The sequence below is a fragment of the Bradyrhizobium nivariense genome (assembly GCF_029846695.2).
Lineage (GTDB): Bacteria > Pseudomonadota > Alphaproteobacteria > Rhizobiales > Xanthobacteraceae > Bradyrhizobium.
This window is the reverse complement of record NZ_JARWCR020000023.1, coordinates 56,681-108,197: the sequence shown is the minus strand read 5'-3', so window position 1 is coordinate 108,197 and position 51,517 is coordinate 56,681. Positions and strand designations below refer to the sequence as shown.

At 63.7% G+C, this 51,517-nt stretch carries 46 protein-coding genes and 1 pseudogene (1 of these 47 only partly in view); 8 read left to right on the top strand and 39 right to left on the bottom strand.

The annotated features are described in order from the left end of the window. Positions 1–157: 157 nt before the first annotated feature. The 9 genes and pseudogenes from QCM77_RS20625 to QCM77_RS20585 form a co-directional block, all read right to left on the bottom strand. The gene (locus tag QCM77_RS20625) at positions 158–1,807 is read right to left on the bottom strand and encodes an efflux transporter outer membrane subunit (protein ID WP_279663783.1); all 1,650 of its coding nucleotides are present in this window, start codon (positions 1,805–1,807) and stop codon (positions 158–160) included. A gap of 60 nt (positions 1,808–1,867) precedes the next feature. Then, positions 1,868–3,049 carry an HlyD family secretion protein gene (locus QCM77_RS20620; protein WP_279663784.1) on the bottom strand — a complete coding sequence of 394 codons (1,182 nt, stop codon included), beginning with the start codon at positions 3,047–3,049 and terminating at the stop codon, positions 1,868–1,870. Then, a complete protein-coding gene (locus QCM77_RS20615) occupies positions 3,046–3,420 on the bottom strand; it encodes a DUF3302 domain-containing protein (RefSeq protein ID WP_279663785.1) in 375 nt (124 codons plus the stop codon). The genes QCM77_RS20620 and QCM77_RS20615 overlap by 4 nt, the downstream gene beginning before the upstream one ends. Before the next feature lie 75 nt (positions 3,421–3,495). Next, positions 3,496–4,566: pseudogene (locus QCM77_RS20610) on the bottom strand (arylsulfatase); the annotation flags it as partial. Between the two features lie 315 nt (positions 4,567–4,881). Further along, complete coding sequence (locus QCM77_RS20605; protein WP_279663786.1) at positions 4,882–5,919, bottom strand: HAD family hydrolase; 1,038 nt, start codon at positions 5,917–5,919, stop codon at positions 4,882–4,884. 144 nt (positions 5,920–6,063) lie between these two features. Beyond that, positions 6,064–7,734 carry an arylsulfatase gene (locus tag QCM77_RS20600; RefSeq protein ID WP_462676350.1) on the bottom strand — a complete coding sequence of 557 codons (1,671 nt, stop codon included), beginning with the start codon at positions 7,732–7,734 and terminating at the stop codon, positions 6,064–6,066. A 114-nt stretch (positions 7,735–7,848) separates the two neighbouring features. Further along, positions 7,849–8,844 carry a formylglycine-generating enzyme family protein gene (locus QCM77_RS20595; RefSeq protein WP_279663788.1) on the bottom strand — a complete coding sequence of 332 codons (996 nt, stop codon included), beginning with the start codon at positions 8,842–8,844 and terminating at the stop codon, positions 7,849–7,851. A 607-nt stretch (positions 8,845–9,451) separates the two neighbouring features. Then, positions 9,452–10,834 (bottom strand): LysM peptidoglycan-binding domain-containing M23 family metallopeptidase, encoded by a 1,383-nt coding sequence (locus QCM77_RS20590; protein WP_279663789.1) that lies wholly within the window; start codon positions 10,832–10,834, stop codon positions 9,452–9,454. A 109-nt stretch (positions 10,835–10,943) separates the two neighbouring features. Continuing rightward, positions 10,944–11,594 carry a protein-L-isoaspartate(D-aspartate) O-methyltransferase gene (locus QCM77_RS20585; RefSeq protein WP_279663790.1) on the bottom strand — a complete coding sequence of 217 codons (651 nt, stop codon included), beginning with the start codon at positions 11,592–11,594 and terminating at the stop codon, positions 10,944–10,946. 224 nt (positions 11,595–11,818) lie between these two features. Here QCM77_RS20585 and QCM77_RS20580 point away from each other — a divergent pair, with 224 nt between their 5' ends. Then, positions 11,819–12,190, top strand: coding sequence for a response regulator (locus QCM77_RS20580; RefSeq protein ID WP_279663791.1), 372 nt, complete (start codon positions 11,819–11,821; stop codon positions 12,188–12,190). 19 nt (positions 12,191–12,209) lie between these two features. Here the strand turns inward: QCM77_RS20580 and surE are convergent, their stop codons facing one another. The 12 genes from surE to QCM77_RS20520 form a co-directional block, all read right to left on the bottom strand. Then, complete coding sequence (surE, locus tag QCM77_RS20575) at positions 12,210–12,977, bottom strand: 5'/3'-nucleotidase SurE (protein ID WP_279663792.1); 768 nt, start codon at positions 12,975–12,977, stop codon at positions 12,210–12,212. A gap of 105 nt (positions 12,978–13,082) precedes the next feature. Further along, positions 13,083–13,445, bottom strand: a complete 363-nt coding sequence (locus tag QCM77_RS20570; RefSeq protein ID WP_279663794.1) for a hypothetical protein — start codon at positions 13,443–13,445, stop codon at positions 13,083–13,085. Between the two features lie 94 nt (positions 13,446–13,539). Further along, on the bottom strand, positions 13,540–14,871 hold the full coding sequence (gene serS / locus QCM77_RS20565; protein WP_279663796.1) for a serine--tRNA ligase: 1,332 nt from the start codon (positions 14,869–14,871) through the stop codon (positions 13,540–13,542). Between the two features lie 208 nt (positions 14,872–15,079). Then, positions 15,080–15,892, bottom strand: a complete 813-nt coding sequence (gene tatC / locus QCM77_RS20560) for a twin-arginine translocase subunit TatC (protein WP_279663797.1) — start codon at positions 15,890–15,892, stop codon at positions 15,080–15,082. Beyond that, positions 15,889–16,428: a Sec-independent protein translocase protein TatB gene (tatB, locus tag QCM77_RS20555; RefSeq protein ID WP_279663798.1), complete on the bottom strand. Its 540-nt coding sequence runs from the start codon at positions 16,426–16,428 to the stop codon at positions 15,889–15,891. The genes tatC and tatB overlap by 4 nt, the downstream gene beginning before the upstream one ends. 88 nt (positions 16,429–16,516) lie before the next feature. Next, positions 16,517–16,753, bottom strand: a complete 237-nt coding sequence (locus QCM77_RS20550) for a twin-arginine translocase TatA/TatE family subunit (RefSeq protein WP_279663799.1) — start codon at positions 16,751–16,753, stop codon at positions 16,517–16,519. A gap of 168 nt (positions 16,754–16,921) precedes the next feature. Continuing rightward, positions 16,922–17,674, bottom strand: a complete 753-nt coding sequence (gene scpB / locus QCM77_RS20545) for an SMC-Scp complex subunit ScpB (protein WP_279663801.1) — start codon at positions 17,672–17,674, stop codon at positions 16,922–16,924. 21 nt (positions 17,675–17,695) lie between these two features. Then, positions 17,696–18,535 carry a segregation and condensation protein A gene (locus QCM77_RS20540; protein WP_279663802.1) on the bottom strand — a complete coding sequence of 280 codons (840 nt, stop codon included), beginning with the start codon at positions 18,533–18,535 and terminating at the stop codon, positions 17,696–17,698. Beyond that, the gene (gene nagZ, locus QCM77_RS20535) at positions 18,532–19,560 is read right to left on the bottom strand and encodes a beta-N-acetylhexosaminidase (RefSeq protein WP_279663803.1); all 1,029 of its coding nucleotides are present in this window, start codon (positions 19,558–19,560) and stop codon (positions 18,532–18,534) included. Before nagZ ends, QCM77_RS20540 begins: the two co-directional genes overlap by 4 nt. A gap of 45 nt (positions 19,561–19,605) precedes the next feature. Then, entirely contained in the window at positions 19,606–21,180 is a 1,575-nt protein-coding gene (locus tag QCM77_RS20530) for an SPOR domain-containing protein (RefSeq protein WP_279663804.1), read from the bottom strand. A gap of 142 nt (positions 21,181–21,322) precedes the next feature. Next, the gene (gene argS, locus QCM77_RS20525; RefSeq protein ID WP_279684639.1) at positions 21,323–23,113 is read right to left on the bottom strand and encodes an arginine--tRNA ligase; all 1,791 of its coding nucleotides are present in this window, start codon (positions 23,111–23,113) and stop codon (positions 21,323–21,325) included. Positions 23,114–23,122: 9 nt separating this feature from the next. Further along, a complete protein-coding gene (locus tag QCM77_RS20520) occupies positions 23,123–24,331 on the bottom strand; it encodes a deoxyguanosinetriphosphate triphosphohydrolase (protein WP_279663806.1) in 1,209 nt (402 codons plus the stop codon). 140 nt (positions 24,332–24,471) lie between these two features. On the opposite strand from QCM77_RS20520, the gene erpA reads away from it, so the two are divergent. Beyond that, on the top strand, positions 24,472–24,801 hold the full coding sequence (gene erpA / locus QCM77_RS20515; RefSeq protein ID WP_007610737.1) for an iron-sulfur cluster insertion protein ErpA: 330 nt from the start codon (positions 24,472–24,474) through the stop codon (positions 24,799–24,801). Positions 24,802–24,810: 9 nt separating this feature from the next. On the opposite strand, the gene QCM77_RS20510 is transcribed toward erpA, so the two are convergent. Beyond that, positions 24,811–27,141 carry an ATP-binding protein gene (locus QCM77_RS20510; protein ID WP_279684638.1) on the bottom strand — a complete coding sequence of 777 codons (2,331 nt, stop codon included), beginning with the start codon at positions 27,139–27,141 and terminating at the stop codon, positions 24,811–24,813. A gap of 134 nt (positions 27,142–27,275) precedes the next feature. Between QCM77_RS20510 and xth the strand changes: the two genes are divergently transcribed. Further along, complete coding sequence (xth, locus tag QCM77_RS20505) at positions 27,276–28,073, top strand: exodeoxyribonuclease III (protein WP_279663813.1); 798 nt, start codon at positions 27,276–27,278, stop codon at positions 28,071–28,073. A 15-nt stretch (positions 28,074–28,088) separates the two neighbouring features. Here the strand turns inward: xth and QCM77_RS20500 are convergent, their stop codons facing one another. The 7 genes from QCM77_RS20500 to QCM77_RS20470 form a co-directional block, all read right to left on the bottom strand. Further along, on the bottom strand, positions 28,089–28,913 hold the full coding sequence (locus tag QCM77_RS20500; protein ID WP_279663814.1) for a tetratricopeptide repeat protein: 825 nt from the start codon (positions 28,911–28,913) through the stop codon (positions 28,089–28,091). Further along, positions 28,900–30,624, bottom strand: coding sequence for a dihydroxy-acid dehydratase (gene ilvD / locus QCM77_RS20495; protein WP_279684637.1), 1,725 nt, complete (start codon positions 30,622–30,624; stop codon positions 28,900–28,902). Before ilvD ends, QCM77_RS20500 begins: the two co-directional genes overlap by 14 nt. A gap of 1,356 nt (positions 30,625–31,980) precedes the next feature. Further along, positions 31,981–32,559 (bottom strand): hypothetical protein, encoded by a 579-nt coding sequence (locus QCM77_RS20490; protein ID WP_279663816.1) that lies wholly within the window; start codon positions 32,557–32,559, stop codon positions 31,981–31,983. A 203-nt stretch (positions 32,560–32,762) separates the two neighbouring features. After that, entirely contained in the window at positions 32,763–33,020 is a 258-nt protein-coding gene (locus QCM77_RS20485; RefSeq protein WP_279663817.1) for a hypothetical protein, read from the bottom strand. A 116-nt stretch (positions 33,021–33,136) separates the two neighbouring features. Then, on the bottom strand, positions 33,137–33,349 hold the full coding sequence (locus tag QCM77_RS20480) for a hypothetical protein (RefSeq protein WP_279663818.1): 213 nt from the start codon (positions 33,347–33,349) through the stop codon (positions 33,137–33,139). 151 nt (positions 33,350–33,500) lie between these two features. Beyond that, positions 33,501–33,677, bottom strand: a complete 177-nt coding sequence (locus tag QCM77_RS20475; RefSeq protein ID WP_279663820.1) for a hypothetical protein — start codon at positions 33,675–33,677, stop codon at positions 33,501–33,503. A 105-nt stretch (positions 33,678–33,782) separates the two neighbouring features. Next, positions 33,783–35,519, bottom strand: a complete 1,737-nt coding sequence (locus QCM77_RS20470; protein ID WP_279663821.1) for an adenylate/guanylate cyclase domain-containing protein — start codon at positions 35,517–35,519, stop codon at positions 33,783–33,785. A gap of 329 nt (positions 35,520–35,848) precedes the next feature. Here QCM77_RS20470 and QCM77_RS20465 point away from each other — a divergent pair, with 329 nt between their 5' ends. Further along, positions 35,849–38,038 (top strand): lytic transglycosylase domain-containing protein, encoded by a 2,190-nt coding sequence (locus QCM77_RS20465; protein WP_279663822.1) that lies wholly within the window; start codon positions 35,849–35,851, stop codon positions 38,036–38,038. An 83-nt stretch (positions 38,039–38,121) separates the two neighbouring features. On the opposite strand, the gene QCM77_RS20460 is transcribed toward QCM77_RS20465, so the two are convergent. Beyond that, positions 38,122–38,439: a hypothetical protein gene (locus tag QCM77_RS20460; RefSeq protein ID WP_511337207.1), complete on the bottom strand. Its 318-nt coding sequence runs from the start codon at positions 38,437–38,439 to the stop codon at positions 38,122–38,124. A 57-nt stretch (positions 38,440–38,496) separates the two neighbouring features. After that, positions 38,497–38,685 (bottom strand): hypothetical protein, encoded by a 189-nt coding sequence (locus QCM77_RS20455; protein WP_279663826.1) that lies wholly within the window; start codon positions 38,683–38,685, stop codon positions 38,497–38,499. Between the two features lie 68 nt (positions 38,686–38,753). Between QCM77_RS20455 and QCM77_RS20450 the strand changes: the two genes are divergently transcribed. The 4 genes from QCM77_RS20450 to QCM77_RS20435 all read left to right on the top strand — a co-directional run bounded on the left by QCM77_RS20450 (position 38,754) and on the right by QCM77_RS20435 (position 43,362). Next, positions 38,754–39,185: a hypothetical protein gene (locus tag QCM77_RS20450; protein ID WP_279663828.1), complete on the top strand. Its 432-nt coding sequence runs from the start codon at positions 38,754–38,756 to the stop codon at positions 39,183–39,185. 605 nt (positions 39,186–39,790) lie between these two features. After that, the gene (locus tag QCM77_RS20445; RefSeq protein ID WP_279663829.1) at positions 39,791–42,220 is read left to right on the top strand and encodes a PAS domain S-box protein; all 2,430 of its coding nucleotides are present in this window, start codon (positions 39,791–39,793) and stop codon (positions 42,218–42,220) included. After that, positions 42,217–42,888 carry a response regulator transcription factor gene (locus tag QCM77_RS20440; RefSeq protein WP_279663831.1) on the top strand — a complete coding sequence of 224 codons (672 nt, stop codon included), beginning with the start codon at positions 42,217–42,219 and terminating at the stop codon, positions 42,886–42,888. Before QCM77_RS20445 ends, QCM77_RS20440 begins: the two co-directional genes overlap by 4 nt. An 87-nt stretch (positions 42,889–42,975) precedes the next feature. Next, positions 42,976–43,362 (top strand): response regulator transcription factor, encoded by a 387-nt coding sequence (locus QCM77_RS20435; RefSeq protein ID WP_279663834.1) that lies wholly within the window; start codon positions 42,976–42,978, stop codon positions 43,360–43,362. 69 nt (positions 43,363–43,431) lie between these two features. Here QCM77_RS20435 and QCM77_RS20430 read toward each other — a convergent pair whose 3' ends face one another. The 8 genes from QCM77_RS20430 to pdhA form a co-directional block, all read right to left on the bottom strand. After that, the gene (locus QCM77_RS20430; protein WP_279663836.1) at positions 43,432–44,400 is read right to left on the bottom strand and encodes a tripartite tricarboxylate transporter substrate binding protein BugD; all 969 of its coding nucleotides are present in this window, start codon (positions 44,398–44,400) and stop codon (positions 43,432–43,434) included. 86 nt (positions 44,401–44,486) lie between these two features. Beyond that, on the bottom strand, positions 44,487–45,728 hold the full coding sequence (locus tag QCM77_RS20425) for a threonine synthase (protein ID WP_279663838.1): 1,242 nt from the start codon (positions 45,726–45,728) through the stop codon (positions 44,487–44,489). A gap of 193 nt (positions 45,729–45,921) precedes the next feature. Then, positions 45,922–47,343 (bottom strand): dihydrolipoyl dehydrogenase, encoded by a 1,422-nt coding sequence (gene lpdA, locus QCM77_RS20420; RefSeq protein ID WP_279663839.1) that lies wholly within the window; start codon positions 47,341–47,343, stop codon positions 45,922–45,924. A gap of 140 nt (positions 47,344–47,483) precedes the next feature. After that, entirely contained in the window at positions 47,484–48,851 is a 1,368-nt protein-coding gene (locus tag QCM77_RS20415; RefSeq protein ID WP_279684636.1) for a pyruvate dehydrogenase complex dihydrolipoamide acetyltransferase, read from the bottom strand. A 61-nt stretch (positions 48,852–48,912) separates the two neighbouring features. Continuing rightward, positions 48,913–49,365: a nucleoside deaminase gene (locus QCM77_RS20410; protein ID WP_279663843.1), complete on the bottom strand. Its 453-nt coding sequence runs from the start codon at positions 49,363–49,365 to the stop codon at positions 48,913–48,915. A 2-nt stretch (positions 49,366–49,367) separates the two neighbouring features. After that, positions 49,368–49,670, bottom strand: coding sequence for a DUF5076 domain-containing protein (locus QCM77_RS20405; RefSeq protein WP_279663846.1), 303 nt, complete (start codon positions 49,668–49,670; stop codon positions 49,368–49,370). A 3-nt stretch (positions 49,671–49,673) separates the two neighbouring features. Further along, positions 49,674–51,056 carry a pyruvate dehydrogenase complex E1 component subunit beta gene (locus QCM77_RS20400; protein ID WP_279663849.1) on the bottom strand — a complete coding sequence of 461 codons (1,383 nt, stop codon included), beginning with the start codon at positions 51,054–51,056 and terminating at the stop codon, positions 49,674–49,676. Between the two features lie 29 nt (positions 51,057–51,085). Further along, positions 51,086–51,517 carry the final stretch of a pyruvate dehydrogenase (acetyl-transferring) E1 component subunit alpha gene (pdhA, locus tag QCM77_RS20395; RefSeq protein ID WP_279663850.1) on the bottom strand. It continues 591 nt past the right edge of the window, so the window shows 432 of its 1,023 coding nt (coding positions 592–1,023); its start codon lies off the right edge, out of view; the stop codon is at positions 51,086–51,088.

The window sequence follows — 51,517 nt, the reverse complement described above, 5'->3', positions numbered from 1 at the left end:
CGCTCGGCTTGCCTAGACAAAGCGGTTCCATCTTCGCCCATTGGGCGTCATTCAAAACGAATCGGTCCATCCCGAGCTTGAATCACAGCCGAGCTCAAATGAGAATCCTGAATCCCAACAGACCCTACGTCACCAATGCGAGACTCGGTTACAGCAATCACCACTCCGGAGGCCGGATTGTCGGCCCGATGTCCTCAGAACCTGGCAGGCCCGGCGCCGTCGGTTGCGGCGCATTCGCGGGCGAAAGCAAGTTGCCCCAGTCCGTTCGCGCACGCATCTGGTCAACCGTTGCCGGGCTCACGAAGTTGCCGCCTTCCCGTATCTGCCACCCGCCGCCGAGGGCCCGAAACACCGCAGTGAGGCCGAGCGGAACGCTGGCCGTTGCGCCGGCCAGGCTGTTCTGCGCCTGAAAGAGATTCTGTTCCGCGGTCAGTACTGTGGTGAATGACGTCGCACCCTGCTCATACTGCTCAAGCGCGATTCTGAGGGCACCATTTGCCGCGTCAACGCTGCGACGCAGATACGCGGCCTGATTCTGTGATTGCAGATATGTCGCAAGACCGTTGTCCACCTCCTGCTGCGCGCTCAACACGGTGTTCTGATAGTCGATCAGCAATTGCTGAAGCTTGGCATCCTGCAAACGAACGTTGTTGGTGATTTGCCCGTAGTTCAGGAGATTCCATTGAAACGATGGGCCCGCAGCATACGCCACGCCCTTCCAACTGACGACTTGGCCAAGGGTATGGCCGTTGGCAGTACTGGCCGAACCGCCGAACGTGCCCGTGATGCTGATGGCCGGATAGAGCTGCGTCGTGGCAATTCCAATCTGCGCACTCTGCGCCAGCGCGGCGAGTTCAGCAGCGCGGACGTCCGGTCTGTGGCGCAACAAATCCGCAGGGATTCCAACAACGACTGTGCGAGGTGGCGATGGTATTCGCCCTACCGAGCGTGAAAGCATCATACCGAGGGACTGTGGCGGAACGCCAAGCAGGACGCAGAGCGCATTTTGCCCCTGCTGCAATTGTATCGTCAATTGGGGAATTGCCGCACGTGTCTGCTCGAGAACGTTTGTCGCCTGGAAGACGTCAAGCTCCGAAGTCCCGCCGCCCGTGAACTTTGCCTTTGCGATGCTAAGCGCCTGTTCCTGCCTGCGGACATTGGCCCGTGCAATTCCGATCAACTGCTCAGTTGTGCGGATACCGATATAAGTTGCGGTAACATCGGCGAGAAGCGACACCAGAACGCCGTCATAAGTTGCGATCGACGCCAGGTACACGCCATCGGCGGATTCAACACCGCGGCGAAACTTGCCCCAGAAGTCCAGCTCCCAAGCTGCCTGCGCAGCAAGAGCATCGGTCCAGAAATATGCAGGCGTCGCATTCGGACCGGCCAGCGGCGTCGCCGCGCTGGTTCGATTGTAGATGACCGAGCCCACTCCTTGCTGCACCTGCGGATAGGTTATGCCGATAGCTATTCCCAGCGCCGCACGTGCCTGCAACACCCGCGTCCCTGCGCTCTCCAGCGTCAGGTTTTGGTTGTACGCAATCTGGATCAGCTTGTTGAGGGTCGGGTCGCGAAACCCTTCCCACCAGTGTACGTACTCAAGGGGGCCGGACTTAACCCAGCGATTGTCAACGCCGCGAAACTTTTCGGCAAGCGGAGCGACAGGCGTTGTAAAATTCGGACCGATCGTACATGCCACGGTTGGCAGGAGAAGTGCGGCCACAAGCAACCATTGAATTGACAAACCAAGACCGGCGCCGATATCGCGCTGCCGCCCAAATGTTACTTGGCACAACGCCTCCAAGGCTTTCTTCCCCCCGCATTGAGCCTAACTCGTGTACACCCATTCATTGTCGGTTGCAGGCTACGATGGCGGCTTTTCCACTGAAGGCACGACGTACAACAGCCACTTCTTCATCCGGATCGCGACCTTCGAAATGACGTGCGTGGCCTTGCCCTTCTGCGTGTAGATCACCGCCGATCCGCCTGACCCCAGGGACAGCTTGCGGGCTACGGCGTCGTCGCTGAAATTGATCCGCACCGCATAAAGCCCGTCGGATCCGATCCGGGCCGCGTTCGGGATTGTGCCGCTGGTTGTGAATTGACCACCTCCCGTGGCCGGGATCACGTAGTCCACTTTTCCAAGGAAGAGACGGCCCGGGTACGGGTTGAGCACCATCTCCACATCGTCGCCCGGCTCGACATTCGAGAGCCAGTTCTGTGGAAATACCGCGGCGACCGCGGTATCTGACACGTTGACGAATGTTCCAGCAGGGGCAAGCGGAAGCGACACCAGCATGGTTCCGACCTGCACCTGCCAATTCGTAACGTATCCGTCGCTCGGTGCCATCATCTTGCACTGCGCGAGGTTAAAGCGTGCGTCGTCTAATTGAGCTTCGACAGCGGGAACATTGCTCTGGGCCGTCACCAACGCGGCGGCAGCCTGCTGAGCCGAAGCCTGCGCTTGCGCGAGGCCCGCTTCGGCCTGCTGAACGGCGGCGTCCGCTTCCTGACGTTCTTGCGTCGCCTTGGCTACGTTAAGCTGGCTAATGGCAGCCTTGTCCGCGCGCTGAATGTTGAGGGCGATTTGTTCCTGGGTCTTGGCCAGTTCGTCCGCGGCCTTCGCCTTCGCGAGACTGGCCTGCGCATTCGGTATGGCCGCTTTTGCGGTCGCGAGCGCAGCCTCGGCCTGATTTACGTTTGCTTTCGCTGCCGTTAATTGCGCCTCGACCTGGTTGACCGTGTACTGGTAGGGAGCCGGATCGACCTCCAGCAGCAAATCACCTTTTTTCAACGGTTGATTTGCCTGCGCGTAGATCGTCTTGACCTGCCCTTTGACGTAAGGGACGAGTTGCACCACGTATTGGCTGGTCACCATCTTTTCCGTAATCGGCGCCGACTGCGTCCAGACCACCACGACGCCGCCGATCATGAATACGCCAGCGACGACCATAGTCGCAATTATATAAGCCGTGGGCTTGATGCGCAGCACCTTGAACAGCACGAGAACGACGGCAACGTAGACGATGATCAGGAATGCGATCACGGGCGCGTCTCCTTGTCCGAGACTTTGCGCAGTGCCGCCAAAGGCGTTGCAGCAACGTCGGATTCAGCTGCGCTATTCGGCTGCCTCTCATCCCTGACCGGAGATTTGGCGCCAAAGGGCGTCGTGAACGCCCATATGAACGCCACCGGCCACAACAACCCGCCGGTCGCGATCCCGATCCAGCTCATGGCATTGATCGCGCCGGCCTGCGGATGATTCCATTTGTGTGCGAGCTGACCTGGAAGTTTGCCCAGATTGACGACAATGATGACGCCAACAAGGATCAGAACGGCAAACACGACAAACGCGAACGCATCCAACGCGCCGAATGAAGAATCCACCGCTAGACTCCATGTAAAGCTGCGCGGCATATTCCGCGCAGGTGCTCGCTGCTCAGTCTATTCTATCCAAGATGTAGGACATGCAATTGTGCGAGCTTGCCTCGCTCAGTCCCTCGCGTTTTCAAGCGCGTGCCGCATAAGCTTTTGATCATCACTGGAAAGCTGCGTCGGTCCGAGCTTGAAGGTCAGTTTGTCGATTTTCCCGGTGAACTGGAACGGCAGCTTGTAGCTGCCATCCACTCCTGAGCGGGTATCGAGGCCAACGTCGAAGGACTCGTCGATCGCCATCAGGAACGAAATCGAGTGCGGCATCGACTGGCGGGAAACCTCCTTGCCGTCCACCGACAGCACGCCGGTGCCGCCCTTGCCGAAGCCGGGCCCATCGTATTTGAAATCGAACACGATGGTATGCTTGCCCGGCTTGAGCGCGGAGCCCAGCCAGTCCCGCGCGCCCACGCCTGCTTCCCAGCGATATCGTTTCAAATCCAGCATGTTGTAGACAAAGACCGGCTTGCCCTTCAGCAGATAGAGGCCATAGCCGCTGAATCGGCCGCCGAGGGTCACGATCATTCCTTCAGCGCCACCGTTTGAGACCGTTATATCGGCGGTGATCTTGTAGTCCTTGTTCATGATGTTGGGCGCATTGTCGGTCGGGATGCCCGGATTCACGCCGCTGTATGTGAATTCAGTTCGGCCGGCGGTCGCGCTCGGCCGCGGCGTGGTCAAGCGCGGCAGGATCGAGTTGTCGAGCGGCAAGACCTGGTATTTCGCCGCCTCACTCAGGAACAGCGTCTGCAGCTCCTTCAGCTTGTCGGGATTCTTGGCTGCGACGTCGTTGGATTGCGAAAAATCCTCGACGATATTGTACAGCTCCCATTTGTATTCATTGACCTCAGGGAGCTTTGACGTCCCCATAAGCCAAGGTGCTGCCGGCGGCGTTGTGCATGCATACCAGCCGTCGTGGTAGATGCCGCGGTTAGCGAACATCTCGAAATATTGCGTGTTGCGCTTTGACGGCACGTTGGCGTTGGCCTGGTCGAACGTATAGGCCATGCTAACGCCCTCGATGGGCTTTTGCGCAATTCCATTCGCCGTCGCAGGCGCCGGGATGCCCGTAGCCTCGAGGATGGTCGGCACGATGTCGATGATGTGGTGGAATTGGCTGCGGATGCCCCCCTGGGTGCTGTTGCGGAAAAGGTAGGGCGTCCGATCGGTCTCGCCGCCCATGAATCCGTAGAAATATTGAAATCCCATTCCGGTCGGCCATTGGTCGAAGGGTCCGGCTGAACTGTAGAGATGGGTTGGGGTACTGCTGGCGAGTGCCGAAATATTCATTCCCGCGACTGTGGCGACCGACACGAGGAGAGCTAATCTGCAGCCAGGTCGAAGATGGCCTCCTCCCGCCTGCATCGTGGACCACCATTCGACCGCAAGAGCCATGTCTGGGCCATTCCGATTCGGCATCTGGCTGCGTGCTCCTGAGTCCACGGCCTAATCAGACGGGAATATCCTCTTCCAGTCCTTCTTCATGTCGACGACGGTCCACTTGTTGACCGCCGCGGCGTCCAGCGCGACGTCGAGTTTCCCGAAATGCGAGTCGCGGTCATAGGCATATTCACGTTCGGAATCCGTATGGTGGACGATCAGGCCGAACCGCGCCCCGCTGGCGCCGAGCGTCGTCCATTGCAACATTTCGAGATCGCCGTCGGAGTTGCCGAAGGCGGCGATCGGACGGCGTCCGATGTGCTCATTGATCCCGATCGGCTTGCCCGCCTTGTCGTCGATGAAATTGACTTCCGGCAAACGGAATAGCGTCGGCGCACCGTCCTTCATCTCAAATCGGGTCTTGATCGACGATCCCACGACCTGGTCCGGTGGCACCCCGTAGACCCGCTCGGTCCAGGGCCGCATGAACTCGATGCCGCCGCCTGACACGATGAAGGTCTTGAACCCGTTGGCCCTGAGGTAGGCAAGCAGTTCCAGCATCGGCTGGTAAACCAGCTCGGTATAGGGGCGTTTGAAGCGTTGATCGCGCGCGGTCGCGAGCCAGTCGGAGGTGATCTTCTCGAACTCTGCCGTGGTCATGCCGGCATGCGTCACCGCGATGATCTCGACCAATCCCTTTTCGCCGGAAGCCGCCAGCGCTTTCAGGTCGTTGTCGAGCACCGCTGCAAACGGCTGCTTGGTCTTCCATTCCGGATGCAGGGGCGCCATGACCTTCACGCGGTCGAGCGCGAAGGCCAGCTGGATGTACATTGGCTGCTCGATCCAGAGCGTGCCGTCACTGTCGAAGGTTGCGATACGTTGCTCGGGCGGAACGAAGTAAGGGCCGTTCTGCGTCGTGACGCGCGCCACAAAGTCGAGGATCGATGCCTTGGTCGCGCCCTCGTTCCAGGACGGCAACGGGTCGCCTTGCGTTTGCGCCTCCGCGGATGTGGAGCGCAGAGCGGCAGAGAGGAGCGGAAGCACCGCCAGTGACGAAAGCAGAACGCGGCGGTCAAGACGTGGACATCGCATGATCTGTTTCATTGTCGATCCGTTTCGATCGTGAAGTCCTTATCGGTCAAGCTGCGCAACGTGAGCCTCAGCAACAAGGCGGGTGAAGCCGGCCCGCAATATCTTGCTGAAAAGTGGCCGGCCTTTGGGCCGGCCACCGATGTCGGCGGTGTTCAGTTACTCGCTCTGATGACCGGACTTCTTCATCTCTGCGAGGATGCCGTCGAGGTTATAAGTCTCCGGCGCCTGCATCGGAGGGAAGTCCTTGTAAGAGAAGAGCTCCTTTTCCCAAAGCAGCTGGCCGAGCGGCAGGATATTCCAGTCGTAGAGATAGGCTGTGCTCGGCGAGCCGATCGAACCGGCATAGCCTAGCAGCGATTTGGCATCGGAGCCGACCGTCTGCTCGAATGGGTCACGCTTGATGTTGGCGACCTGGGTCCAATGGAAGCTCTGCGCTCCGAACAACCCGCCGGTCCCGGTGTCCGGCACCATCGTGTAGTACATCTTCCAGTTCTTGTAGCGTACCGCCGATGGCTGCGCGCCAGTGTAGTAGAAGAAGACTTCGCGCGCCGACTTGTCCGTGCCTTCGAGATAGGCGCGCTGATCGACGCCGTCGAGCGTCGTCTTGACGATGCCGGGATAGCTTCCAGCCTCGATCTGCTTCTTCAAAGCGTCGCCTTTCGGGCCGCCGGCGATGTCGACGAGCGTCGGCAGCCAATCAAGTGCCGACATCATCTCGCTCTTGACCGTGCCAGGCTTGATGTGGCCCGGCCAGCGAACGACCAGCGGGGCGCGCATGCCGCCTTCCCAGGTGGTCAGCTTGCCACCCTTGAAAAGGGTGGTGCCGCCGTCAGGGAAAGTGATGTTCTCGGCGCCGTTGTCTGTCGTGAAGACGACGATGGTATTGTCGAGCTGGCCCATGTCTTCGAGTTTCTTGAGGACATAGCCGATATTGTCGTCCATCTGCTTCATGCCGGCTTCGTTGAGGCCCCAGTCCTTCCCGCCCGGCTCACCGATCATCGCCTCGTATTTCGGAGGCAGCACGGTCGTGATGTGCATGCGCGCCGGGTTGTACCAGACGAAGAACGGCTTGTTGGTCTTCTTGGGATCGTTGCGATCAAGATAGTCGATGACCTTGGCCGAGATTTCTTCGTCCACGCTTCGTGATCGGTCGAGCGTCAAGGGACCTTCGTCCTTGCAGGTCTGGTTTGCTTGCGAGCCGTCCGATGATTTGCACGCCAGCACCGGCCGCGGCGGCGTCAGGCACGTCGTTGTTCGAGGATCCACGGCACCTGGGACTTCAGTGAGACCCGGGACCGGGGTTGCCTTGCACGGAGGCGCAACGCCTTGCACGGTCGGGCTCTTGTTGATGTCCGGGAAACTCACCCCCTGCATCGCGTCGAGGTGATACAGGTACCCCCAGAACTCCTGGAAACCATGCGCGGTTGGCAACGCCTCGACATTGTCACCAAGGTGATTCTTGCCGAACTCGCCCGTATTGTATCCGAGGTCGAGCAAGAACTTGGCAACGGCAGGGGTGCCAGGCCGCAGCCAGGACGGGCTGCCCGGCAGCTGCGGAGGTATCATGCCGGTGCGAAGCGGATGCATGCCGGTGAAGAAGGCGTTGCGCCCGGCGGTGCAGCTCTGCTCCGCATAATACGTCATGAAGAGCGCACCATCGTTTCCGATGCGATCGATGTTCGGAGTCTCTCCGACCATCAAGCCGCGATGGTAGATGCTCGGCTGCATGATGCCGATATCGTCGCCCATGATGAAGAGGATATTGGGCTTTTGCGCCGGCTGGGCTGCCACCGGAGTGCTGATCAACCCCGACGACGGTATCATCATCGTCGCACCGAGCAGCGCTGCGCTGGACCGCTTGAGCCAGCCTTGCTTCTTGCGTGGCATCGCGACCGAAAGCTCATCATCAAATACGCAATTCAGCATGGCATCGCTCTCCCCTTAAGATGCGTCAGAGGCTCCTCGCCTGATGCACCGAAATCCAAGATGACTTGTGGAAGTGTCGACCGGCTCCGCATGCCGCGCAGCCGGCCGGTAGCGTCGGCAGTAGTTCGGCGCGCACAAATGCGAGCCGCCTTTGATGACCTTGCGTGGAATCTTGATGTTGGTCGTCCTGGGGTCGTAGCTGTCGGCCTCGCGGCCGCCGCGCGGGTTCTCTGGAATGCAGCAGGCTTTCGCAGCGTCGGCTTCATGCCGAGGCGAGTACCAATCCGACGTCCACTCCCAGACATTGCCGATCAGATCGTGCAGCCCGTAACCGTTCGGCGGGAATGCAGTGACCGGCGATGTCCGTTCGAATCCGTCATCCATGGTGTTTTGGCGCGGAAATTCGCCCTGCCAGGTATTGGCCATGTAACGGCCGCCGGGCGTAAACTCATCTCCCCATGCGAACTCGGCACCGTCCAACCCGCCCCGTGCTGCAAATTCCCATTCCGCTTCGGTCGGCAAATCCCTGCCAGCCCATCTTGCGTAGGCGAGCGCATCGCTGAAGGCCACATGCACGACGGGATGATCGTCCAGCCCTTGGATTTTGCTCCCCGGTCCGTAGGGATGCCGCCAGTCTGCACCTTTGGCGAAAGTCCACCACTGGCTGAAGTCGCGCAGGCTAACCTCATGCCGAGGCGGCGAGAACATCAACGAGCCCGCATAGATCATGTGCGGCAGCATTCCGGGATAGTCTTTTGGATCAGGCACGATCTCGGCGACGGTGACGTGGTTCGTGGCATGCACGAACTCCGCGAACTGTCGGTTCGTCACTGGATGGCGATCCATCCAGAACGCATCCACGGTGACGCCGTGGACCGGCGCTTCCTCCGGATAGTGCCGATCCGACCCCATGCGAAACGTGCCGCCCGGCACGTACAGCATCTCCTCACCTGCGTGATGCTGGAACGATTGTCCGTAATCAGGCGGCGATTTCGTATCAGCCAGCTTCATGCCGATCTCCGGACCCGTGCGTCATTGGCCTGCGCTGCAACGGAAACGGAACGACACCCTTGCAGGTTGATCTAGATCAAAGGATACTGGTCGGGTTATTCACGACGTTGCCGGGTGCGCCAGCCTGCCATGTCCGCTGCGCCATCGAAACTGAAGCAGATTCAGAATATTAGGACGTCTCACCGGCAGCCATCGGCTACTTTGCATGGGGTTGTTTTTCGAAATTTGATTGACCGGCCCCAAAGCCTCAGGCCGAACCTGATCTCATTCCTTTTATCGCCCCCGCGACCAACGCGATCGAGGCGCGACGAACTCAGCGATTTTGAATGGGTCGGGATTCAGAGCGCTTACCGGAAAAGGAGGAGCAAGCACAAACGTTCCGCCGGCGCGAAATCGCATGAACACGATCTGCTTGCGGCATTCGTCCCAATTTTTGTTAATTCGAATTCTTCTGCGTGCTAATCTACGCCCCGGTTCACGGCAGCTTCTCGGCCTAGCGACTGCTGCTCTGGAATACCGGATCGTCCGCCCCAGTGCGCAATTGCGCACAAGGCGGACGATGACAGCGCGTGTGTGGAGGGAGCACGCTCTGCCGAAGCGACGCGCCTCACGCCCCGTTCAAGAATTGAAGCGGGTCAACCGGGCTCGATCCCTTACGGATCTCGAAGTGGAGCTGCGGCGACGCCACCTCCCCGGATTGACCCGACTTGGCAATGACCTGACCGCGCTTGATGGTATCGCCGCGCTTCACCATCAGCTCACTCGCATGGGCATATGCGGTGACGTAGCCGTTGGAGTGCCGAACCAGGACCAGATTGCCGTAACCTTTCAGCTCGTTGCCGGAATAGGCGACGACGCCGTCCTCAGCCGCCTTGACCGGCGTACCCTCGGGCACCGCGAGATTGATGCCGTCGTTGGACTTGCCATTGGTCTTGGCGCCGTAGCTCGTGACCACCTTGCCGCGCACCGGCCAGCGGAAGGTCGGCAGCGCGCTGGTGGTCTCCGCAGCTTTCGCCGGAGCTTCCGCAGTCTTCTCTTCGAGATTGGTCGTGGCCTGGGCCAGGCGCGCGCTCTGCGCCGGCGCCGCGACGGCCGCCATCTTGGTCGCGGGCGCAGGAGCGGCCGCAACGGGCTGCAGCGTACCCGCGACGGGGGCGGCTGCGACCGGAGCCGCGGCAACCGGCGCCGCGACGGCGGCGGTCTTGGCACCGGGCACGGCCAGCCTGGTGCCGAGCTTGAGCTTTGCAGACGGATTGAGGCCGTTGGCGCGGGCCAGTTCAGCCGCAGAGATATGGTTCTTGCGGGCAATGCTGGCGAGCGTGTCACCGTGGTTCACGAAGTGCGTGCTTGACGGTGCGGCAACGGCCGCAACCGGCTTCGCAGCAGGCGCCAGCGCGGGCGCAACGGGAGCCATCACCGGCGCGGGCGCAGCGGCCGTGGCCTGGTGTGGGATGATCAGTTGCTGACCGGGCGAGAGCGTGCGCGGCCCCTTGTAGCCGTTGGCAGCGAGGATCGCCTGCGGCGTGACGCGGTAGCGTTTGGCGAGCAGGTCGAGCGTATCGCTGGTGCCGACGATGATCTTGGTTCCACCGACCGGCTGCGCGGCTGCAACCGAGCGCGGCGGCACGGTGGCCGTGGTCTCCAGATGCGGCTGCGCCGGGGGTGCGTAGGAGCCGACGCCGCGACCGCCTCCGGACGTGCCGCCACCCGCTGCAACGGGATAGGATTGCGGTGCGGACACCGCCGGCGGCAAGGACTGCGACTGATAGTAGCCGGGCTGCGTCTGCGGCCGCGAATATTGCGGCAACTCACGCTGCGGCGGCGGCTGCACCGAACCGGTCGATTCCTGCGCGAAAGGATTGGAGAAGTTCGACTGGGACATGCGCGACGACATGTCGGCGCTGCACCCGGCGAAGCTGAAGGAGATCAGCGCCAGCACCGCGACCTGCGGTACGCGGCGCGAGTAAAGCAACTCGGCGACGACAGACATGGTTACTCACTCGTACGCAACAGAACTGGTCTTTTAAGTAAACACGCGCCGAGTAAATAACGGCTTAACCCTCCCAATAAGATGCTGGCAGCTCAGCCAATCCGGAATTCTACAGCTCCCGCGCCACCCCGGGCAGCGCCGGCACGAAGCGGACCTCGACGAGTTGCTTGCGCTCGATCCCGGCCTCGGTCCGGCTCAGGCGGATCAACGTCTGCACGCCCTGATGCGGGCCGACGGGCGCGATCAGGATGCCGCCCACCTCCAGCCGCTCGACCAGGTTCTCCGGAATCTGCTCCATCGCGGCCGTGACGATGATGCGGTCGAACGGGCCGATATTGGGAGGCAGATTGAGTCCGTCGCCCAGCATCACCTCGACATTGTGACAGTTAAGCTTTTCAAGCCTGATACGTGCGGCATCCGCAAGCTTGCGGTAGCGCTCGACGGTCAACACCTGGCCGGCGAGCCGCGACAGCACCGCGGCCTGGTAGCCCGAGCCGGCGCCGATCTCGAGCACGCGGTGCTTCTTCTGGAGCTGGAGCTGCTCAGTCATGTAGGCGACGACGAAGGGCTGGCTGATGGTCTGCCCGCAGGCGATCGGCAGCGCGCTGTCGCGATAGGCGCCGTCGCGATCGGCTTCGTCGACGAATTGCTCGCGCGGCACCTCCTCCATGGCCCGAAGGACCGCCTGGTCGCTGATGCCCCGACGCCTCAGCGTGAGCTGAAACATCATCTTTTCCGGCGGGTGCTGATGGGAGGTCATTGCCTGCTTGTGCTGTCTTTGGGGTCCGGGGCGCCAACCTGGAGCGCGAGATTCTCGTTCCGGCTCAGGGAACCCATGATACGCTTCGGATGGCGTATCTGACCACAAATGGCTTGCAACGGGCGAGCCTCGATGGCCCATTTTCAGGCATCCGGTCGTCGAAACGCGCATTGCGTCGATTCATGTTATCTGCGAACGTTTTGGCAATGGGCAAGGACTCAACCATGACCGCGACGGGGCTTTCCGGCCGCTCTGTATTCCTCGTCGAGGACGAGGTGATGATCAGGATGATGGTCGCGGACATGCTGGAAGAGCTCGGCTACAAGATCGCAGCCGAGGCGGGCGACATCACCGAAGCGATGCGGCTCGCCCAGGCAACCGAGTTCGACATCGCCATTCTCGACGTCAACGTCAACGGCAAGGTCATCTCGCCGGTCGCCGATGTCATCAAGGCGAAGGGCTGCCCGTTCATCTTCGCCACCGGATACGGCTCCTCCGGCCTGCCCGAACAGTACCGCGATCGGCCGGCGCTTCAGAAGCCGTTTCAGCTCGACGCGCTCGGCAAGACCATCGAAGCCGCGCTTCGCGGCGGCTAGGCCCCGTTCCAGCTCGGACTTACTTCAGCGTCGAACTCAGCGCGTCGGAAAACGCCTCGTTGGTGCGGTCGAGCCTGAGCGGCGTGACGGAGACGTAGCGTTCGCGGAGCGCCGCGAGATCGGTGCCTTCGGCCGGCGTATCCATCATCGCGGTGCGCTCGAAGCCGATCCAGAAATAGGGATTGCCACGGCCGTCCCTGCGCTCGTCGATCCTGAGGAAGCCGAGATTGCGCTTGCCCTGTCGCGTCACGCGAATGCCCAGCACATCCTCCGGCGCGCAGGACGGGAAGTTGACGTTGATGACGGTGTCCTTCGGGATGCCGGCGGCGATCACCTTGCGCAGGATGTCGGGACCGAATTTGCGCGCAGTGTCCCACGGCGGCCGCTCGCGGGTCTCGACGCTGAACTCCTGCGACAGCGCGAAAGACGGCAGCCCCAGGATGGTGCCTTCCAGCGCGCCGGCGATGGTGCCGGAATAGACCACGTCCTCGGCGACGTTGCGGCCCTTGTTGACGCCGGACAGCACGACATCGGGCAGCTTGGCGCCGAGGATATGGCGCGCGCCCATGATGACGCAGTCGGTCGGCGTGCCGCGCACCGCGAAGTGTCGCGGGCCGACCTCGCGCAGGCGCAGGGGATCGTTCAGCGACAGCGAATGCGACACGCCGGACTGGTCGAGCTCAGGCGCGACCACCCAGACGTCATCGGACAATGCGCGCGCGATCTCCTCCAGGACCTTGAGGCCGGGGGCGTGGATGCCGTCGTCATTGGTGCAGAGAATGCGCATGCGAAAGGTCGATTCCAAAAGCGGGCCTGAGCCGTCTTATCCGGCTGGGGCCGATCAGGCAAACCGGCCGATCGGGGCCGGCGGCCGGTTCCCGGCTTGGTCCGGCTACCGGCGAACGCGCCATTGCGGCAGGAAGCGCGCGAGCCGGCCCTCCGCGTGCAACTTCATCGCCGGCACGACCGGGCTCACGATTGGAGCCTCGATCACGCCGAGCGCCTCCAATTGAGTAAGGATCGGATCGGTGTCCGGCGCCTGCGGAAAGCGTTCGCGAGCCAGCGTCAGTGCCTGGTCGAAATCCGCGGCATTCACACCGGGCTTGGCCCGCCGGCTCTGGACGAGATGATCGTCCCATAGCCGCGTGATCTCGATGTCGAGCACGCCACGCAGCCGCTGATCGACAGCCTGGATGCCGGCACCTGTCACCGCCCATTGTCTGCCGACCCAGAAGATGTCGCGGTGCAAGGCCATGAACGATCGGTTCGCGTTGTCGGGTGGCTAGCAGGATAACCGGCCGCCCGATCTTCGCAACCAAACGTTTCTCCGTTTCAGATCGGCAACACGCCTAGTCGCGCGCGACCACCTTCAGCCCGCCCATATAGGGCTGGAGCACGCTGGGGACCGCGATCGAGCCGTCCTCCTGCTGATAGGTCTCCATCACGGCGATCAGCGCGCGGCCGAGCGCGGTGCCGGAGCCGTTGAGCGTGTGCACGAACCGCGGCTTGCCGTCGGGGCCGCGCGAGCGCGCGTCCATCCGGCGGGCCTGGAAATCGCCGCACACCGAGCAGCTCGAGATCTCGCGGAATGCCCCGCCGTCGCCCTGGCCTGGCATCCAGACCTCGATGTCATAGGTTTTTTGCGACGAGAAACCCATATCTCCCGCGCACAGCGTCATCACGCGATAATGCAGGTCGAGCCGCCGCAGCACTTCCTCGGCACAGGCGAGCATGCGCTCGTGCTCGTCCTTGCTCGTCTCCGGCGTCGTGATCGAGACCAATTCCACTTTGGTGAACTGGTGCTGGCGGATCATGCCGCGGGTGTCGCGCCCCGCAGCGCCCGCCTCAGCGCGGAAGCACGGCGTCAATGCGGTGAGCCGCATCGGCAACTGCTTCTCGTCGAGAATGGATTCGCGGACGAGGTTGGTGAGGGCAACCTCGGCGGTCGGGATAAGGCCGAGGCGCTCGGTCATCAGCCGCTCGGGGTCCGGCGCAGCCAGGAGCTCGCCCTTGATCGCCCAGAACTGATCGTCCTCGAATTTCGGCAACTGCCCGGTGCCGAACATCACCTCGTTGCGCACCAGCAGCGGCGGATTGATCTCGGTGTAGCCGTGCTCGTTGGTATGCAGGTCGAGCATGAACTGGCCGAGCGCGCGCTCCAGTCTCGCCAACCCCTTCTTCAGCACGACGAAGCGCGCGCCGGAGAGCTTTGCCGCCGCCTCGAAATCCATGTAGCCGAGCGCAGTGCCGAGATCGTCGTGCAGCTTCGGCCCGAAGCCGTAGTTGCGCTTGTTGCCGAACACATGGTGCTGAACGTTTCCGTGCTCGTCGAGGCCGTCGGGCACTTCGTCGAACGGAATGTTCGGGATCGCGGACAGCTCCATTGTCAGCAACTCGTCGGCAGCCTTCGTGGCCGCCTCGAGCTCCGGCATCGTGGTCTTGAGCTCGGCGACCTCCGCCATCAGCTTCGCTGCGCGCGCATCGTCCTTCGCCTTCTTGGCATCGCCGATTTCCTTGGAGGCCGCATTGCGCCGCGCCTGCGCCTGCTCCGAGGCCAGGATCGCCCCCCGCCGCGTCTCGTCGATCGCGAGCAGCGACGCCGACAACGGCTTCAGGCCCCGTCGCGCGAGGCCGGCGTCGAAGGCTTGCGGGTTGTCGCGGATCGATTTGATGTCGTGCATGGCAGCGGTCCTGGGGCAGCGCGTTAACATACAACGGCAAACGTTGTACGTCAGCGCGTCTCCCTAGCACTCTGTCATCGCCTGCGAAAGCGGGCGATCCAGTATTCCAGAGACGTCAGTGATTCCCCGATAAGCCGCGGCGTACTGGATTCCCTGCTCCAGTGCGCAATTGCGCACAAGGCGGGGAATGAGAGCGGAGCTAGCGGCCCTACTCCGCCGGATTGGCCGGCGTCGATACGTCAGTGCCGGTGGTGGCCTTTGACGCTGCCGCCTTCTTCTCCACGATCCCCACCGCGATGATCGAGCCCTCGTAGAGCGCGAGCAAGGGGATCGCGAGCGAGCACTGGCTGAGCACGTCGGGCGGGGTCAGAACGGCGGCGATGACGAAGGCGACGACGATGAAATAGCGGCGCTTCTCGCGCAGCATTTTTGACGTGACGATGCCGATGCGGCCGAGCAGCGTCAGGATCACCGGAAGCTGGAAGGCGATGCCGAAGGCGAAGATCAGCGACATCATCAGCGACAGATATTCGCCGACCTTGGGCAGCAGCTGGATCTGCGCGGTCTCGTCGCTGCCGGCCTGCTGCATCCCGAGCGAGAAGCGGACCAGCATCGGCAGCACGACGAAATAGACCAGTGCCGCGCCCAGCACGAAGAAGAACGGCGTCGCGACCAGATACGGCAGGAAGGCCTGCTTCTCGTGCTTGTAGAGGCCGGGCGCCACGAATTTGTAGATCTGCGTCGCGACGATCGGGAACGAGATGAAGCCGGCGCCGAACAGCGCGAGCTTGAGCTGGGTGATGAAATATTCCAGCAGCGCCGTGTAGATGAACTTGGAGTTCTCCGGGCCTGCGACCCACACGAACGGCCAGACCAGCACGTTGTAGATCTGCTTGGCGAAGAAGAAGCAGAGGATGAAGGCAATGCCGAAGCCGAGCAGCGCCTTGATCAGCCGCGACCGCAGCTCGATCAGATGATCCATCAAGGGGGCTTTGCTGGCCTCGATATCGGCGGCGCTCATGACGCTTTGGCGTCCTTGATCGACTCGGCCGGCGCAGTGTCCTGGGTGACCGAACCTTGCGTGACCTGCGCCTGCTCGACCTCACGGATGATGGCGAGCGGCTCGTTCACGGTCGCATGCGCCTCGGCTTCCGCGAAAGTCTCGGGCGTCGGCGCTTCCGGCGTGGTGGGCGTCGTCAGCGCTTCGCTTGAAGTCGCGGGCGGTTCGACAGCGGTGGTGGTCGACGTCTCGGCCGGCTTGTCCAGCGCATCGACGCGGAGCGCGTCGCTGACGTCCTTCTGCAGCGAGGTCATCAGATTGTTGCCGGCGAAGCCGGAAGCCGCTTCCTTGACCTCGTCAAAACTCTTCTTGAGGTCGGCCATCTCGGCCTCGCGCATCGCTTCCTGGAACTGGCCCTGGAATTCGGCGGCCATCTTGCGCGCCTTGCCCATCCACTGCCCGACCATGCGCAGCACGCCCGGCAGCTCTTTCGGGCCGATGGCGATCAGGGCCACGACCCCGATCAGGACCAGTTCACTCCACCCGATGTCGAACATGAGGTCTTCCGTTCACGCCAGCCGCAGCCGGCCCAATCCCTCGCGCGCAGGATCGGGGCCGCTACCCGCGTCTCGCGTGCTCTCTGGCTCAGACGGCCTTGCTGCCGACGTCGGTCCGTGCCGCGGTCGGCGCGGCATTGTTGTGCTCGATGGACTTGGCCGGCTCGGGCTTGTCGGCGACCTTGTCGTCGTCCTGCATGCCCTTCTTGAACGCCTTGATGCCCTGCGCCACGTCGCCCATCAGATCCGAAATCTTGCCGCGGCCGAACAGCAGCAGGACCACTGCGATCACCAGGATCCAGTGCCAAATGCTGAGTGAACCCATCCTGCAACCCTCCAAACGCGCATGGCCGGGGACCCGGCCGATCTTCACCGAAACCTAGGCTTGGCAGGTGTCAAAAACAAGGACCAAGGCAGCGCCAATTCGCTGTTGGCGCTACGTAATTTTGCTAGTGTTAACTGGTCGCAGGGGGTCGGTGAGAGGGCCGGGACGTCAGTCCTCGCTGCTGCCCTCGCCACCCTCATTGCCGCCTTCCGGCGGCGTCTCGGGCTCGACCGCAGGCGCCAGCGCGAGATCCAGGTCCTCGCCCGGTTCCAGCGGATCCTCGTCCTCACGCAACGTCGGGTCATCCGACGGCGTCGGCACGCTGAATCCGGTCGGCAGGCGCGAATCCAGGAGACCCGTGCCCTTCAGTTCCTCGAGGCCCGGCAGATCGCCGAGCTGTTCCAGAGTGAACTGCGACAGGAAGTCCTCGGTGGTTCCGAAGGTCAACGGACGGCCCGGCGTCTTGCGACGGCCGCGCGGCTTGATCCAGCCGGTTTCCAGCAGCACGTCCAGCGTGCCCTTCGAGGTGACGACGCCGCGGATCTCCTCGATCTCGGCGCGCGTCACCGGCTGGTGATAGGCGATGATCGCCAGCACCTCGATCGCGGCGCGCGACAGGCGGCGGGTCTCGGTGCTCTCGCGGGTCATCAGCCAGGCGAGATCGCCCGCGGTGCGGAAGGTCCATTTGTTGGCGACCCTTACGAGGTTCACGCCGCGCAAGGAATAGTCGGCCTGCAACTGTTCGAGCGCGGCTTTCACGTCCACGCCCTCGGGCATGCGCTTGGCCAGCGTCGCGGTGTCCAGCGGTTCATTCGAAGCGAACAGCAGCGCTTCCAGCAACCGCAATTCTTCGGGACGTGCCTGGGACTCGTTCTCCATCGGCTCGGCCTCTTCTACCCGCACTTCAGCCAGGCTTGCCATGGCAGATTCTCCTTGTTGCACTTAAGCGACCGGCGCATCGGGCGCAGGAGCTGCGTCCATGACCGGCTTGGGGCGCCCCTTCCGGAAATAGATGGGCGCAAACGCCTCTTTCTGATTCAGTTCGAGCTGACCTTCGCGCACCAGCTCGAGCGCAGCCGCAAAACTCGAGGCGAGCACCGTCGCGCGCTGCGTCGGATCGGCGACGTGCCGGAGCAGAAAATCATCAAGAACGCCCCAATCGTCCTGCTCGGTGATGCTGCCGACCAGCCGCTCCAGCGTGGCGCGCGCCTCGGCGAGCGACCACACCGTGCGCTTGGCCAGATGCACGCTCGCCAGCACGCGCGACTGGCGCTGCGAGGCATAGGCGGTGAGCAGGTCATAGAGCGTCGCGGTATATTTCGGATGCTTGATCTCGGCGATCTGCTCGGGCTCACCGCGCGGGAAGATGTCGCGCAGCAATTGCTGCCTGTTCATCAGTCGGTTGGCGGCTTCGCGAATGGCCTCCAGCCGGCGCAGGCGGTTGGCGAGCGCCGTCGCCATCTGCTCCGCGCTCGGGCCTTCCGCACTCGGCGGCTCCGGCAGCAGCAGGCGCGATTTCAGGAAGGCGAGCCAGGCCGCCATGACGAGATAGTCGGCGGCAAGCTCGAGCCGGATCTTTCGCGCGGCTTCGATGAAGTGGAGGTACTGGTCGGCGAGCGCGAGGATCGAGATCTTGGCGAGATCGACCTTCTGCTGCCGCGCCAATGCGAGCAGCAGATCGAGCGGACCCTCATAGCCCTCGACGTCCACCACCAACGCCGGCTCACCCTCGGCGAGCTCTGCGGGCCGCCCGGTTTCAAACGATAGGATTTCTGCGGTCATGCGGATGCCGTGTTTGTCCGTGCGATCAATGCGTCCAGTTCGGCGCGTGCGGCCGCGCGGTCGAGCGGCTGCGGTGCCTTACGCGCCGCGAGCGCGGCGTTCGCCCGCTCCAGCGCCCTGCCCGCCAATTCGGGTGTCTGGCCGGCGACCTCGCGCATCTCCTCGATGTTGCCGTTACAATGCAGGGCCATGTCGCAACCGGCCGCGAAGATGGCGCGAGTCCGCTCGGCGATATTCCCCGACAGCGCGTTCATCGACACGTCATCACTCATTAACAAACCCTGGAACCCGATCACGCCGCGAATCACCTCAGCGATCATTGTCGCAGATGTCGTCGCCGGATGGGCGGGGTCGACCGCGCTAAACACAACATGTGCAGTCATGGCCATCGGCAAATCCGCCAACGGCTTGAATGCCGCAAAGTCGGTCCGATCCAGCTCGTCTCGCGGCGTATCGACCGTCGGCAGCTTGAAATGGGTATCGGCGGTGGCCCGGCCATGACCGGGAATGTGCTTGAGGACCGGCAGCACGCCGCCCTCCTCCAGGCCCTCGGTGACGGCGCGAGCGATCGCGGCGACTTTGCCAGGTTCGGTGCCGTAAGCCCTGTTCCCGATCACGGCATCGGCGCCCGCCACCGGCACGTCAGCCAGCGGCAAGCAATCCACGGTAATGCCGAGATCGGCCAGATCGGCCGCGATCAGCCGGGCGCTGATGCGCGCGGCGGTCAGCCCGAGCGCCGAATCAGTGTCGAAGAGGCCTGCGAAAATGGCGCCCGGCGGATAGACCGGCCAGTGCGGCGGTCCCAGCCGCTGCACCCGTCCGCCCTCCTGGTCGATCAGGACAGGGGCATCAGCAGAGCCTGCAACCGCCCGCAATTCCGCAACGAGCGCAGCAACTTGAGCCGGCGTCTCTACATTGCGCTTGAAGAGGATGAAACCCCATGGGCGCTCGCTACGGATAAACTCCCGCTCGGCGGCGGTCAGTTCCGTTCCGGATACGCCGGTAATGAAGGCCCGCGTGCTCATACGGCCGATTAACCCTGACCCGCGAGGGGGTCAAGGAAACGGCCGTTAATTCCTCTGGATGAGACACTGTGGTCCACCGGCAGCCTTCAGGCTGTTGCAGACCTGCGTCGCCTCCGCGGCCGAACCATAGGGCCCGGCGAAGGCGCGGTAGACGATACCCTTGCCCTTGTCGGTCAGATCGGTCCGCTTGATCACCGCCGAGCGCGATCCAAGTATGCTGCCATACTTGCTTTGAAGCACCCGGTAGGATGCGGCGGCGCTGTCCTCGTTCTGCTGCGAGGAGACCTGGACGATGAAGCCGCCGCCACCGCTGCTCGCGGGCGCAATTTGCGTCGGATTGCTCGCGGCCATCCGTTGTGGAGGCTCGGCCGCCGGTGCCGATTGTGGCGCCAGCGACAGAGGCTGGTTGGCGCTAGCATTGGCCGAGGTCGGCGGCGTGCGCGAGGCGATCGGCGCAGCAGGTGCAGCGACCGGCTTCGGCGCAGTGGCCGGCTTGGCCGCAGCCGATTGCGGCGCCGCGCTATCGGTCTGATCGCCCTTCACGGCCACGGTCCTGATCGAGCGCGGCGAATTGTTCGGCAGCGTACCGTTGCTCGGATTCGGCCCCGCACTCGACGGCGGAATGTTGGACGGCGACACGCTCGCGACCGTCGGCGGATTCGCGTTCTGGTTCAGCGGCGGGAACACCACGCGGGGACCTCCCACCTTGGCGTTGACGTCGACAGGCGCCTCCTCGCGCGGCACGATCTTCTCGGTGCCATCACCGGTGACCATGCGATCCGGCACCTTGGCCGAGGAGTCCGACGGCGCCGGCACGACCTTGGTCGGCGTGTTGTCGGCCTTGATGATCGGCGGCTCGCCGCTGCGGGGCGAGCCCACATAGGTCTTGTAGGCGAAGGCCGCGCCGGTCCCGATCACGGCAAGTGCCAGGATCGCCGCGACCGTCATCATGCCGCCGCGCTGCTTCTTCGGCTCGTCGAGATCGGCCTCGGGATAGTCGCTCTGGAACGCGTAAGGATCGTCGGGATAGGCGGGATCGCGCTGATAGTCCTGCTCGCCCGCCTCCAGCCGTCCGTAGAGCGCATCGTCGTAGCGCGCCGGATCTGGCTGCTGATACGGCTCCTGATAGGCTTGCTCCTGGTGAGCCTGATCGTGCTGCTGGTACGCCTGATCCTGATAGGCCTGAGCTTGATAGGCCTGATCCTGATAGGCCTGCGGCTGATGAAAATCGGGCTCGGGCTCGGTCGGCTGGGCTGAATAACGATGCAACGGATGAACCGGGTTTGCGGAAACGGGATAGGCAGGCTCGTCCGGCGCCGTCTGGGGCTGCACATTGGCGCGCCGCATCCATGAGGGTGGCCCGGGCGGCGGCGGTGCCTGCTCGGCATAGTCCTGCTGGTCATCGACCTGCCGATAGTCGTCGTCCTGAGAGCTCTGGGCAGGCGCCGGCGCTGCTGGCGGATGCGCGCCCGGGCGCCCCTGCGCTGCGAACGGATCGGTCTGTCCGATCAGGCGAGCGAGTTCGGCCAAGGGATCGCCGCTCTCTGGCCTCCCATGCTGATCGCCACCGCGACCATAGTCATCGGAAGGAAACGGTCTGTCCTGATATCGTTCGGCCATCGTGATGATGCGTCCCTTCGGGAAAGCCGCGCGCCCCCTCGACCAAGGCACGGCTTTCGACCCACAAGGCTTTCAACCAAGTCTAAGCGATCCGGCTTCTGCCGGTTACCCCCAAAATTCCCCTTAAGTAGTTCGCCCCAAACTACCGCATCTCGTCCGGAGCATGGACGCCGAGGATGGCGAGGCCCGATGCCAGGACAGAGACGACGCCCTGGACCATGGCCAGCCGCGCCTTCGTTAGATCTGCATCATTATTGATAATGAAGCGTAAATAGGGCAAATCGCGCCCCTTCGTCCAAAGTGCATGAAATTCGCTGGCTAAATCATAGAGATAGAAGGCAATTCGGTGCGGCTCGTGGGCGCTTGCTGCCGCTTCCAGCATGCGCGGAAAAATTGCGAGCCGCTTAAGAAGGTCGAGTTCAGCCGGGTCCGACAGCCGCTCCACCGCCGACTCACCGAGCCAGGCGATGCGCTTATTCGTATCCTCCGGGAGTTCCGGAAACACTTCGGCCCGGGCATTGCGGAAGATCGAGTGGCCGCGGGCGTGGCCGTACTGGACGTAGAACACCGGGTTGTCGCGCGACTGTTCCATGACCTTGGCGAGGTCGAAGTCGAGCACCGCGTCGTTCTTGCGGTAGAGCATCATGAATCGGACGGCGTCCTGGCCGACTTCATCCACCACCTCACGCAAGGTGACGAAGTCCCCACTCCGCTTCGACATTTTCACCGGCTCGCCGTTGCGCAGCAACTTCACGAGCTGGACGATCTTGACGTCGAGCGCCCCCTTGCCGGAGGTCGTCGCCTTCACCGCCGCCTGCATGCGCTTGATGTAGCCGCCATGGTCGGCGCCCCAGACGTCGATCATCTCGGCAAAACCACGGTCGAACTTGTTCTTGTGGTAGGCGATGTCGGCGGCGAAGTAGGTGTAGGAATTGTCCGACTTGATCAGCGGACGATCGACGTCGTCGCCATAGGCGGTCGCCTTGAACAGCAACTGCTCGCGATCTTCCCAATCCTCGGCCGGAGCCCCCTTTGGCGGCGGCAGACGGCCCTGGTAGATGTCGCCCTTGGCGCGCAGGAAATCGATGGTCTCGGCGACCTTATTCTTGCCGGCATCCAGCAGCGAGCGCTCGGAGAAGAACACGTCGTGGCGGATGTTGAGTGCGGCGAGATCGTCCTTGATCTCGTCCATCATCATCGCGATCGCCTTGGCGCGAACCGTCGGCAACCACGCGCCCTCGCTCATTGCGAGGAGCTTGTCGCCATGCTCCTTCACCAGCGCCTGCCCGACCGGCTTCAGATAGTCGCCGGGATAAAGGCCTTCCGGAATCGCGCCGATATCCTCGCCGAGCGCCTCGCGATACCGGAGAAACGCGGAGCGGGCGAGTACGTCGACCTGCGCGCCGGCGTCGTTGATGTAGTATTCGCGGGTAACATCATGGCCACCGAACTCGAGCAGGCTGGCCAGCGCGTCGCCGAACACGGCGCCGCGGCAATGGCCGACATGCATCGGTCCGGTCGGATTGGCCGAGACGTATTCGACGTTGACCTTGGAACCGCCGCGGACGCGGCCGTAATCGGCGCCCTCGCGCAGCACGGTCTGCAGCGCTTCCGCCCAGGCAGCCGGCTTCAGCGTCAGGTTGATGAAGCCCGGGCCGGCGACGTCGACCTTGGCGATCAGCGCATCCGCGCGCAGCCGCTCGGCGATCTGCTCGGCGAGGTCGCGCGGCTTTGCCTTTGCCTCTTTCGCAAGCACCATGGCGGCGTTGGTCGCCATGTCGCCATGGGAAGCATCGCGCGGCGGCTCGACCACCACACGCGAGAAATCGATGCCCTCGGGCCAGTTGGCTTCCACCGCGAGCGCGCGACAGACGGCGTGCACGCGCGCGAGCACGTCGGCGAACAGGTGCAGTGCTGAGGATGTGTCGGGCATGGGCGCCGCCTAACGCAAATCCGGGGTCGAGTCAAAGAGCCGCTGGTGCTCGGTCAGGGCGAAACGGTCGGTCATTCCGGCAATGAAATTGCCGATCCGGCGGGCCCGGTCGCCCTCATCGGCCGCCTCCGCCGCGACCAGCCATTCCGGCGGCAGCTCGCCGGGAGATTTGAGGTATTTTGCGAACAGGTCGAACAGGATCTGTTCCGCCTCGCCCATCACCCGCATCACCCGCTTGTGGCGGTACATGTGCTGATAGAGAAAGCGCTTGATGGCGGCCTCCTCCTCGGCGACCTCGGCGGGGAACGCGATCAGCGCCCGGCCCTGCTGGCGCACGTCCCGGGCGGATTGCGGTTTCACGGCGGCGAGGTTCTGCTGCGCCTCCGAGAACACCGCGCCGATCAGGTGCGAGATCAGCTCGCGCACCAGCTCGGCGCCGCGCCTGACGTCCTCGATATCGGGGTAATGTGCAGAAGTCTCGGCGATGATCTCCGCGGTCAGCGGCATCACCTTGAGGTCGTCGAGGTGGAACAGGCCGGCGCGCAGGCCGTCGTCGATGTCGTGGGCATCATAGGCGATGTCGTCGGCGATCGCGGCGACCTGTGCCTCCAGCGAGGCGAAGCTCCACAATTCGAGATCGTAGGTCTTGATGTAGTCGGCGATGCCGACGGGAATGCCGTGCTCGCGATAACGCCCGACCGGCGCGCCGCTGCGATCGGTCAGCGGACCGTTGTGCTTAACGATTCCCTCCAGCGACTCCCAGGTCAGGTTCAGCCCGTCGAATTCGGGATAGCGGTGCTCCAGCGCCGCAACGACGCGGAGCGTCTGGGCGTTGTGGTCGAAGCCGCCAAAATCCTTCAGGCAGGCGTCCAGTGCCCGCTCGCCGGCATGGCCGAACGGCGGATGGCCGAGGTCGTGGGCGAGCGCGAGGGTTTCCGTGAGGTCCTCATCCAGCCCGAGCTGCCGGGCCAGAGCGCGGGCGATCTGCGCCACCTCCAGCGAATGGGTCAGCCGGGTGCGGTAGTGGTCGCCCTCATGGAACACGAACACCTGGGTCTTGTACTTCAGGCGGCGGAACGCGGTGGAATGGATCACCCGGTCGCAATCCCGCCGGAACGGGCTGCGGGTCCGGCTCGGCGGCTCCGCGACCAACCGGCCGCGGCTGCGCTCGGGATCGCAGGCATAGGACGCGTGAGGGGCAGCCATTCCGACGGACACGGCGAATTTAGTCCCTATCCATTTGATTCTGCGTATGGTGGTACTTAACTATGCTGGACGCGTGATACCAAATGAATTGGGCAAGTGACCTTATTGGGCAAATGACCTTGGTGTGACTGCGGGACTATCGGAGACCAACGATGACGACTGACGTGACCATCAGTGACAAGGCCGCGCGCCGGATTGGGGAGATCCTCAAGGGCGAAGGGTCTGGCGCGATGCTGCGGATCTCCGTCGAGGGCGGTGGCTGTTCCGGCTTCCAATACAAGTTCGACATTGACCGTGCCCGCACCGACGACGATCTCGTGATCGAGCAGGACAATGCGGTGGTGCTGGTCGATTCCGCCTCGCAGCCGTTCCTGGCGGGGTCGCAGGTCGATTTCGTCGACGACCTGATCGGCGCCTCGTTCCGCGTCAACAATCCCAACGCGACCGCGTCCTGCGGCTGCGGCACCAGCTTCTCGATCTGACGTCGCCGGCTAGGCGCCGGTGATCTGCCTTTCCTCGTCCGTGCAGTCCGCCTCGACCGGCATCTGCTCCGGCTGAAGCGATGCGTCCCCCGACACCAATTGGCCGTCCAGCGCGCCCAGCAATGCCGCGACCAGCGCGGGCTTGCGCAACGGTTTAGCCAGGAAGTCGGACATGCCCGCTTCGCGGCAGATCTTGACATCTTCGGGGAAGGCGTTGGCGGTCAGCGCGATGATCGGCAGGGCTTCGAAGCGCCCGCCCTGCGCGCGGATCACACGCGTCGCGGCAAGGCCGTCCATTTCAGGCATGCGCACGTCCATCAGCACGACATCGTAATCGCTCTCGGCAACCGCCTCGACGGCCCCGACGCCGTCAGTCACGACCCGCAGCTCGACGTCGAAGGCGCCGAGCATCTTGGTGACGACCATGCGATTGACCGCATCGTCCTCCGCGACCAGCACGTTCAGCGGTCGATCGAGATTTGCGATGCGGGCCTTGAGGACGTCGGCTTGGTCGCGGTCTGCATTGTGGTCGGATGCCTGCGCCTGGCTCCAGGGCAGCACCAGCGTGAAGCGGAAGGTCGAGCCCTCGCCCGGCGTCGAGGTGACACCGATGGTGCCGCCCATCTGCTCGATGATGCGCCGGGAGATCGCAAGCCCAAGCCCGGTTCCGCCGAAGCGGCGGCTGATCGATGCGTCGGCCTGGGCGAAGTCAGAGAAGAGCTGGCCGAGCTTCTCGGGGGCGATGCCGATGCCGCTGTCTGTCACGCTCCATTCGACGGTGGCGAGCAGATCGCGGCGGGCCTGACAGACAGCTGCGATCGTGACTTCGCCTTCGTCGGTGAACTTCACCGCGTTGGAGGCGAGATTGAGCAGCACCTGGCGGATACGCGCGACATCGCCGCGCAGCGTCGGCGGCAGATTGGGATCGAGCTCGACCTTGACCGCGAGCCCCTTGCTCTTGGCGCTCGCGCGCACGACAGTCGCCACTGCTTCGACCAGCGCGTGCGGCGCGAAGTCGATCGCCTCGAACGCGAAGCGTCCGGCCTCGAGCTTGGAGAGATCGAGGATGTCGTTGAGGATGCGCTGGAGATTGTCGCCGGACTCGCGAATCGACGTGACGGCCTCGTGCTGCTCCGGATCGAGTTTTGTCTCCAGCAGCATGCTGGCGAGCCCGAGCACGCCGTTCATCGGCGTGCGGATCTCGTGGCTCATCACCGCGAGGAAGTCCGACTTGGCGCGGCTCTCGGCCTCGGCCTTTTCCGCGCGCCAGCGCTCGGTCACGTCGCGGCCGAAGCCGCGATAGCCGAGGAATTGACCGTCGCGGTCGTACGCCGGCTTCGCAGTGAGCGACCACAGCCGCGCCTCGCCGCCGGCGACGACCTTGATGCTCATCTCGTGCAGTGGTTCGGCGTGCTCCATCAGGCCGACGACGTTGTAGGCCGCGCTCTTGTCCTCGGGGCAGAGCATGTCGAGCACGTCGGCGAAGTGCGATCCCTTCAGCAGCGGAAGCGGCAGCTGTGCGACGTCGGCGAAGCGTTCGGGCACGTCGGTGAGATGCCCTTCGGCATCGGTCTGCCACAGCCAGTCGCTGGCGTTCTCCTGAAAATCCTTCAGCAGCAGCGAGATGATCTCGGTCTGGCGCTCGAGCTCGAGCTGGGCCTTGAGATTGCCGAGGAACAGATTGCCTTGCGAGACGATGTTACGCGCCATGAAGAACGCGAACAGCAGCAGGAACACTGCGGTCGCGAGATAAGGCCCGGCACCGCACAACAGCAGCGCACCGGCGCAGGCGATCGTCGTCGTCGCGAGATAGACGAGGCCGGCGCGCGGGAAGGTCGAGAGCGTGAAGGCGCCGCCGGACATCATGCCGACCATCAGGCAGGCCAGAATAAGCTGGCTGGTCGGCTCGATGCGGCTGAACAGGGCGAGCGGCAGCGTGCCCCAGATCGCGGCGAGGAAGAATGCCTGCCGCAACATCTGCCGCGCGGCGCGGGGCGAGGCCTCCTGCGGCGGGTTCTGATGCGATCGCCGCCACGCGCGCACCGCGAGCGACGCGGTGGCGGCGAGGGTCACGCCCCAGATCGCGAGAAAGTCGTTCCAGCCCCGGCCCCAAAACAGGATCAGCACGATGGCGACGTTGAGCATGGTGACCGCCATCGCCACCGGGATCAGCCGCGTCACTGCGTCGATCTGCTTGGCGCGGATGCGGCGCAACTCGCGCTCGCTGAGATCGGCGGTCAGGCCGTCCTCGATCTCGAAGCCGCCGAGCCAGTACAGGAATGCGCCGATCAGGCCGTCGCGCGGCTCGGTTCGCTTCATGGATTTGTCCGGCCATCCCATTCGAAAAACCTTTTCAGTATCAATGGCCCAGGCCCGGCTTAAGCCGGGTTAATTTTGTGGGAGATTTTGCAGCGTCCTTGACGGGCGCGTTTGCAGTTTGTTCTAACCATGGCCCCTGCCCGGAGCCCGCCGATATGCCCATCAGAATAGCCACCTGGAACGTGAACTCGGTCCGGCAGCGGATCGACCTGCTGCTGACCTGGCTGAAGGAGTGTCAGCCGGACATCGTCTGCCTCCAGGAGATCAAATGCGTCGACGAGGCCTTCCCGCGGCTGGAGATCGAGGCGCTCGGCTACAACGTGATCACGCACGGGCAGAAGACGTTCAACGGTGTCGCCCTGCTCTCGAAGCTCCGGTTCGACGAGACCAAGTCGGGGCTGGCCGGCGACGACGAGGACGCCCATGCCCGCTTCCTCGAAGGCGTGGTCACCCTGAAGCGCGGGGTGCTGCGCATCGCCTGCCTCTACCTGCCCAACGGCAATCCGGTCGGGACCGAGAAATATCCCTACAAGCTCAAATGGATGTCGCGGCTTCTTGAGTATTCGAAGGAGCGCCTCAAGACCGAGGAGCCGCTGATCCTCGCAGGCGACTTCAACGTCATCCCGCATGCCCGCGACGTCCATAACCCCGCCGCCTGGACCGAGGATGCCCTGTTCAAGGCCGAGACGCGGGAGAGTTTTCAGTCCCTGCTCGGCCTCGGCCTGACTGATGCGCTTCGGGCCGTCACCGACGAGCCCGGGCTCTACACCTTCTGGGACTACCAGGCCGGCGCCTGGCAGAAGAACCATGGCCTGCGGATCGACCATCTGCTGATGTCGCCGCAGGCCAGCGACCGGCTCGCCAATGTCGGCATCGACAGCTATGTGCGCAGCTGGGAGAAGCCGTCGGACCACGTGCCGGTGTGGGTGGATCTCGATCTTGAGGCGGCGTGAGGCCGCCTCAGCCAATCACTCCCGGCGGCCCTGCACCCATTGCTCCAGCATTTGCAGGCACATGGCGCGATCGTCGTCGGAGGCCTTTGCGAAGGCGCGGTTGTAGTTTTCCTTGATCCAGATCTCGTCGCTACCTGCGCTGTCACGCGCCAGCGTCAGCCACATCAGGCCGCGTGCCGCCTGCCGCGGCAGGCGGTCGCCGTTGAACAGCATCTGGCCGAGCAGCGCCTGGGCCTCGTGCTGGCCCTTCTGCGCGGCGAGCCCAAGCCAGCGCGCGCCATAGCGGAAATCCTCGCGCGAGGCGTCCGGCGTCTTCAGGTACAGGCGGGCGAGATCGTATTGCGCATCCGCATTGCCGAAATAGGACGCGGCATAGGAGAACATCTCCCGCGCCCGCTCCTGGTCCGGCTTGACCTTCGAATTCGGGATGCCGCTCAGATAATAGCGGCCGAGCGCGACGAAGGCGTTGGCGACGATCTGCGCCTGCGGCGCCGACGGGCTGTCCTCGGCATGCGCGTTGGCGATGCGGGTGAAATACTCGAACGCACGAACGTCGTCCTGGGCGACGCCGTCGCCATTGGCGTACATGCGGCCGAGCTTCCACTGCGCGATGGGGTGGCCACCCTCTGCGGCGTATTGCAGGGCGCTGAGCGAAGTTTCCTGGGTCACCACCACCGGCGGCACATTGCGCACCTTGCCCGCTGCGCCCGGCAAGATCGTGACCACCGGGATGGTCGCATCCTTCTGGCTGACGGGCGCGCCGTCAAAGGCGAGCGCCGGCGCGGCAAGCGCGGTAGCCGCCAACACAAACGCAACTATGGTACGCCTAGATGTCCGCATAGCACTGCTTCTCGTGCGCGCCGCCCGGATGGGTCACTGCCCCACCGACCGCTGGTCCAACCTGCTGAGCATATTTCCAGAGCGCGCCTGTCGTGTGGTTAGTCGCGCGAGCGCTCCATTTGGTCTTGCGCTGGGCAAGCTCCTGGTCGCTCAATTTTACGTCAAGGGTGCCGGCAACCGCGTCGATCTCGATGATATCGCCGTCCTCGAGCAGCCCGATCGGGCCGCCGATGGCGGCTTCCGGCCCGACATGGCCGATGCAGAAGCCGCGGGTGGCGCCGGAGAAGCGGCCGTCGGTGATGAGCGCGATCTTGCCGCCCATGCCCTGGCCGGTCAGCGCCGCGGTGGTCTGGAGCATTTCCCGCATGCCGGGACCGCCCTTGGGCCCCTCGTAGCGGATCACGATGACTTCGCCTTCGCGGTAGGTGCGCTTCTGGACGGCCTCGAAAGCATCCTCCTCACGGTCGAAGCACCTGGCCGGACCGGTAAACCTGAGGTTGGACATTCCCGCGACTTTCACGATCGCACCTTCTGGCGCCAAATTACCCTTCAGACCGACCACACCGCCGGTGACGGTGATGGGCTTGTCTGCCGGGTGCACCACGTCCTGGTGCGGATTCCATTTCACGCTCTTGAGGTTTTCGGCGATCGTTCGACCGGTGACGGTGAGGCAGTCACCGTGGAGAAATCCGTTGTCGAGCAGCGTCTTCATCAGAAGCGGTATGCCGCCAACTTCAAACATGTCTTTGGCGACATAACGGCCACCCGGCTTCAAATCCGCGACATACGGTGTCTTTTTGAAGATTTCGGCGACGTCGAACAGGTCGAACTTGATGCCGGCCTCGTGCGCGATCGCCGGCAGGTGCAGCGCAGCATTAGTCGAGCCACCGGACGCGGCGACCACGGCGGCGGCATTCTCCAGCGCCTTGCGCGTGACGATGTCGCGCGGCCGGATGTTTTGGGCGATCAGCTCCATGACCTGTTCGCCCGCGGTCATGCAGAAGGCGTCGCGAATTTCATAGGGTGCCGGAGCACCAGCCGAGTACGGCAGCGCCAGGCCGATCGCCTCGGAGACGGTCGCCATCGTGTTGGCGGTGAACTGCGCGCCGCAGGCGCCTGCCGAGGGACACGCCACGCGCTCGATCTCGTCGAGGTCCTCGTCCGACATCGCACCGACCGAGTGCTTGCCGACGGCTTCGAACATGTCCTGCACGGTGACCTGCTGTCCCCGGAAATTGCCGGGCAGGATCGAGCCGCCATAGATGAAGATCGAGGGCACGTTGAGGCGGACCATCGCCATCATCATGCCCGGCAGCGACTTGTCGCAGCCGGCGAGGCCAACAAGGGCGTCATAGGCGTGGCCGCGGATAGTCAGCTCGACGGAATCGGCGATGCATTCGCGCGACGGCAGCGAGGAGCGCATGCCGTCATGACCCATGGCGATGCCGTCGGTCACGGTGATCGTGCAGAATTCGCGCGGCGTGCCGCCGGCGGATGCGACGCCCTTCTTCACCGCCTGCGCCTGGCGCATCAGGGAGATGTTGCAGGGCGCGGCCTCGTTCCAGCACGAGGCGACGCCGACAAAGGGCTGGTGGATCTGCGCGGTGGTCAGACCCATGGCGTAGAGGTAGGAGCGATGGGGCGCGCGCGCAGGGCCTTCCGTCACGTGACGGCTCGGCAGCCTCTGCTTGATGTCAGTCTTCGCGTCCATCGCAAAACCAGTTTCTCCGGCGAACCCTTTCAGACCCGAAAAATCAGAGCCAAGATTTGAATCGACCTTGGGATTTCCCGTCGCCTTCCAGGACCACCGCTGCCGCTAAAACATTAGAGTGATTTTATTCATGTTCGGGTGTGGCCAAAAAGCGGCGTTGATGCGAACGGACGGAGATGACGGGTTAATCCGATCTGAGTGTTGCATGGACGGCACAATCGTGGCCCGGAGGACACGGGTAAGCTTACTGCGATACCCTCGCCGGGGAGGACAATCCACAACTTCAGATTTTGCGGCGGGCGGGGCGCGCCTCACTTCGGCAAGGTGACGGCGCGCATCTGGGGTGAGTCGGTGCCTTCATCACCATCGACCGCGTGTCCCGGACAAGCTGCAACGCCCTTGCGCTGCGCTGCAGGGCCGGGACCCAGGGGCGACACGGTACACAATGCGGCGACATGGGCCCCGGCTCTGCAGCGCACCGCAAGGGCGCTGCGCGGCGTCCGGGGCACGAGAGCGGGATGCCGCTTAACTTTCGCTTTCAAAACGCAGACACGCCTTCGCCTTCTCGCGGCGCATTTCGCCCGAGCTTTGCTTGATCTCTCCACCCTCTTGTCCAAGAGGGCACAGGGAAGGCCGGGTGCCGGCTGGCACCCGCGGTCCGCTGCGCGAAAAGCACACGCAGAAAAACCGCACAGCAGCATACCAGGTGTAGCCAATCACTCGGCCTTCCCTGCGCAGTGGTTGGACGGCTTATGCCGTGCTCTCCCGGGAGCCGAGTTCCTGCTGGCCTCCCTCACCTCAGCGAAATTCACCGACCCCGCGCCGGTTGACGCGACTGTCGCATTCGCCAGGGCTTGGCCGTAGCAACGACGGCCAGGACCACACGGTTTTGCCGTACGCACGACTCGCCATTTCGCCGCAGTTTTTCCAGCCCTGTCGACAGAGCCAGAAACTTACAGACGAGACGAACCTGGCAGCGCCGCTCATCTAGCACGAAGCTTTGGGCTCACGGAGAGCAATCCGCCCTGCCCTTAGCCTCTCGCGCCCGAACGCTGCCGCGTCCACCGCAAGCCCGGCTCGCGACAGTGACGACACAAGATCGCCCCTCAAGGATGAGCCGGGATGGGCGACACATACGCCGTTTCCGAATTTCGGTAAAGCGGAATATATTTGCATGGGCGGATTGACACGGGCGTGTCGGGAAATGGTCAGGTGTTTTGCCCGACGGGTAACGGCGACGGCATCGTGAACGTCACATCAAGGCGCCTGGCCGTTCGGGTTTATCGAGATCGCCTTGCGGCGATGGGCTAAAGTCCGATCATCGCTCTGACTGGACTTCAGTGCCTTGGTTGGCGCTTAGGCATTCCGCATCGCGCGGCCGAACGGATCGATCAGGCGGACGATCTCACAGGCGGCAACGAGGCCGGCGAGCCAGACGGCGCTGGTCAGCCCGATGCGCGCAACGATGGCGGCGGTGAAAGCACCCTCTCCGCCCAGGAACGGCGTCGCGGCAAGCAGCGCGAACTCATAGACCGCGTAGGCGGCAACGAACGTGATCGCCAGCATCAGCGGCGTGCGGCCTTGCGGCAGCATGCGGAGGACCGTCGATGCGACTGCAGCCGATAGCAGCGCAGCCGCACCGATGACAAAACCCCAGGCGATGGTGCTGGCGTCAATCGGATAGTGCAGCACGCCGAAACCGATGGTCTGGTTGACCAGCCAGGCGCCGGTCACGACGAGCAGCGCCGTACGCAGCGGCAGCATCGCGGCGGCGACAACCGCAAAAGCCGCAAACGGCGTGGCGCAGGCGAACACAAAGCTTGTGAGCGCGCATGACACGGTCAGCAACGCGAAGCCGAACATCGGCGCAAGGCGCGGCGCAACCGGGTGAAGCCGGAAACGGTCGGCGTGAGATGGCAGGATCTGACGAGGCATGGATGAACTCCTGGCGGCGATCCTAGCACATTTGCATTGGTTGGATCGCTTCCCGCAGCAGTTCGCAACCGCCCAATCAGGGGGCCTGACGGATAGTTATGCGCGCCCTCTTGTCCTTGAACGGGCGCACTATGCCCGCCCTCTTGTCTTTGAACAAACGGGCGGGCTACGGCCGCCCTCTTGTCCTTGAATAAACGGGTGGGCTATGCCCGCCCTCTTGGGCGCTGGGCCTGAGCCCAGGCCGCGGTGACGTCACGCGGCGGGAGGTCGACGCGCCGGATCGGCGTCAGCTCGCCGGAGGCGGAGATGATCGCAGTCTCCTCGCGGCGGCAGCGTGGGCACACGAAGCGGACCTCGTGCGGGGATGCCGACCAGCTCGAACGTTTCACATTGGCCGCCATCGGCCAGGCCGCGCAATGCGAGCACGACACCAGGAACCGACCGGGATCGAGCATACCCATTCCAAAGGACTCCGCGTCCTGCCGTCCCTTCAATGACTAACTCATGTGAATCGTTCCGGTGCCGACACACTCAAGACACCCACCACCAGCCCCTTAACTCCGGGAAGCGGAGCGGCTCAATGGGCGCCCTTGAGGGTGCAGGATGTGGTGCAGGTAACCGTGTTGCCTTGGTCGCACGCCTTGCAGGCGGCCACGCACTGGTTCATGTCGCGGGGATTGTAGGAGGTGTAGTTCCGCATTGCGCAGACCGGGGTCGAGCCGGTGATCTCCTGCTCCTGGTTGCAGGCTGCTGTCATGAGTCCAAGTATGATGACCGCAAGGAGGCGCATGGGATCGCCCTGTGAGGCACGACAAAACAATGGTCACGAGGCGCGCTGCACCGCAACGAGCCCCGGCATTCCCACAGCGGAGAATCACACAAGCTTCCCGCATCTGCATTGAGGATGCGCGCCAAGTGTTAAGAACGGATTGCAGCCGGCGTCAGGCCGCAGCTTTGGTCGCGATCGCCTGCCGCATGTCCACCGCCAGCTGGCGGTACTGCTCCGAAAGCCTGAGATAAAACTCGCGCTTGGTGCTGTCGGTGGCGAGCTTGGCAATCAGCTCGCATTCGGCGGTGAGCGTCTCGAACCGCTCCAGCCTGTCCTCAAGTTCTGTCATCGGCGTATCCCCATCAAACGCCTCAAGGACATCAAACCTAAGCCCGGGAAATAGGTCACGGCGAACATCGTTATCGAGTAGAATCAATTTTTCCCGCGCGGCCGGCTATTTCTGCTCCAACCGCCAGGCGCCGTCCCACCCCTCGTCCGGCGGATTGGCCTCGAACCGCGTGATGCGGGCGAGCAGCGTGCGCGAGGGGCCGTCGCCGGGGACGGCTTCGAGCGCCGCGTTGAAGGCGGCACGGGCCTCGTCGAAGCGGCGGGCGCGATAGGCGGTGAGGCCTTCGGCGTAGTGCGAACGCAGGCTCCCATGCGCGGCAGTGAGCGCGCCTGCCCGGCCCATCACCTCGAAGATCGTTTGCGACGCGCTCTGGCCGGCCACCGCAAGACGATCGACCTCGCGCAGTTCGAGGTGCGATCCGATCGCATCCGCCGTCGCCTGCGAGATCAGGATGCGGGTGCCATAGATCTTGTTGACGGCTTCCAGGCGCGAGGCGAGGTTCACGGCGTCGCCCATCACGGTAAAGCTCATCATCAGTTCGGAGCCGATGCTGCCGGTCAGGACTTCGCCGGTGGCGATCCCGATGCGGAGATCGCAAAGCCCGGGCATGGCGCGGATGCCCAGCAGATCCGGCAACTGCTTCTGCAGTGCCGGCACCTGGTCGATCATGTCGATCGCGGCGATGCCTGCAAGCAGCGCCGGCTCATCCTCCTCGATGAAGGGCGGGCCCCAATAGGCCATGATGGCGTCGCCGATATATTTGTCGATGACGCCGCGATGGTTCCGGATCGGGCCGGACATCAGCGTGAAATAGTGGTTCATCACCTTGACGAGGCCGCGCGGGGTCATGCCCTCGCTCATCGAGGTGAAGCCGCTCATGTCGCAGAACATGATGGTCATGACCCGGCGCTGGCCGTCGATGGCGACTTCCGGCCGGTCGATCAGGCCCTGCACCACCTTGGGATCGATGTAGCGGCCAAAGGTCTCGCGGATGCGCTCGTTGTGCCGCAACTGCTCGATCATGCGGTTGAAGGCGGCTGCAAGCTCGCCGATCTCGTCCTGCGTCGAAACCGTGATGGCCTTGTCGAACCGGCCGGCCTCGACCTCGCGGGTGCCGGCGAGCAACAGCCGCACCGGACGCGTGATGCCGCTGCTGACCAGTAGCGCAAAGGCGAATCCGACAATCGCCGCGAGCAGGGTCACGATGCCCGAAATGATGATCGCCTGACGCTGACGGCCGATCACCTGCGATGTGCTGGCAAATACCTGCTTCAGCATGTCGGCGCGGATCGCATCGATCTTCTGATTGAACTGATCGCGCAACAGATCGAGATGTTCCAGCGTGCCGCGCGCTTCCGTCATCTGCTTGTCATCGACCTGCTTGATGAGTTTTGCGTGGTCCTCGTTCAGGTCACGGCGCAGCTCGGCGACGGCGGTCTCGATGCGGGTCTCGATCCGCGCCAGCGCGGCATTGTCGGAAGGCGTTCTGGTATCGTCGATAATCGCGTTGATGTGCTTGCGCGCGCTCTCGGCCTCCTCCTCGATCCTGCGGTCGGTTTCCTCGAATTCGCGAAGGCGCGCCGCATAGGCCTCTTCGTCCGACGGCGACTGCATCCTGGTCATGACCATGCGCCGCAATGCCAGCGCCCGCTCCAGCGAGCGGATATTGGCCCGCGCCAGATGGCCATAGGCCGGGATGTAGCGGTTGGTCAGCTCGTCAAGGAGGACGCCGACCTGGCTCGACATCACCATCGACAAGATCGAGGTGACCAGCATCAGGACGATCAATCCGAGGGCGATGCCGACAATCTTGCGCCGGATCGACTGGTTGAAAAGCGGCATGGGTGCGGGGCAAAGGCTGAAAGGACGGCGTGGGGGAACTCAATACACCGGATTTGACCGAGGGAACACGCGCAATCTGGCCCTTCGAGGCGCCCAGAGCCGTGCACAACCATCGCGCGAGTCCAATTCGTTAACAAAAGGTTAGAGGGCCTGCCCTTTTCACCCTTGCGAAAGTTCCCGCGTTCCCGATCCGTATTTTGCCGCATTGTTAAACGAGCGTGAGGAATGCGAAACGATGTCGTGGCATCGTTTTGGTGTCGTCTTTGATTCTCAAGCCGCATGTCGTCGCGGACCTTGGTTTGTAGTGGTTTCGCGGGGGGGACCATCGAATGAACCAGTGCCTACGCTCGCTCGCGTGTGTCGTTGCCGTGGCCGCTTTGGCTTTCAGCCCTACCGAGCTGGCAGCGAAGAGCAGTCACAAATCGTCAGCGCCGAAGAAGACGCATGAGGCGAAAGCCGGCAAGCAGCGCCATGCCTCCGCCGGCAAGGCGCGGCACGGCAAGCATGCCGAGGCCAGGCGCAAGTCGAAGAAGCAGGACGACGAACCCTCGGACAAGCAGGCAGCCCCGCCGCTGACCGGCGATCTCGCTGCGCTGAAGGACGCCATCGATCTCGCGCGGAAGGGCAGGACCGAGGACGCCAGCGCGGCGCGCGACCGCATCGCTGACCCCGCCGGACAGAAACTCGCCGACTGGTTCATGCTGCGCCATTCCGAGAGCACGGCGAGTTTCAAGCGCTACGCCGCCTTCCTCGCCGCCAATCCGGACTGGCCGAGCAGCGCCCTGCTGCGCCGGCGTGCCGAGGCGCGGCTGTGGCAGGAGAAGGCCGACGCGGCGACCGTGCATAAATTCACGATGGACCGGCCGACCAGCGCCAAAGGCAAGTTCGCGCTCGCCCGCGTGCTGGTGACAGAGGGCGACAGCGACAGGGCCGCGCGTCTGGTGCGCGAGGCCTGGCGCACGGATGAATTGTCCGAGCGCAGCGAGGAAGATTCCTATGAGGCGTTCCGCGATCTCCTGACCACTGAGGATCATCGCGCCCGCATGGACAAGCGCCTCGGCGCCAAGGACTACGCGGGTGCACGGCGCGCAGCCAAGCGGATCGGCGAGGATGCGCTCGCGATCGTCAAGGCCTGCGCCGCCGTCACCGGCAAGGCCAACAAGGCCAAGGATTATCTCGAGGATGTTTCGACTGACGCGCGCCGCGATCTCGGTTACGTGCTGTGCCGCGCGCAATGGCATCTCCAGAACGACCGCATCGACGACGCCGCCGAAGTGATCCTGGCCGCCGCGCCCGATACGATGGCGGCGCAGGACACCGATGCCTGGTGGCGCGAGCGCCGCCTGCTCGCGCGCAAGCTGCTCGACCAGGGCAGGTTCAAAACGGCTTACGACGTGGTGCGCACGGCCGCGGTGCCGGCGATGGAGGTCTATCGCGTTGACTACCACTTCATGTGCGGCTGGATCGCGCTGCGCTACCTCGACGAGCCCAAAGCGGCGATGGTGCATTTCGCCGCGATCGACGAAGGCTCGGCCAATCCGCTCGCGCTGTCGCGGGCGCATTACTGGCGCGGCCGTGCGGCCGAGGCAATGGGCGCAACGAACGACGCGCGCATGAGCTATCAGGCGGCCGCGCGTTATCCGACCGCCTATTATGGCCAGCTCGCTCGCGCCAGGCTGGGCCTCGACCGGATCGAGCTGCGTCCGCCCTCGCCCGTGCTGGCCGCGGTCGACACGCCGCCCGCCGACGAACGCGTGCGCGCCGCCGACATGCTGTACGGGATCGGCGAGCGCGACACGGTGTTCTACTACGCCGAGGATTTCGCCAAGGAGAGCACCGACGTCGCAGCGCTCGAAGCGCTTGGTGAGCTCGCCGGCCGGCGCAACGATGCGCGCGTCATGCTGGAGGTCGGCAAATCGGCGCTGGCGCGCGGGCTCGCGCTCGACCATTACGCGTTCCCGACCATCGGCATTCCCGAGCACAAGCAGGTGGCGCCCGCGATCGAGACCAGCGTGATCTATTCGGTGGCGCGCACCGAAAGCTCGTTCGACCAGCGCGACAAGTCGGCCGCCAACGCGGTCGGGCTGATGCAGGTGACGCCGGAAGCGGGCCGCGACACTGCAAAGCGCTTCGGCCTGACCTATGACTGGGACAAGATGGTCTCCGATCCCGTCTACAACACGCAGATGGGCGCGGCCGAGCTCAGCGCACTTCTGTCGGAATATCGCGGCAACCAGATCATGACCTTCGCCGGCTACAATGCCGGCCGCGGCCGCGTGCGCGAATGGGTGCAGGCGCGTGGCGATCCGCGCGACCCCAAGATCGATCCGGTCGACTGGGTCGAGCGCATCCCGCTGTCGGAGACACGCAACTACGTCCAGCGCGTGATCGAGAACGTGCTGGTCTACCGCGCCCGGTTCGAGGGCAGCGGCCTCGCCACGGCGAAGTCCGAGCAGCGCGTCACGACGCATGAAGTCAGCGCGGCACCTACGGCATCGGCCGCAGCCCCTGCGCCCTAGCCTCGCAACGCCGGGGCTGGACGAGGCGCGAAGCTTGATGCAGTGACTACGGCCGACTTCTCTGCGCGGCCAGCATTGTTCGGCTAGCCGTCACCTCCCTCGGTGGTCAGAAGGTTGTGCGCGCGCAGATATGCCTCGGTCAGCGAGCGCGAGAGCGCGCTCATCTGCATCATCCAGCTCCAGCTCGAAATGGCCGCCAGCACCGTGATCGTCTCGAGCGAACTGTGGTAAGGCCAGAGCATTCCCATGGCCGACTGTTGATAGCGACGGTAGCAATCGGTGTCGCAATAGCGCCGTTGCGTAGGGACATGCCGGACGTAACTCGCGCCCAATGGCTGGGCGCACGCGCTGCAGGTGGCGCCGTGGCTGGGTCGTCCATGATTGACGAGCATGAATCTCAAGGTCGTGTCCTCTCCTGCCGGCAGGCGCACCGCCGATCGCCTCGAGCACGTGTCCGCTCAAGACGCCGCTCGGATACGCCCCTCGATCAACGGCGCAGCTTCGCCATCAAGCGCGTAGCACTCGTAGTCGCAGTAAGGCAGTCGCGTCCTGGCGTCGCGCAGATAGCCAGTGCTGATCTGCTCGCAGCACCATAGACAGAACGTCTTGCGGAAAGGGGTTCTGTCGTTCACCAGTATGAATTTCACGTGGCACCTCCCAGCGCGAAGCAGTAGACCGTGTCGACCAGAGAGGCGGACGGCGGCGGCGCGCAAAGATGGTTGCGGCCGTCGGGATTGTCTCTGTTTCGCTCGACCTTCTGGGACGGGATGAGGATGTATTTCCCGTCCTCTCGGCGCCGCGCGAGGATCCTGCCGTCGACGTACCGTATTTCGGTCGGGTAGCAATCCGCGTCGTTGCAACAGCTCAGCACCGGATTGTCCGGCATATGCCAGCTCGAGTAGAATTTCTGGTGCAGGAGCCGATCCTGGGGCGGATGGTGACGATGTGGACCATCCTGTCCAACCTCCTCGGCCGCCACTCCCGTCATCAACGGAAGCGGCAGCGCGATTGCCAAGAGGAGCTTGCAGGTACGGTTCAACTCAGCCTCCTGATTCAGAACTGCCGAACGGGGCGGATCGGGCGGCAGATCCTCAAGCCGCCTGAAATCGAAACAACCATAGGCGGTCGCGCTCGCGGCGCGCCCTGAAGCGATCGAGACATTTCCTTGAGCAGAGCGGCGTTCGCCAGGAATAGTATCGGATCAGGCCAAACTTCCCGCGACAGACGGCGCAGCCGTTTTCGACAGGACGGTGTTCGGAGTGTTCGGAGTGTTCGGACTTATCGCACATGATCCTCTCCTCTTGCCCTCTTATGGGGTCCTGGCTTCGCTGGTGCGTGGTCACCATGTTCGTCAATGAAATGCGGCTCTCATTCGTGCCCGCCAAATCATGCGGCAAGTCAGGACGGCGGCGGACGCAGGGCTTGACCCTTGGGTGCAGCACACCGAGCAATTCGGCGGTTTGTGCTTCGCAATGGACTCCGCTCGATTGGCCGTGAGACTAGTCCGCATGCAACCACCGCTCAATTGTACGGAGGTAAATGCACGGTATGACTAGGCATGCGCGAGCTATACGTAGGTTTGTCCCGTAGTTTTCCGGAACTGCGCCGTCGCGCAACGTGACGGCGCAAGGCTCGCAAGCTGCACGGAGCCCGCGAACTTCGACGCGCAGGATCCTGCCTTGTGGAACCAATTGCCCGTCTTGCTGCAAAATGCTCTACTCGCCTTGGCCCCAGCGAGCCGGGACGCCTGCGATGATGCCTGGCCAGATCGCGAAATTTGGGAATTCGGCCGCACAATTCCTGCTTGGCGGCCTTGCGGCGCTTCGGTCTTTCGGCAACGGGGCGAAGGATAAGCCTGCCGTCGGAGATGACTGGCGGCTAGACAGCGATCTGCGCGACGCCGTGAAGCAATGGCGCGAAGTGTTCGAGCACAATCCGGTCATGTACTTCATGATCGATCCGGCCGGAACGGTACTTAACGTGAATACGTTCGGCGCCGCACAACTGGGCTACACGGCGGCCGAGCTGACCGGCCAATCCGTGCTCAACGTCTTCTTCGAAGAAGATCGCGACCTCGTCCGCCGATGCGTAGCGTTGTGCCTGAAAACCGTGGACCAGTCGCATACCTGGGAGATTCGCAAGATCCGGAAGGACGGCTCGGTCCTCTGGGTCCGTGAAAACGCCAAGGCCATGCTGCGCGGCGACGGCACGCCGATCGTGCTGGTCGCTTGCGAAAACATCACCCAGCGCAAGCAGGCGGAGGATGCGCTGCGGCAGAGCGAGACCTACCTCGCCCAGGCGCAGGAATTGAGCCGCACCGGCAGCTTCGGCTTGAACCTCGCGAGCCGCGAGATCGTCTGGTCAAGGGAAACTTTTCGCATCTTCCAATGTGACCCGGCGGTGAAGCCGACCCTGGACTTCGTATTTCAGCGCATGCATCCGGAAGACCGCGATAGGGTCAGGAAGACCCTTGATCGGGCCTCGCGCGAAGCGGAGGATTTCGACCACGAATATCGCCTGTTGATGCCCGATGGTTCGGTCAAATATCTCCATTCCGTGGCGCGCGCGGTGAGACATGCATCAGGGCGCCTCGAGTTTGCCGGGGCTGTTACTGACGTCACGATCGCAAAAGAAGCGGAACAGAGGTTGCGTCGCAGCGAGGCCTATTTGGCCGAAGCCCAGCGCCTCAGCCATACGAGCAGCTGGGCCTGGGACGTGCGTCGTCAGGAGTTCGCTTACCGATCGGCTGAACTCTATCGCCTGTTCGGATTTGAGCCGGACCAGATCGATGTACCGGCCCAGGCTTTCCAGCAACGGATCCTTCCCGAGGACTTTCGACGAATTGTCGACGTGGAACGTCAGGCGGTCCAGCAAAGGGAGCCCTTCGAAATTGACTTTCGGATTGCGCGTCCGGACGGTTCGATAAGGCGTGTCCATACCGAAGGACATCCCGTCACTGGCAATGACGGCGAGGTGGTGGAAATTATCGGCACGCACGTCGACGTCACCGAGCAGTTCGTCGCAAAAGAAGCGCTGCAGAAGGCATTTGACGAGCTCAAGCAATCCGAGCAGCGGTTCCGCGACTATGCCGAAACCGCATCGGACTGGTTTTGGGAGACCGGGCCGGATCACCGTATCACCCAAATATCGGAACACGCCGATACGGGCATTGCGCCGACGGGCTTGATCGGCCTGACCCGTTGGGACATTCCGCCCGATGCCGAACTCGAGCCCGAGAAGTGGGAGCAGCATCGCGCGGCGCTCGATGCCCACCTTCCGTTTCGCGATCTGGTTTATCGCAGCAGGGATCGCAACGGATCTCCAATTTACGTGCGCACCAGCGGCAAGCCCTTCCATGACGCGAACGGTCATTTTCGCGGCTATCGTGGCGTCAGCAGCGATGTGACGGCGGCGACCCGCGCCGAGCAGGCCGAGGAAGCACTGCGCAAAGCGCAAGCCGAGCTCGCCCATGTCACGCGCGTCACGATGCTCGGCGAACTCACCGCCTCGATAGCCCACGAAATCACCCAGCCTATCGCCGCCGTGATCTCCAATGCCGACGCCTGCATCTGCTGGCTCGACCGCGAACCGGCCGATCTGAATGCCGCGCGCCGTTCCGTGGCATGGATTGTCGAGGACGCCAATCGGGCCAGCGAGGTGATCCGCAGGATCAGGGCGCTTGCGAAGAAGACCGAGATCGAGGTCGTTCCACTCGACATCAACCAGGTCGTCAGGGAGGCGTTGGCCCTCGTTCGGCGCGAGCTTGCCGCCCATGCCGTGTCGGTGCGAATGGAGTTGACGTCAGGTCTGCCCAGGATTTGCGGCGATCGGATCCAGCTCCAGCAGGTGCTGATCAATCTTGTCATGAACGGCATCGAAGCCATGGAAGCCAATGTTGGCCGCCCGCGCGAGCTGGCGATCCGCTCCAGCCAGGTCAGCGAGGACGGCGACGGCCGCCTGCTCATCACCGTGACGGATCGCGGTGTCGGCCTGGCCAGGGACGGGATGGAACGCATCTTCACTCCCTTTTTCACGACAAAGTCGGGCGGCCTGGGGATGGGACTATCGATCTGCCGGTCGATCATCGAAGCTCACGCGGGCCGGCTGTCAGCCCTTCCCAACGAGGGGAGCGGTGCGACATTCCAGATTGCCCTGCCCTTGCCGCACGGGGACACGTCGTGACCGACCACGCCAAGCCGACGCCGGCGCAGGCGAGCGCCAATGATCCGATCGTCATGATCGTCGATGACGATCCGTCGATGCGCCGCGCGCTCACCAATCTCTTTCAATCCGTCGGCCTCAAGGTCGAGGCCTTCGGCTCGGCAGCGGAGATCATGGAAGCCAAACCGCCAGTGGTCCCCAGTTGCCTTGTGCTCGACATTCGCCTGCCGGGCTCGAGCGGCTTCGACCTCCAGGCGGACCTCGCGAAGGCCAACATTCACACGCCCATTATCTTCATCACCGGTCATGGCGATATTCCCATGACCGTCAGGGCCATGAAGAGCGGCGCCATCGATTTTCTGACCAAGCCGGTGCGCGACCAGGACATCCTCGATGCGGTCCAGGCTGCGATCGAACGGGATCGCAGGCGGCGCGATGCCGAGAAGTCGCTCTCGGGCGTGCGGTCCCGCTTCGAAGGCCTGACAAGCCGTCAGCGCGATATCCTGGCCCTGGTCGCGTCCGGCCTGATGAACAAGCAGGTCGCCGCCGAGCTTGGATTGGCTGAGATCACCGTCAAGATCTATCGTGGGCAGATCATGCGCAAAATGGGCGCGAAGTCATTGGCGGATCTCGTCAGAATGACCGAGACGCTCGGAATCGCGCGTACAAGGGGAAATGTACAAACCTAAGTATGCTTTTCAATCTCGCTCCGGGAGCCCATTTTCCGATGGGTGGTTGCGCCGCGGCCGGCGGCTCCGCGATCAGGAGCGATCATCTTGTCAGTCCCTTCGGTCATTTCCATCATCGACGACGATCCCTCCGTCCGCCTGGCGACGAACAATCTTCTGACGTCGCGGGGATACACGGTCTACATCTTTGGCTCCGCTGACGAATTTCTCCAATCGGCCGAACTGAACATGACGTCCTGTGTGATCACGGACGTGCAGATGTCGGCCATGAGCGGTGTTGATCTGTTGATGCATATGCGCGGTCTCGGTCACAGCACGCCCTTCATCTTCATGACGGCCTTTCCCGACGATGCCGTGCGCGAGCGCGCGCTGAAGGCTGGCGCCATCTGCTTTCTCGCGAAGCCGTTCTCCACGCCGGCTCTGATACAATGTCTGGAGACGGCCCTGTCGGGGCCCGGTGAAGCCAAGACATGATGTGGTAGCCTCGAGCCTCTTCACGGCGAGGAACCTCGTCGTGTGGCCATGAAGGAAGCGGCACGCACCTCAATCCACCTTGATATTCGCCGCCTTGATGATCGGCCACCATTTGGCGATGTCGGCCTTTTGCCGCGTGCCGAGCGCTTCGGGCGTGAGCTGATCCTGCGGCGTCATCTCCAGGCCCTGGCTTTCGAGCTGCTTCTTCACGGCGGGATCGTTCAGCGCTTCCACGGCTGCGGCATTGAGTTTGGTGACGATCGCCTTCGGCGTACCCTTCGGCACCCACATGCCGGACCACAGCGTCATGTTGAAACCCTTCAGGCCCGCCTCCTCCGCCGTCGGGATGTCGGGCGCCGATGACAGACGCTTGTCGTCGGTGATTGCGTAGGCGCGAATGGTGCCCGCGCGGACCTGGTTGATGGAGTTGGAGGTCTGGTCGACGATGACGTCGATCTGGCCGGCAATGAGGTCGTTCAGGGCGGGCGCGGTGCCGCGATACGGCACGTATTGCAGCTTGATGCCGCTGACGCTCTCGAAATAGACCCCGGCGATGTGGCTGCCGGAACCCGCGCCGGCGGTGCCGGCGGTCGCCGGCGTCGGCCGCGACTTCAGCCATGTCAGCAGATCCTTGAGAGAGGTCGCGGGCACCGCGTTCTTGCTGACGACGATCATCGGGTTGCTCGGCAACAGCACCACTGGTTCGAGATCGGCGACGAGATCGTAGTTGAGCTTGTAGACGGCGCCGTTGGCAACGTGGGTGCCGAGATGGCCGAAGGAGATCGTGTAGCCGTCCGGCGGCGATTGAACGGCGCGGCCGACGCCGATCGACCCGCCGGCGCCGGTGACGTTCTCGATCACCAGGGCCTGGCCGAGCGACGTCCGCATCCGCTCGGCAAGCACCCGTGCCATCGCATCCGACGGCCCGCCGGCGGCGAAGGGCACGATGATGGTGATGGGACGTGAAGGATAATCGTCGGCGCGCGCGGCGCCTGCAACAGCGAGAATGGCAATCAGCGAAGCCCAGGCGGCCTTCATTGTCTTCTCCCAGCGATGTCATTGTTGTTTTTGTCTCTTCCCGCGTACGGGAAGAGGGATCGTTCGTGAAGAGCCGAAATGACGCGCTAGAACTGCGTATAGTCGATCGGCTTGTGGCGATCGAGCGTGCGGTCGACCTTCGGCAGCGGGTATTTCAGGCCGGTGGCGCAGTTGAACAGCATGACGCGGTCAGTCTTGCTGACGCGGCCGTCGGCGAGGCTGTCCTTGTAGGCGGCGTAGGTCGCGGCGCCTTCGGGGCACAACAGCAGGCCCTCCTCGCGCGCGACCTCGTTGAGCGCCGACGAGATCTTGTCGTCGTCGACCGCAACGGCAAAACCCTTGCTCTGCCGCACCGCGCGCAGGATCAGGAAGTCGCCGATCGCCTGCGGCACGCGGATGCCGGAAGCGATGGTGTGAGCGTCCTCCCAGCGCGTGGCATGCTCGGTGCCGGCCTCGTAGGCGCGCACCATCGGCGCGCAGCCCGATGCCTGCACCGCGACCATGCGGGGGCGCTTGCTGCCGATGAAGCCGATCTTCTCCAGCTCGTCGAACGCCTTCCACATGCCGATCAGGCCGGTGCCGCCGCCGGTCGGATAGAAGATCACGTCGGGCACGTCCCAGCCGAGCTGCTCGGCGAGCTCGAGGCCCATCGTCTTCTTGCCCTCGATGCGGTACGGCTCCTTCAAGGTCGAGGTGTCGAACCAGCCGACCTTCGCCTTGCCCTCGCCGACGATCTTGCCGCAATCATCGATATAGCCGTTGACGCGGTAGACGGTCGCGCCCTGAAGCTCGATCTCGCTGACATTCACCTCCGGCGTATCGGCCGGGCAGAAGATCGTGGTCTTGATGCCGCAGGAGGTCGCATAGGCCGCGAGCGCCGCGCCGGCATTGCCGTTGGTCGGCATCGCCATGTGCTTGATGCCGAGCGCCTTGCCCATCGACACCGCCATCACGAGCCCGCGCGCCTTGAACGAGCCGGTCGGCAGCCGCCCCTCGTCTTTCACGATGATCTCGCCACCGCCGAGCTTTTTCCCGAGCTTCGGCAGCCGGATCAGCGGCGTGGTGACCTCGCCAAGCGAGACGATGTCCTTGCATTTGCGCACCGGCAGCAGCTCGCGGTAGCGCCACATGTCGGCGGGACGGTCGCTAAGCGCATCCTTGGTCAGCGCCTTCTTCACACCCGCGAGGTCGTAGCGCACCAGCAGCGGCTTGCCGGCCTTGGAGAGGTTGTGGACCTGGTCCGCTGGATAGTGATCGCCCTCCATCGCGCATTCGAGATGGGTGACGAAGGTCGGGCGTTCGATGGTGAGGTTGTCGTTGTCCTGCATGGGATGAGCCCTCTTCTTGTTCTGGTGTTCTCAATGTCTATCCCGTCACCCCTGCGCAACGGCGAAGCCGTTGTCGCTGGAGGTGCCGGAGCGAAGCGGAGGCCTCGAAGGGCGACGAGCCCGGCTGCAGCACCTCGGCCGTGCATCCTTCGAGGCTCGCTGCGCGAGCACCTCAGGATGACGGATTGGGCGATCAAATATTCAATACCCGCCCATAAGCATCCAGCACGGCTTCCTTCATCATCTCCGACAGCGTCGGATGCGGGAATACCGTGTGCATCAGCTCCTCTTCCGTGGTCTCCAGATTCATGGCGACGACGTAACCCTGGATCAGCTCGGTGACCTCGGCACCGACCATGTGGGCGCCCAGCAGCTGGCCGGTCTTCTTGTCGAAGATCACCTTGACCAGGCCCTGGTCCTCGCCGAGCGCGATCGCCTTGCCGTTGCCGACGAAGGGGAAGCGGCCGACGCGAATCTCGCGGCCGTTCTCCTTGGCCTTGGCTTCGGTGAGGCCGACGGAGGCCACCTGCGGCTGACAATAAGTGCAGCCCGGAATCAGGTTCTTGTCCATCGGGTGCGGGCGCAGGCCCTTGATCGCCTCGACGCAGATCACGCCCTCATGCTCGGCCTTATGGGCCAACATGGGCGGACCGGCGACGTCGCCGATGGCGTAGATGCCGGGGACGTTGGTCTTGCCGTAGCCGTCGATCACGATGCAGCCGCGGTCGGTTTTGACGCCGAGCTTTTCGAGCCCGAGATTCTCGATGTTGCCGACGACGCCGACCGCCGAGATCACCCGCTCGAACTCGGTCGTGACAGGCTTGCCCTTGCCGTCGTCGATGGTGGCGACGACGCTGTCGGCTTTCTTCTCCAGTTTTGTCACTTTGGTCGAGGACATGATCTTGATGCCCTGCTTCTCCAGACGCTTGCGCGCGAAGCCAGCGATCTCGGCATCTTCGACCGGCAGGATCTGCGGGAGCACCTCGACCACGGTCACGTCGGAGCCCATGGTGTGGAAGAACGAGGCGAACTCGATGCCGATCGCGCCGGAGCCGACGACCAGCAGTGACTTCGGCATCTTCTCCGGCACCATCGCTTCAAAGTAGGTCCAGATCAGCTTCTTGTCGAGCTCGAGCCCCGGCAGCACGCGCGGCCGGGCGCCGGTCGCAACGATGATGTGCTTGGCCTGATACGTCCCCTCGCCCAGCGCGCCCTTGGGACCCTCGACGTCGGACTTCTTCACCGTGACCTTGCCGGGCGCGTCGATCGAGGCCGCTCCCCAGATCACGCTGACCTTGTTCTTCTTCATCAGGAAGCCGACGCCGTCATTGAGCCGCTTCGAGACGCCGCGCGAGCGCTGCACCACCGCCTTCGGGTCGAACGAGACCTTCTCGGCCGAGAGGCCGTAGTCCTTGGCGTGCTGCATGTAGTGGTAGATCTCGGCCGAGCGCAGCAGCGCCTTGGTCGGGATACAGCCCCAGTTCAGGCAGATGCCGCCGAGATAGGATTTTTCGACGATCGCGACCTTGAAGCCGAGCTGTGCGGCGCGGATCGCGGTGACATAGCCGCCGGGACCGGAGCCGATGATGATGATGTCGAAGGATGTGTCGGCCATGCTTAGCGCTCGTTCCCGTTCAACCGGTGTCAACGTTCGAGACCGTCATTGCGAGGAGCTCTTGCGACGAAGCAATCCAGTCTGCCGGTCACGTCCTGGATTGCTTCGCTTCGCTCGCAATGACGACACGAATTCTCTCGTCACACCATCATCATGACGGGATTTTCGATCAGCTGCTTGAAGGCGCCGATCAGCTCGGCGCCGAGCGCGCCGTCGATGGCGCGGTGATCGCAGGACAAGGTCACGCTCATCATGTTCGCGATCTCGATCTTGCCGCCACGTACAACAGGCCGCTCCTCGCTGGTGCCGACCGCGAGGATGGTCGCGTGCGGCGGATTGATCACGGCGGTGAAGTGGCTGATGCCGAACATGCCGAGATTCGAGACAGCCGTCGTGCCGCCCTGATATTCCTCGGGCTTCAGCTTGCGCGAGCGGGCGCGTGCCGCAAAATCCTTCATCTCGTTGGAGATGGTCGACAGCGTCTTGGTCTCGGCCTTGCGGATGATCGGCGTGATCAGGCCGCCGGGCATCGCCACCGCAACGCCGACGTCGGAATGGTGGTGCTTGACCATGCCGGATTCGGTCCAGCTCACATTGCAATTCGGGATCTTCTGCAGCGCGACCGCCATCGCCTTGATGACGAAGTCGTTGACCGAGATCTTGTAGAGCGGCTTCTTCTCCTTGTCCTTGGGAGCAGCCGCATTGATCTCCTCACGGGCGGCAAGCAGCTTGCCGATGTCGCAGTCGATGGTGAGGTAGAAGTGCGGGACGTTCTGGATCGACGCGGTCAGGCGTTGCGCAATCGTGCGGCGCATGCCGTCATGCGGGACGACCTCGTAGGATCCGGGCTCGAACAGTGACAGGATCTGCTTGTCCGACATGGTCGGCGCGATCGAGGGCGCGCCCGACGGCGCGGCGGCGGGTGCCTTGAGGCCCTTGCCGGACTTGGCCTGCTCGACGTCGCGCGCAACGACGCGGCCGTGCGGGCCGGTGCCGGTCACCATCGCAACATCGACGCCGGCGTCCTTGGCGAGCCGGCGCGCCAGCGGCGAGGAGAACACGCGGCCGCCATGGCCGTTGCTCTGCGCGGCCGGTGCGGCGGCAGGTTTCGGCGCGGCAGCAGCAGTGGGCGGCGGCGCAGCCTTGGGCGGCGCAGACCTGGGCGCGGCAGGCGCGGGCGCCGGAGCAGCCGCCGGTGCTTCGGCGGCTTTCGGAGGTGCGGCCGAAGCGCTGGGTTTGGCGGCAGCTGCCGCCTTCACGTCCTCGCCCTCGCCGGCCAGCACCGCGATCACGTCGTTGACCGGAACGTCCTGCGTGCCCTCGGGTACGAGGATCCTGGCGATGGTGCCCTCGTCGATGGCCTCGACCTCCATGGTCGCCTTGTCGGTCTCGATCTCGGCGATGACGTCGCCGGATTTGACCTTGTCGCCTTCCTTCTTCAGCCACTTGGCGAGGTTGCCCTTCTCCATCGTCGGCGAAAGAGCGGGCATCAGGATGTTGATGGGCATGCTGACCTCAAGAAGAACTTTGCAAAAATTCGTCTCCGGACCGGAGACGAACAGACCAGATTTAGTTGCCGATGTCGCCCTGCCACAGGCGCTCATTGGCAGGGATGGAACGCCAATTCTTCATCATGGTGATGGAGCGGTCGTCGGCAAGGTCGATCCAGGGGATGCCGAACTTGTCGAGAATGTCCTTGGAGCCCGGGAAGGTGACGGATTCCCCGATCACCACCAGCTTCACCTTGAACAGAGCGAGCGCGCCGGCGCACATCGAGCACGGCGACAGCGTGGTGTACATGACGGTGTCGTGGAACGAGATCGCGCCGGCTTCGCGCAGGCAGCTCATCTCGCCGTGCAGGATGACGTTGTTTTCCTGCACACGGTTGTTGTGGCCGCGGGCGATGATCTTGTTATCGCGCGTCAGCACGGCGCCGATCGGCAGGCCGCCCTGCGCGATCGAGGCCTCCGCCTCGCGGATCGCCTCCAGCATGAAATCGAAATGATAGGATTCGATCGCCACGGTCAGTGTCCCTTCCCGCGCGGCGTCGTGGTGCCGGTGTCGGTGGGACGCTCGATCTCGGCCTGGAACATCTCGATGATCCGGGTCAGCGCGTCCTCCTCGGTATATTCGCTCTCGCGCGCATAGGCGCGCGCGGCGTGACGGGCGAGATCGACGAGCAGCAGGCCCCACATGTCGGGCTCTTCGAAGGCCCGCTGGAACGCCATCGACAGCCCGCCGTCCAGCACGAACACGCGCAGGATCTCGACCGCATCATCGCGGACGAGGACGTCGGGTGGCAATGGCTGCTCCTTCGGACCCGCCATGGTCTACCTGTAGCAGACGGCTTTGGCGGCCTCGACCACTTCGGCCGCCGAGGGCAGCGCGAGCTTCTCCAGGTTCGCGGCATAGGGCATCGGCACGTCCTTGCCGGAGACGCGGGCAACAGGCGCATCCAGATAGTCGAAGGCGTTCTCCATGATGCGCGCGGCGATCTCGGCGCCGACACCGCTCTGGGCCCAGCCCTCTTCCACCGTGACGGCGCGACCGGTCTTCTTGACGGAATTGACGATGGTCTCGGTATCCATCGGACGCAGCGTGCGCAGGTCGATCACCTCGGCCTCGATGCCATCCTTGGCGAGCTCGTCGGCAGCCTTCAGCGCGTAGCTCATGCCGTTCGACCACGAGATGATCGTGACGTGGCTGCCGGAGCGCACGATGCGCGCCTTGCCGATCGGGATCACGAAGTCGTCGAGCTTCGGCACTTCGCCGGTGTGACCGTAGAGCATCTCGTTCTCGAGGAAGATCACCGGGTTGGGATCGCGGATCGCGGCCTTGAGCAGGCCCTTGTAATCAGCGGCCGAGAACGGCGCGACGACCTTGAGGCCCGGGACGTTCGAATACCAGGACGAATAGTCCTGGCTGTGCTGGGCGGCGACGCGCGCGGCGGCGCCGTTGGGCCCGCGGAACACGATCGAGCAGCCCATCTGGCCGCCGGACATGTAGAGCGTCTTGGCCGCGGAGTTGATGATCTGGTCGATCGCCTGCATGGCGAAGTTGAAGGTCATGAACTCGACGATCGGCTTCAATCCGGTCATCGCGGCGCCGACGCCGATGCCGGCAAAGCCGTGCTCGGTGATCGGCGTGTCGATGACGCGCTTGGCGCCGAATTCCTGAAGCAGCCCTTGCGTCACCTTGTAGGCGCCTTGGTATTCGGCGACCTCTTCGCCCATCACGAAGACGTCGGCGTCGCGGCGCATCTCTTCGGCCATGGCATCGCGCAGGGCTTCGCGGATGGTCTGGGTCACCATCTCGGTGCCGGCGGGCACCTCCGGGTCGGGTTCTGCAACGGCCTGCGGTGCAGGCGCAGCTTTGGGCGCGGGCGCTTCGGCTTTTGCAGCGGCGGGGGCTGCGGATTCGGCAGCCTTCTGCTGCGGAGCGGGCGCCTTGGCGAGATCGGCGGCACTCTCGCCATCGGCCAGAATCGTCGCGATCGGCGTGTTCACGGCAACGTCGGCGGTGCCCTCGGGGATGAGGATCTTGCCGAGCGTACCTTCATCGGTCGCCTCGACCTCCATGGTCGCCTTGTCGGTCTCGATCTCGGCGATCACGTCCCCCGACTTGATCGTCTCACCCTCTTTTTTCAGCCATTTGGCGAGGTTACCCTTCTCCATCGTGGGCGACAACGCGGGCATCAGCACTTGAATTGGCATATCGACTCCAAAAGAAAGCTTGCGCGCGTTCAGCGGTAAATATCGGTCCAGAGCTCGGCGGCATCCGGCTCGGGATCATGCTGGGCGAAATCGGCGGAGGCATTGACGATGTCGCGCACCTCGGCGTCGATCGCCTTCAGATCCTGCTCGCTGACCTTGGCGGCCAAGAGGCGGTTGCGCACCTGCTCGATCGGATCCTGGTCGTGGCGGACTTTTTCGACCTCCTCGCGCGTTCTGTACTTTGCGGGATCGGACATCGAGTGGCCGCGATAACGGTAGGTCTGCATTTCCAGGATGAAGGGGCCCTTGCCGGCGCGGCACCAGGCCGCAGCCTCGTCGCCGGCGGCCTTCACGGCGCGGACGTCCATGCCGTCGACCTGCTGACCGGGAATGTTGAAGGAGGCGCCGCGCTTGGAGAAATCCTGCTGCGCCGAGGCGCGCGAGACCGAAGTGCCCATGGC

What these genes read in the sequence shown, in the direction of transcription:
- QCM77_RS20615 (WP_279663785.1), bottom strand. Translation starts at nt 3,420, where the DNA reads ATGCCGCGCAGCTTTACATGGAGTCTAGCGGTGGATTCTTCATTCGGC.
- QCM77_RS20605 (WP_279663786.1), bottom strand. Translation starts at nt 5,919, where the DNA reads ATGAAACAGATCATGCGATGTCCACGTCTTGACCGCCGCGTTCTGCTT.
- QCM77_RS20600 (WP_462676350.1), bottom strand. Translation starts at nt 7,734, where the DNA reads ATGATGATACCGTCGTCGGGGTTGATCAGCACTCCGGTGGCAGCCCAG.
- QCM77_RS20595 (WP_279663788.1), bottom strand. Translation starts at nt 8,844, where the DNA reads ATGAAGCTGGCTGATACGAAATCGCCGCCTGATTACGGACAATCGTTC.
- QCM77_RS20590 (WP_279663789.1), bottom strand. Translation starts at nt 10,834, where the DNA reads ATGTCTGTCGTCGCCGAGTTGCTTTACTCGCGCCGCGTACCGCAGGTC.
- QCM77_RS20585 (WP_279663790.1), bottom strand. Translation starts at nt 11,594, where the DNA reads ATGACCTCCCATCAGCACCCGCCGGAAAAGATGATGTTTCAGCTCACG.
- QCM77_RS20580 (WP_279663791.1), top strand. Translation starts at nt 11,819, where the DNA reads ATGACCGCGACGGGGCTTTCCGGCCGCTCTGTATTCCTCGTCGAGGAC.
- surE (WP_279663792.1), bottom strand. Translation starts at nt 12,977, where the DNA reads ATGCGCATTCTCTGCACCAATGACGACGGCATCCACGCCCCCGGCCTC.
- QCM77_RS20570 (WP_279663794.1), bottom strand. Translation starts at nt 13,445, where the DNA reads ATGGCCTTGCACCGCGACATCTTCTGGGTCGGCAGACAATGGGCGGTG.
- serS (WP_279663796.1), bottom strand. Translation starts at nt 14,871, where the DNA reads ATGCACGACATCAAATCGATCCGCGACAACCCGCAAGCCTTCGACGCC.
- tatC (WP_279663797.1), bottom strand. Translation starts at nt 15,892, where the DNA reads ATGAGCGCCGCCGATATCGAGGCCAGCAAAGCCCCCTTGATGGATCAT.
- tatB (WP_279663798.1), bottom strand. Translation starts at nt 16,428, where the DNA reads ATGTTCGACATCGGGTGGAGTGAACTGGTCCTGATCGGGGTCGTGGCC.
- QCM77_RS20550 (WP_279663799.1), bottom strand. Translation starts at nt 16,753, where the DNA reads ATGGGTTCACTCAGCATTTGGCACTGGATCCTGGTGATCGCAGTGGTC.
- scpB (WP_279663801.1), bottom strand. Translation starts at nt 17,674, where the DNA reads ATGGCAAGCCTGGCTGAAGTGCGGGTAGAAGAGGCCGAGCCGATGGAG.
- QCM77_RS20540 (WP_279663802.1), bottom strand. Translation starts at nt 18,535, where the DNA reads ATGACCGCAGAAATCCTATCGTTTGAAACCGGGCGGCCCGCAGAGCTC.
- nagZ (WP_279663803.1), bottom strand. Translation starts at nt 19,560, where the DNA reads ATGAGCACGCGGGCCTTCATTACCGGCGTATCCGGAACGGAACTGACC.
- QCM77_RS20530 (WP_279663804.1), bottom strand. Translation starts at nt 21,180, where the DNA reads ATGGCCGAACGATATCAGGACAGACCGTTTCCTTCCGATGACTATGGT.
- argS (WP_279684639.1), bottom strand. Translation starts at nt 23,113, where the DNA reads ATGCCCGACACATCCTCAGCACTGCACCTGTTCGCCGACGTGCTCGCG.
- erpA (WP_007610737.1), top strand. Translation starts at nt 24,472, where the DNA reads ATGACGACTGACGTGACCATCAGTGACAAGGCCGCGCGCCGGATTGGG.
- QCM77_RS20510 (WP_279684638.1), bottom strand. Translation starts at nt 27,141, where the DNA reads ATGGGATGGCCGGACAAATCCATGAAGCGAACCGAGCCGCGCGACGGC.
- xth (WP_279663813.1), top strand. Translation starts at nt 27,276, where the DNA reads ATGCCCATCAGAATAGCCACCTGGAACGTGAACTCGGTCCGGCAGCGG.
- QCM77_RS20500 (WP_279663814.1), bottom strand. Translation starts at nt 28,913, where the DNA reads ATGCGGACATCTAGGCGTACCATAGTTGCGTTTGTGTTGGCGGCTACC.
- ilvD (WP_279684637.1), bottom strand. Translation starts at nt 30,624, where the DNA reads ATGGACGCGAAGACTGACATCAAGCAGAGGCTGCCGAGCCGTCACGTG.
- QCM77_RS20490 (WP_279663816.1), bottom strand. Translation starts at nt 32,559, where the DNA reads ATGCCTCGTCAGATCCTGCCATCTCACGCCGACCGTTTCCGGCTTCAC.
- QCM77_RS20485 (WP_279663817.1), bottom strand. Translation starts at nt 33,020, where the DNA reads ATGGGTATGCTCGATCCCGGTCGGTTCCTGGTGTCGTGCTCGCATTGC.
- QCM77_RS20480 (WP_279663818.1), bottom strand. Translation starts at nt 33,349, where the DNA reads ATGCGCCTCCTTGCGGTCATCATACTTGGACTCATGACAGCAGCCTGC.
- QCM77_RS20475 (WP_279663820.1), bottom strand. Translation starts at nt 33,677, where the DNA reads ATGACAGAACTTGAGGACAGGCTGGAGCGGTTCGAGACGCTCACCGCC.
- QCM77_RS20470 (WP_279663821.1), bottom strand. Translation starts at nt 35,519, where the DNA reads ATGCCGCTTTTCAACCAGTCGATCCGGCGCAAGATTGTCGGCATCGCC.
- QCM77_RS20465 (WP_279663822.1), top strand. Translation starts at nt 35,849, where the DNA reads ATGAACCAGTGCCTACGCTCGCTCGCGTGTGTCGTTGCCGTGGCCGCT.
- QCM77_RS20450 (WP_279663828.1), top strand. Translation starts at nt 38,754, where the DNA reads ATGGTTGCGGCCGTCGGGATTGTCTCTGTTTCGCTCGACCTTCTGGGA.
- QCM77_RS20445 (WP_279663829.1), top strand. Translation starts at nt 39,791, where the DNA reads ATGATGCCTGGCCAGATCGCGAAATTTGGGAATTCGGCCGCACAATTC.
- QCM77_RS20430 (WP_279663836.1), bottom strand. Translation starts at nt 44,400, where the DNA reads ATGAAGGCCGCCTGGGCTTCGCTGATTGCCATTCTCGCTGTTGCAGGC.
- QCM77_RS20425 (WP_279663838.1), bottom strand. Translation starts at nt 45,728, where the DNA reads ATGCAGGACAACGACAACCTCACCATCGAACGCCCGACCTTCGTCACC.
- lpdA (WP_279663839.1), bottom strand. Translation starts at nt 47,343, where the DNA reads ATGGCCGACACATCCTTCGACATCATCATCATCGGCTCCGGTCCCGGC.
- QCM77_RS20415 (WP_279684636.1), bottom strand. Translation starts at nt 48,851, where the DNA reads ATGCCCATCAACATCCTGATGCCCGCTCTTTCGCCGACGATGGAGAAG.
- QCM77_RS20405 (WP_279663846.1), bottom strand. Translation starts at nt 49,670, where the DNA reads ATGGCGGGTCCGAAGGAGCAGCCATTGCCACCCGACGTCCTCGTCCGC.
- QCM77_RS20400 (WP_279663849.1), bottom strand. Translation starts at nt 51,056, where the DNA reads ATGCCAATTCAAGTGCTGATGCCCGCGTTGTCGCCCACGATGGAGAAG.